Below are 57,671 nucleotides of genomic sequence, written 5' to 3' on the forward strand. Positions count from 1 at the left end.
CTTTCGTGCAAGGTGATGGTAAAACACAGCAAGTGAATGCGCTACGTATTGGCGACATGGCACTACTCACCGATCAAGGTTATGTGAAGTGGGACTTTGCTCGTCAGCAAGCTTCCAACTATTTAGCATTACCATCGGATGCACCAACTCTAGCAAGCTTTAAGCAAGATGCGAATCAAGCCATGCTTATCGATCCTACTCGTGGCGTGATGCTTGAGCAATATGCCCATCAACCAACCTTAATGCAACGCATCGATCAAGCTGGGGTAGTTGGTAAGATCATCATTGCGATTTTAGTGATTGGTTTAATTATTGCGTTGGTTCGCGGTGTTCGCTTAATGATGACGCAGCAACAAATTTCAAAGCAGTTAAAACAACCTGAAAATCCAACCGACGATAACCCACTAGGCCGCATTCTTAATGTGTACAACAAAGAGAAAAAGCAATCAGTGGAATCATTAGAACTGCGTCTACTAGAAAGTATTCTTGATGAGCAACAAGGCTTAGAGCGTGGTCTGTCGATGCTGAAGTTATTCGCTGCACTTGCGCCAATGTTGGGCTTACTAGGTACAGTAACCGGCATGATCGAAACCTTCCAAGTGATTACTCAATTTGGTAATGGCGATCCGAAAGTGATGGCGGGGGGTATTTCGATGGCCTTGATCACTACGGTACTTGGTTTAGTCGCCGCGATGCCGTTGTTGCTAGCACATAATATCCTTTCAAACCGCGCAGAAGTGATCCGCAATACGCTTGAAAAACAAGGTGTAAGTTTAGTGGCTCGCCGTGCGGAAATTGAATCAGATAAAGCCAATCTAGCCGGAGCTAATGCGTAATGTTGGCTTGGATTTCCACTCAATTCCCTGAGCTGATGGACTCTCATCTTTTAGAGTTCATGGCGCGTGGTGGGCAAGTGTTGTGGTGGCTAGGTGCGGTTGTACTTTTATGCTGGGTATTGATTATTGAGCGTATTCTGTTTTTGAGTGTGTCTTACCGTCATGCAAAAGCAGGCTGGGTAGGGCAATGGAAGCAGCGTCACGAACATGATTCTTGGTACGCATTGGCACAAAAGCAAGGTATGTTGCAGCAAGCGCATGTGATGCTGACTCAAAACCTAGACCTTATCAAAGTACTGGTTAGCCTATGCCCAATGCTCGGCCTACTCGGTACAGTAACCGGCATGATCACCGTATTTGATTTGATGTCGATTTCAGGCAGCAACGACCCTAAATTAATGGCTTCAGGTATTTCAATGGCAACATTACCAACAATGGCTGGCATGGTTGCCGCATTAGCAGGAATGTTTGCCCACTCTCGTTTAGTGAAAGTTGCGACTCGTAAAGAGATGCACTTAGAACAACAATTAAGGAGCGGCGAATGAGATTAGTTCGTCCCACAAAAGCAAAAGAAGAAGCGCAAGTCGATTTAACTTCGATGCTTGATATCGTGTTTATCATGTTGATTTTCTTCATCGTAACCAGCTCATTTGTTAATGAATCAGGTGTTGAAGTCAATCGACCTCAAGCCTCTCATGCGACAGCGCAAAAAGATGCAGGTATTTTTATTGCCGTAACAGCCGCCAACGATGTGTATATCGATAAGCGTCGTGTCGATGTTGAACGCGTAGAAGCTGCATTAGAAAAAATCGCGATTGATAAACCGGATGCAAGCTTAGTGATCCAAGCGGATAAGCATGCTTATAACGGTACAGTAGTTGAAGTGATGGATGCTGCCAAAGGTGCAGGGATTTCAAAAATTGCTTTAGCCACGGCTGATAAGTCTTAAGCGAGAATGGATGATGAGTGACAGCAGTACAGCTCACAATATGAATAACGCCGTGAGTAATGCATGGATACGTTTATTGATTGCTATTCCGCTTGGCCTAGTCACGGCGGTGGCGTTATTTGCATTTATGTCTTGGATGGTCGGCAGTGTTAAAACTGGCGTGACTGATGACCAAGGGCCACTGGCGTTTGATGTCGTGATGCAAGAACAAGATTCCGATTCACAACGCCGTCAGCGCCGACTGCCTGAGCCACCAAAAGTACCAGAGCAGCCACAAGCATTATCAACACCAGCGACGCCAGCGGCTTCAATGCCGTCAGTACAAGCGCCTCAAGTGGCTCTTGATACTAGCATGGCATTCTCGGATGTCGGTGTGGCGATCAATATGCCTAACATTAATGTCAGCAACAATATCTCCCAAGGGGTAGGCCAGCAACAACAAGCGATGCCGTTATATCGTGCTCAACCAACCTACCCACAACGAATGTTGAAGCGCCGAGTTGAAGGCTATGTGGTGATGTCATTTACCATCAATGAACAAGGTCGCCCCGAAGATATTGAAGTGGTTGAAGCTGAGCCTTCGAAAGCGTTTGTTCGTCCTGCAATACAAGCGTTGCGTAACTGGAAATATCAACCTCAAATTGAAGGTGGTAGTGCAGTGAAGCAACCAGGGCAGCAAGTGAAAATTGAATTTAAGATAAACCAATAGCCTGTAACTAATGATTTATGGCTTAAGAAAATGATGGTCAAACTTATGATGTTGAGTATGGATAAGTTATTTCACAATCTTTCGCTTTCTTTGTTAAATAAGAAGGCAATATTGGTGTGTCTAGTAACCAGCCTACTTGCTGTGTCATTCAATAGTAGTGCCGCAGGGGTAACGCCTTATACCGGTAAAAAACTGACTCAAGCGAGTGAGTTGGCACAAAATGATCATCTTGATAAAGCGATTCGAGTATTAACGTCCTATGATCCTAAAGCGGATTATGACAAAGCGTTCGTCAATCGAGTTTTAGCGATCTACTACTGGCAAGCCGAACAACCAAAATCATCTATTTCAGCACTAAGAACCTCGGTAGGTTTAAAGGTGTTAGAGCCTAAAGTGCAATGGCAAGCCAATCGCATGTTAGGGGATATTTTGTATTCTGAGCAAGACTTTGCCAATGCAGCCAAAGAGTATCGCAATACGCTAGCGGTAAAATATACCCCAAGCAGTGCAGATAAAGCGCAATTTAAAAAAGACACCAATGAAGTGTACTTTCGTTTAGCCGTTGCTTATTACCAGCAGCAGCAATGGGCACAAGTTCGTAGTGCCGTCATTAAGTATCAAGCGCCCGATGCCAAAAAACGTTTACAAGCATTACGCATGCAAGTCATTGCTGAATTTAGATTAAAGCAATGGGGAAATGCGGAAAGAACATTAACGAATTTGATCCGTCTTGAGCCTGATAATAAAGCATGGTGGCAACAGCAAATTTCTACTCAGTTGCAACAGCATAAAAACCAATCGGCACTTGAAACCTATTCTTTGGCTAAAAAGCATAATCTTGAATTTACCGCCAATGACTATAAGTCGTTATCTCAACTGTATGCACAAAATAAGATCCCAGAGCGTGGCGCGAGAATCTTACAAGAAATGTTTAACGCCTACCCAGAGAGCAAGACGATAGATAATCAAAAGGCGCAAGCTTATTACTATCAAATGGCACGTGAATGGCCGCAAGCAATTGCAAGCTGGGAAGCATTAGCCAAACGTGATGCTCAGTACTACTGGCCGCTAACTCAGTTGTATATTCAGCAAAAAGATTACAATAAAGCCAGCCAAGTGATCGACAAAGCGCAACCTTATGCCAAAAAATCTGAATTTGGTTTAGCGAAGATCCAACTATTGTATCGCTTAGAAAAATACAACGATGCACTGGCAGAGGCCAAGCGTCTTAATGAAGTACAGCCATCGGCTTCTGCACAAACCTGGATTGTATTTCTAAATAATAAACTGCAAAGTCAGCCACAAGATGAACCTCAAGGAATGTCTTCTTAATGGCAGAGACCGAGGTAGTAAGGTGTAGTGTGCAATCAGCACAATTTACTCGAATTGAAAAGGTATTAGAGTTTATTCACCATCATCTATTTCTGCCTTTATCTTTGGATGATATTGCGCAAAAAAGTTGTTGGTCTCGTTGGCAACTACAACGCGTATTTACTGCCAAAACAGGGGTCAACGTCGCGCAATATATCCGAGAGCTAAAACTCAGTGGTGCCGCTGAAAGCCTTTTGGATTCACCTACAGAGCGAGTGTTGGATATTGCACTGAGCTTTGGTTTTAACTCTGAAATTAGCTTTAGTCGTTCCTTCAAACAATTCTTTGGTTGCTCACCAAGAGAGTACCGCAAGCGTGGTATTCGCACTGGATTACGCCAGCCTATTACTTATATTGCCCCTTCAAGTAGTCATATTTCTTCAAGCCCGAATGTTCAAGCATTACCCTTGGGGATTGGCCATCATGATTTTACCCAAATCAGAATTGAACATAAGCCCGCATTTTGTTTAGCTGGTTATCAAGGAGAGATCGGAGGGCTATTTTCTTCTCAGCCTGATTTTCAGCAATTAGTGCCTACTATTTGGCATGAATTTGAACGTTTAAAATCACAAGATGCTATTGGTCACGCAGCAATGGATAACCGAGTAAACCATTCCTCAGAAGTTAATAACACACCCGTTCTTCGTTATGGGGTTATCGATACTTTATCACTCCATGATGACCGCTTAACTTATTGGGCATCGGAAGAGTGTAGTGATCATTTACCGGAAAATTTAAAGCAGTTACACATTCCCGAGCAGCAATATGTGGTTCTACCTCATCGTGGTGAGATTGCGCAGCTGAAATCAAAATTGGAATGGTTATTTAGCGATTGGTTACCTCAAAGTGGATACAGTGGGGTAGACGGTTTTGAATTGGAAATCTATTCAGCTAACTATCAGTTGAACTCACCGGATGCTTATATGGAGTACTGGCTACCGATTGAGAGCCATAAATCGTAATGTTTCTTTGTGCTCTAATGATCTCACTTTGAAGCGCGAGAATTGATACCACAAAAAGTTCCCTCCAAACTCAAAGATGCACCAAATTGTTAACTTTCCTTTGTTGCAAATAGATATCATTTAGAAATGATAATGATTATCGTTGAATAATGAGCAACCATTTGTAGGAAGGGAAAATGCCTCGCTTGAAAAATACAAAATCCGCTTTTCACACATCAAAGTTACTTACCGCTAGCCCACTGGCTCTAGCGATTACCAGTATCCTATTTGCCCCTAATTTGATGGCTGAAGAAGCTGATACGGCGGCGACAGAACAAGAGACTATTACAGTACTCGGCCAAACCTATCGTAATACTGCGACCAAAACGTCACTTGAACCAGAAGAAACGCCTCAGGCTATTTCAGTGATCAATTCTGATGACTTTGAAAACCGTGGCGTGTCATCGGTTCAGCAAGCACTGCGTTATGCTCCGGGTGTTAATGCTGAGCTGAAAGGTGGTAGTGTCACCATGTATGACAACTACAACATCCGTGGTTTTGAAAACAACCAGATGTACTATGATGGGCTGGTTCTACAATACCTAGTTGGTTGGAACTTACAGCCACAAATTGACCCAATTGCTTTAGAGCGCGTCGAAATCTTCAAAGGGCCAAGTTCCGTATTATATGGTGCGATGCCACCGGGCGGTATGGTTAACCTAATTGCCAAATCTCCTCAAAAAGAACGTAATACCGATGTTTCAATTGCGACAGGTTCTCGTAACCTAGTCAAAGCTTCGATTGATACAACGGGTCAGTTTGGTGATTCAAATGTTTATTATCGCTTGATCGGTTCTGCTTCTCATCGTGATGGACAAGTCGATTACACCGAAGAAGAACGCTACGTTATTGCACCGTCTATCGATTGGTACGTGACTGATAATACCCTTGTAAATTTCAATTTTTATTATCAGAACGATCCTAATATGGGCATGAACTCGGCGATGCCTGCTTCTGGTTCGGTATGGGATAACCCGAACGGCAGCATAGATAAAAATGCTTCCATGGGGGATAAAAACTGGAGCAAGTTTGAACGTGAATTCTGGATGGCTGGTTATAAGATCGATCACTCATTCAATGAAAACTGGTCGTTCTTGCAGAATGCTCGCTTTATGAAAGCCGATTTAAGTCAGAAAAATACTTATCACTTAACCACTGGTTGGGATGCTTCTACAGGCGATTTAGCTCGAAATATATACAGTACTGATGAAGATTCAAAAGGTTTCACTATTGATAACCAATTGTCTGGTTTAGTCCATACTGGTGTTGTTGAACATAACTTACTGTTCGGCGTGGATTATCAATATTTGACAGGTGAATCTGATTATCAAGAATATGGTGCAGCACCAAGTTTTAATGTCTTTGCACCGAATAATAATCAAATCAATCCATCAAGCCTAACCTCTGTTTATCAAGGTTTAGATGATGTAAGAGTTGAGCAAATCGGTGTTTATTTTCAAGATCAAATGCGCATCGATCGCGTAGTACTTATGGCTGGTGGTCGTTATGATAACTATCAATCAAAAAGCAATTATTCAGATGCTTATGCTGTTATCGATAGTGAAATTAATCAAAACAATTTCTCATACCGTGTTGGTGCCATGTATGAATTTGATTCTGGTTGGTCTCCATATATCAACTATGCAACCAGCTTTGAGCCGGTAGCCGGTGTTGATACAAATGGTGATAAATTTGACCCATCGACAGGCCAACAAATTGAAGGTGGTGTGAAGTATTTATCGGCTGATTATGCAACATCAATGACGGCTTCGTTGTTCCATATTGTGAAAAGTGATGTAGTGGTTGCAGATCCTAATGACCCAACATTCCAAGATAAAATCCAAGTGGGTGAAATTCGCTCACAAGGTGCTGAGTTTGAAGGCCGTACTATGCTGACAGACAACTGGGATGTATCGGCAAGCTACACCTATACCGATATGGAAATCACCAAAGACACGACAGGGCTTGAGGGCAAAACACCGATTTACGTACCTGAACACGCAGCTACGTTATGGACTAACTACTACGTGTATAACGGTATCTTAGGTGGTTCTCGCTTTGGTGCCGGTGCACGTTATATTGGCGAGCGTCAAATGGATGCTGCGAATACCGACACAGTGCCAGATTACACGGTAGTCGATTTGTCTCTAGGTTATGATTTGGCATATTTAACCAACAGCCTACAAGGCGCAGCGGTTAACTTAAGCGTTAATAACCTATTTGATGAAGATACGTTCACTTGTTATGACTCAGCAAACTGCTGGTATGGCGAAGAGCGTACCGTAGAATTTAAGTTTGATTATAAGTTCTAGCGTATAGCATCACTTAGCAAATCACTGTAAAGAGCTAGCCGTTGGTTGGCTCTTTTTTGTTGTGAGATGCGTGACGAGATCCGAGGACGCTTTACTCGAGACACGAGAAGCAGGTAAAGATCGCTTTTTGCTTTTTCACGTAACTCGAAACACGCTACTCGCGACCTTTATGTTGCGTGTAACGTGAACGCTTCTCTCCGTGTTGCGAGTAAAATTAGCAGATAACCTGGAATTAACCTGGCTCTTCGGCTCCCGAGTGAAACGTCCCCGCGACCCGAATCACACAACTTTATCTTTTAAATCTAAATGAAAATTAGTATCATTGCGTTTAATGTAATTAAGTTTGATGAGCCTTGCTGTGACTGATCCTAGATACCAACAATTATTCCATTATGCCGATCATGTGACGCCTTATCTCCGAGGTGAATTATTTGACGGCGAACTAGTGCAAGCGCCGCTAGGTGATGATTGGTTACTCTCAGAGCATAACAATCAAGAACTGCTACAAGACATCTATGCAAAACTTCAGCTTTCTCATCCTGAAGCGGGTCATGCCTATTGGTTAAACCGTACCTGGACTTTGTTAGTTTGGCAGCCTGTCTATGTAAGCTTTATCAGTATTTATGGTATTAGTGCTTTGCCTGCGATGTCGACCATTAGTCAACAATGGCGAGGGGATGCGAATTTTGTGGCAGGCTTTACGCTGCAAGATGTGCCGATGCATGATGGCGAACCTGAAGAGCTGATTAAGATTGCTGCTAACGAGTTATTACCGTTATTTGAAGATTATCGTACTCAGCTTGATGAGAATGTTCGTATCCGTCCGGGCTTTACCAAACATGTTCTTGCTGATTTATTGGTAATGGCATTGCTACGCTTACAAGATTTACACAAAGACCTACCACAAGAGTACATTCCTCAACATGCTAAACGCTGGTTAGAAGCATTTGGATTATCGACAAAAGCGATGGATTCACTGCATTACGATTTAGTAGAAAGCAAATGGCATTACGTTCGCACCACCTGTTGTATGGTGTATCGCTGCGAAGGTCGTAACCTGTGCGATAACTGCCCAAGAGCAAAATAACTTCCCACGCTAATTTAGCCCTCTGACTTATTGGATCTGGTATAACAAATAGGCTACCATCAGCGCCCCTTTTTTGAGTGTCGCAGAGGTATGTATGTTTATTGGCTTTGACTATGGGACGGCGAACTGTTCTGTCGCAATGATGGAAAATGGCAAGCCTCGCTTATTGCCATTAGAAGGTGACAGTCATTTTATCCCCTCGACTATTTGCGCTCCCACACGGGAATCGGTCGCTGAATATCTGTATCGCTTTATGCAAGTTCAGCCGAAAGATACCGCCGGTGATCAAGCCTTACGACGCGCAATTAATCTCAACCGTGAAGAAGATATAGAGCTGCAATTGGGCGATGTTCAATTTGGTCAGCAGGCGCTGGATACTTACCTTTCCGACCCGCAAGAAGTCTACTACGTAAAATCGCCGAAATCCTTTTTAGGGGCGAGCGGTTTGCATGCCACTCAACTGGTGTTTTTTGAAGATCTAGTTTGTAGCATGATGAAGAACATCAAGAGCCAAGCCGAGTTTTCTAGCCAACAAGATATTACTCAAGCGGTGATTGGGCGTCCGATTAACTTTCACGGACGTGGTGGTATCGATGCCAACCGTCAAGCCGAAAGCATTCTATTACATGCCGCTACTCGGGCAGGTTTTAAAGACATTGAATTTCAATTTGAACCAGTTGCTGCTGGTTTAGAATACGAAAGTACCTTGAGCCAAAATCAAACCGTACTCGTGGTGGATATCGGCGGTGGTACGACCGATTGCTCGTTGATTGAAATGGGCCCAGATTGGCAACAAAAAACCGACCGAACAGAGAGCTTACTAGGGCATAGTGGACAGCGTGTGGGTGGGAATGATTTAGATATTTATCTGGCATTTAAACAAATCATGCCTTTGTTTGGATTTGGCTCTCAAATGAATAGCGGGATTGAAATGCCGATCACTCAGTTTTGGAACCCCATCGCGATTAACAACGTGGTGGCGCAAAAAGACTTCTACGAAACTGTAAATTTGAAGTCGTTAAAGTTATTACAAAAAGAGGCCAAAGAGCCAGAGAAGTTAGCGCGTTTATTAGCTGCTTACCAACATACACTAGGCTATCAAATTGTGCGTAAAGCAGAAGAAGCTAAGATTGGCTTATCAGATGCTCAGAAACATTCATTGATGATGCCTGTAGCTTCAGAGGTGTTAGAGCTTGATATCAGCCTAGAGCAAATGGTGGAAGCGGTAGATACGCCAGTGCAAAAGATGATGGGTTTGGTCACCGAAGTGATGAAGCAAGCCACTAAAAAACCGGATGTGATCTTTATGACTGGCGGTAGTGCTCGTTCGCCATTTTTACGCCAAGCACTAGAGCAACAACTGCCGAATGTACCGATTGTCAGTGGTAACTATTTTGGTTCGGTGACCGCAGGGTTAGCTCGTTGGGCGCAGACGGTGTTTGCTTGATCTGAATTTTGATTAGTTAACCGTATCAATAAAAAAGGCAGTGATCGCTAAGATTACTGCCTTTATTTATTTGTTTTGATTTTGTGGTTAAGTCTTTGTTGCTAGGCTTTTGGTATTAAGCCACAGCCATCATTTTCTTCTGATGATCTAAGTACTCATCATAAGTACCTTGGAAGTTGACTAATTTTTTGTCTTTCACATCAATGATTGAGGTTGCAAGTGATGAAACAAACTCTCGGTCGTGGCTAACAAAAATCAAAGTACCTTTGTAGACTTTAAGCGCTGAGTTTAAAGCTTCAATCGCTTCCATATCCATGTGGTTGGTAGGCTCATCCATCACTAATACGTTGATGTCTTGCATCATTAGCTTGCCAAACAATAGACGGTTCTTTTCACCACCAGAGCAGTTACGCGCTTTTTTATTCGCGTCATCCGCAGTGAACAGTAGGCGACCTAAAATGCCACGCACCATTAAGTCATCATGCTTGGTGGTACGCCATTGTGAAATCCAGTCAAAGATGCTCAAGTCGTTATCGAAATCTTTGGTGCTGTCTTGCGGGCAGTAACCGATAGAGGCATTTTCCGACCATTTCACCACACCTTGGTTTTGCTCTAAATCTTTCACTAGGCAACGTAGTAAGGTGGTTTTACCCACACCGTTCTCACCAATCACTGCAAGGCGAGTACCAGCTTCAAGCAGGAGATTACCGCCTTCAAATAGTAATTCATCTTCAAAAGCGTGACCGAGTTCTTGAAGCTCTAATGCTAAACGGTGCAGTTTTTTACCTTCGCCAAAGTCAATTGACGGGCTAATACGGCTTGATGACTTTACTTCATCCAGTTTGATTTTATCCATCTTCTTAGCACGAGAGCTAGCTTGTTTGGCTTTTGAGGCGTTGGCACCAAAACGGTTTACGAAGTCTTGTAGTTCGTTAATTTCGGCTTCTTTCTTAGCGTTACTTGAAAGTAGTTGCTCACGTATCAAGCTCGATGCTTCAAGGAAATATTCGTAGTTACCCGGGTAGATGCGCAGTTCACCGTAGTCGATATCCGCCATGTGAGTACACACTGAGTTTAAGAAGTGGCGGTCATGCGAGATGATGATCATAGTACACTTACGCTGGTTCAATTCTTCTGCCAGCCAGTTGATGGTGTGGATGTCCAAGTTGTTGGTTGGTTCATCGAGCAACAAAATATCTGGGTTAGCAAATAGCGCTTGAGCTAGCAACACACGTAATTTCCAACCCGGTGCAACACGCTGCATTAAGTCAAAATGGAATTCTTCTTCGATACCCGCTTGGATCAGAATATCACCCGCGCGGCTTTCGGCTGTGTAGCCATCCATCTCGGCAAATTCGCTTTCAAGTTCCGCGACTTTCATGCCGTCTTCTTCACTCATTTCAGGTAAAGAATAAATGCGGTCACGCTCTTGCTTGATTTCCCATAATTTGCGATCGCCCATGATCACAACATCAATAACGTTGTGTTGCTCAAAGGCAAATTGATCCTGGCTTAGTACGCCAAGTTTTAGTCCTGGCGTGATAGAGACATTGCCAGAGCTTGGGGTAAGCGCACCGCTAAGGATTTTCATGAAAGTTGATTTGCCGCAGCCATTAGCGCCAATTAAGCCATAACGATTGCCGTTGCCAAACTTGGCTGAGATGTTTTCGAATAAAGGTTCAGCACCAAATTGCATGGTGATGTTTGCGGTTGAAATCAAAGAAATATCCTTAGGTGATGGGTAGCACTGAATAGCAGGTAGAACGCATCAAAATTGAAGTGTAAATAGGCGGCGGATTATACAGACTTATCGTCTAAAGAACAGACAATAAATATTAAGAGTGATGGTAAACAGATGTTATGCTGATTCGGATGTAACCGTATTGAAGGGATTATAAATGGCTAAGCAAAATGCACCATCGTGTGAGAGAAATAAACAACCGATTTTAGATGTAATCACTCCGCACTTTTCCAAAGCATCTCAAGTGCTAGAAATTGGTTCAGGCACTGGGCAGCATGCAGTATTTTTCGCTAAACATCTGCCGCATTTAATTTGGCAAACCAGTGATGTTGCTGACAACCATGACAGTATTAATGCATGGATAACAGAGAGCACGCTATCCAATATTCAATCGCCTGTAGAGTTTATGCTCGGCCGTGATCAGTGGCCATCTATCAATGTCGATGCAGTATTTACCGCCAATACTACGCATATCATGCAACCGCAAGAAGCCAAGACGATGATGGAGTTGGTCGCCAAGCATTTACCGAAAGGAGGCGTTTTTTGTCAGTATGGCCCGATGAAAGTAAACGGTGAATTTACCAGCGAAAGTAATCAAGCGTTCGACCAAAAGATTCGCAGTGAAGGGCGTGGCGGTATTCGTGATATTGAAGAGCTAAAAGAATGGGTAGCAGGAATGACGTTAACTGAGGTTCACCCTATGCCTGCTAATAACTTTATTTTGGTTTGGTATAAGAAATAAAAAAGAATCGGTTAAATAAAAAAGAGTGAAGCCGTAATCGACTCCACTCTCTTAAAGTACTTACTCAGCTAACTTCACCAGTAAGGTGAGTAGTGGTAGTAGACTATTATTCTGCAGCTGGTTCTTCAGTTTCAGTTGCTTCTGGAGCAGCTTCTGCTGGTTGCTCAACTTCAACTGTTACGCTAACGTCAGCGCGGCGGTTTTGAGCACGGCCTTCATCTGTGTCGTTATCTGCAACTGGAGATGCTTCACCTTCAGCGCTAACAGTAATTAAGCTAGAATCAAAGCCTTTGCTTGTTAGGTAATCAGCAACTGCTTGAGCACGTTCTTCTGATAGCTTTTGGTTGTATTCATCAGTACCAACGCTGTCAGTGTGACCAACGATAGTGATTGATTTTAGGTTAGCAGCAGTTGCTTGGCTAACAGCTTGATCAATCTCATCAGTTGTTTTTAGTTCTGCAGAATCGAAATCAAATAGTAGATCAGCGCTTAGGCTTACAGGAGCCATTACTGGTGCTGGAGCTTCAGTTTGAGTGGTTGTTTCAGCTGCTGGTTCAGCAACTTCATCACTTGAGCTACAACCTGCTAGTGTTGCCATTAGACCTAGAGCACAAGCCATTCCTAAAACATTCTTTTTCATACTTTTTTCCATTATTGTTACTCCGATTTTAACTATAAAACGTTGTCGTTTTGTAGCCCTTCAGCTAAGCAGATTCCTTTAGAGCCATCAATGAGAACTTAATTAGTGATTCTAAATATAGTTGAAGATTACATTTAATTACAACTGCTTGTATTTAATTTATGTATGGCTTCAACGTCCACTTACAGTATGGGTAATAATAAATGAAAAACAAGCATTTACCAATTAAACCCTGTTAAATGTATGTTATTTTTCATAAAAAGAGTGATATTTAGGTTGAGATAGTTACCTTATCCTGATTGCTTGTTTAAAAAAACATCACGGGAAGATTAAATATTAATGTCCCTTTTGCCCTCGGATTAATAAGAGCAAAAAGTAGCTCCCGCCAACAATCGAAACAACGGTACCAGCGGCCACTTGCATTGGGAATAAAATGCTTTGCCCAATCCAATCCGCAATTAACATAAGTAACCCACCAGTAAGCCCTGCGACTAATAATTGAGATCGTGCTTGTTTCGCGCCAAGCATCACTGCCATATGGGGTGCTAATAAACCTACAAATGCAACCGGGCCCATGGTAGTGGTAACCAAAGCACAGAGTAGAGCGACGCTGCAAAGTAGAATGACGCTGGTGGCTTGTACATTTAACCCGCGAGCGGAAGCAAATTGGCGGCCTGCAGAAATAAGTGTTAACCAACGAGAAACGCTAACTAAAGCGGTAAAAATAACGGTGACGCTAAGTGCTAATACAATGGCACTTTGTCCTGAAACTCGGTATGTCGAACCGGCTAACCAACCAATAATGGTGTAACTATCCTGAGTACCTTTTGCTAGTGCAAACTGAACCAAAGATTCGATTAATGCACTGATGGCGATACCAATTAAGATCATACTCGATGGCGCAAATTGATTTTTACGCCCTAGAAGTAGTAGAACGGCAAGCACGACCATGCTACCAGCAAAGGCAATCAATGAACCTGAAGCAAAAATATTAGTGCCTAAAAAGACAGTAGCACCTACTAATGCGAAGGTTGCACCAGCGGAGATACCAAGAATATCAGGACTCGCCAATGGGTTGTAAATAAGGCGTTGTAATACCGTACCAGCGGCGGCTAATGCAACACCTGCGGCCAGTGCAGTCACAAAGCGAGGCCAGCGTAGATCCCACGTAAAGCTATCGGGAATCGCCCAGAGTAAGCCGTTGTCTGTCATTGATAGTGTGGCGCTGATAATTAGCATCACACTTGTCATGATAATTAGGCTTGGTATCACTAAGTTTGAAAGCTGTGCCTTACTTGGCGGAAGTTTAATGGAGATCTGGTCTTGTGCTTTTAATGCTCGGCGGCTAAACCACACTAAAGCCGGAGCACCGATTGCGGCGGCGGTTGTGCCACTTGGTATCATTTCTTGAGTGAATTGGCTAATTAACAGCGCCAGTATGTCAGTGGCTAAAAGGGCGATACTACCAATGATCATACTGGTATACAGCTCAGCTTTCGGTGTTCTCGCGCCAATAGCACGGGCAATATTGGGTGACAATAAACCAATAAAGCTGATCACACCAACTGCAGTAATTGAAGCTGAGACTACCCATAGCCCAAGTGCGATCAGAACAATGAAATAAGGAATAACATTAAGCCCACGAGCGGCTGCTCCCTGATGGCCTAAACGCATTAAGTTTAAAATACGTGGCGCGATAACCAGTAATACAAGAGCAACCGAGAGTCTAGGGAGGAGCCATTGCACCATTTCCCAGCCATTTTGCGCAAGATCGCCAGCACCCCATATAAACACGTTTTTAGCGTATTGGTCGTTAAGCAAAATAATCGCAGTGGCAATTGCGCCAAACAAAATGTTGACGACCATACCGGATAAAATAAGCGGCAGACCCGTGATGTTTTTCGGCCCAGCGATTGTGATAACAAGCCCCATCGCAAACATTGCTCCCACCATTGCGGAAAGCGCCATGTAGTCGCTAGCAAGGTTAGGAAACCAGACGTTGACTACGATGAGAGCCAGCCAAGCACCAGAAGAAGTACCAAGCGTAAGCGGGGAAGTCAGCGAGTTTTGAGTTAATTGCTGCATCAAACTACCGACTAAACCAAGCATCGCGCCGACGATAATCGCCATCACCGCACGAGGTAGTTGCGCATAAACAAAATTGAAATCGGCAAACTCTTGCGCTTCCGCACCCATCAATAAATGCCATTGTTGAGAAATGGATAGTGGGTTGGCGATTTGAAGGCTAGCGACCGCGATAATCGCGAATGTGAGGACAATTGTGATAATAGTTGGAATGCGGAGCATCAAGAGTTCCTGGGTTTCTAGTACCTAGTTCCTAGGTGTGCATGCTAAGAACTAGGTGTTTATATTTGATTTTTCGTGAAGTGGTGTGTTTGCGACTTATTTCTTTTCCTAGAGTCTAGGAACTTGAAACTAGGGACTAGAACCTAAGGACCCTGTATCTCTAACAAACTTTTAGTAATTGATTCTGCAATATACTGCATAGACATTGCACCACCATAATTCCATACCGATTCTGCTTCATTAACATGGCCATTACGAACAAATGGCATCGCTTTCCAGAGCATAGATTTATTTAATTGAGCTTTTTGTGCGTCGGTGAATGGGCCAAAGTAGATCACATAACCATCTTTAATGTGCTGTAGGTCAGTAATTCGTTTTTGTACGATTCCCCATTCTTTGGCCGGTTGTGGGAGCGCTGTAGTTAAACCAAGTTGATGGATCACGTAGTCAGTGGTTGAATTGCTTGCGTATAAATAGATAGAAGTTTGGTTAGCAAAACGCATTGCCGCGACACTTGGCATTTCACCATTAAACGCGGTTTCTAATTGTGATTTTAAGTCGGCAAAGCGTTGGCTCATTGCATTGAGTTTTTGTTCGGCTAAATCACTTTTACCGACAACGGCTGCAATGTTGCGGAAGTTCTCAATGGCGGCTTTAGCGCTGTCTTGATCCGCATTGTAGGTTTGGTAATACAACACTGGTGCAATGGTTTGCAGGCGAGGGATCAAATCTTTTTGTGGAGAGGCCGCCAAAATGAGGTCAGGTTTTAATTCCGCTAGCTTTTGCATATTCGGTTCAGCGCGAGTGCCGAGATCTTGCACTGATTCAGGAATGGCTGGTTTGACGACCCAAGTGGTGTAGTCTTTGATATTTGGCACGCCAACGGGAGTAACATCAAGTTCGAGTAATTGCTCAGCGAGATCCCAGTTTAAAGCGACAATACGTTTCGGGTGACTATCTAATTGATGCTCGCCTAGGCTATCGGTGACGGTAATCGACGCGAAACTTGGGGAGGCGATAAACAAAGCTAAAACTGAAGCTATTAAGAGAGTTGGAATTTTAATGAGTTTCTTCATGTTAAATACGTTCCTGGGCCCTAGTCCCTAGTTTCTAGGAAGAGCGGTTGCTGAATAATCTTTTCCTAGTGACTAGCAACTAGGAACTTGCTTCCGATTCAAATCACGACGGCTATTTTTTGATCATCTTGCTGTGGGTGATCTAAAAGTTGGATATCGGTTTCGTATAAATCCGTTAATCGTTGATCATCGAGCAGTAATTCTTTTGCGCCGCTAAAAGCGATCTTGCCTTGCTTTAGCGCTACGATATGAGTGGCATAACGGAGCGCCAAATTCAGATCGTGCAAAATAACTAAAATGCCACAGCCAGTTTGCTGATTCAGTTCTTGCAGCAAATCCATTAAATGGTATTGATGATGGATATCGAGGGCTGAGGTCGGTTCATCGAGAATCAGCACTGGAGATTGCTGCGCCAGTAACATGGCAACCCAAGTACGTTGACGTTCACCACCAGAAAGTTTATCGGCAAGATTATCAGCATATTGTTCAACGCCGGTTTTTTGCATCGCTTCGACAATGATTTTCTCATCATCATTTTGCCAGCGACCAAACACACCACGCCAAGGGAAACGCCCTAAACGAACCAATTCTTGTACCGTAAGTCCTGCAACATCTGGCAATTTTTGCGGCAAAAAAGCAATTTCTTTGGCTAGTTGTTTTTGGGAGAAATCTGAAATTTCAGTCTGGTTGAGCGTCACTTGTCCAGAGTCGGCTTCCGATTGTCCTGAAAGAAGGTTAACCAGTGTCGATTTACCACTACCATTATGACCAAGCACAACCGTCAATCCATCACTTGGAATGGAAAGTTCATCAATCGATAAAATATCGCGATTATCTCGGTGAACACGAACTTGGTTGAGTTTGAACATATTTTTCTCTGGGGTTATTTATTGTGCACTAGAAAACAAAAACTAGGGCCATTGTACTCAATGGCCCTAGTTAGTTTAAGGTGTTTCTTTACCACGTATAGTTAATAGTTGCGGTTGCGGTCAATTCTTCACCGTAGTAACAGTAGTAATCACAGCTAGAAACGTACTCTTTATCAGTCAAGTTATTAACATTAACTTGCGCACGCCATTTAGGTGTAATGTCGTAGCGAGCCATGGCGTCAAATAAGGTGACACTTGGTACATGTAGCAAGTTTTGTGATAAATAGTAATCAGATGCATGACCGGATGAGGAGCCCATATAGCGAGCGCCAGCACCAAGTACAAAACTATCTAAGCCTAGCGAAGTAAAATCATATTCTAACCATGCTGAGGCCATATTTTTTGGAATCAGTGGAGTTTGTATTGCTTTTGCACCTTCTGTCTCAACAACCGTTGAGTCCGTGTAGGTATAATTCGCTCTGACTAATAAGTCATCTGTAGCTTGTATAGTTGTTTCAATTTCAACACCCTTAGATGTTTTTTCACCAGCTTGGGTTTGGGTGGCACCATCAGCACTAGATACTAAGCTATTTGTTTGACTCACATCGTAATACGCAATATTAATATATCCGTTTAAAAAGTCTGGTTGATATTTAATACCAACTTCAGTTTGTTCACCTTCAACCGGTTTGTACAAGCTGTTAGTATTGGAGTCAATGTTCGCTAATACTTCAAAAGATTGTGAATAACTTACATATGGTGATATGCCGTAATCCGACAGATACATTAATCCGCCACTAAATGAAACATTTGATTCATCAACTTTGTCGCTGTTTAGATTTGGCGAATTAACAGATGCGTGTACATCATTTTCTACATTGACAAAGTCATAACGCACACCTGCTTTGGTCACCCATCTATCATTGAAAATAAGTTGATGTTGTAAATAAACTCCAGCTTGTTTTTTGGTAATAGTTACATCATCGGCTTGGCTAGGATCTGCTGGAGTATAGTTATCATATATAGGATTAAATATATTAATATTGCCTATATTTGAACCCATCGTATTCCAAAAGGAGTAATTACCGATTCCATCATTTCTATAGTATTGAAGGTCAATACCAATAAGAGTCAAGTTCTCAGTGTTTGCTATGTCATATTCAGCAACTAATTGATTATCAGTGCTAATGTTTTGAGTGTTGCCATCACGGTAAACAAGTCCTCTGGTTAAATCTGGACTAGATTCACTTCCATTTGCGTATGTACTAATAAGCTTCAAATCTGTATATGCATATCTAGTGTTTTGTTTAAATGACCATACGTCATTGAAGTGGTGCTCTAGCTCATAAGCTAATGAAATTTGCTCATTCTTATTTTCATCATACCCTGGTTCGCCAAGGTTTGTACTTGGATCTATTTTACCGTTAGGTGTATCAATTAACGTCCCATAAGCGGGTTTAAATGGGTTAGTTGGAACTCCATCATCTTTTTTATATGAAGCAAGGAAAGTTATTGATGTATCAGGGCTTATATCCCAAGCAAGACTAGGGGCTAGGTAAACACGGTCGGTATCGGTATCATCAAGCATTCCATCACGCTGACTCATCATCCCGACGAGTCGGAAGCGAACATCACCGTCATCATCGATAAAGCTTGTTGTATCTACACCTATTTGCTGTTGGTTATTTGTGCCAGCTTGAAGCTTAAATTCTCCACCTTCAGTGTAGCCTGGACGTTTACTTACGGCATTAATTACGCCTCCAGGAGGGGCTTCACCATATAATATAGCTGACGGCCCTTTTAATACTTCAACTTGTTCTAAGCCGTAAGGCTCAAGTGTCCAAACATAGTAACCATTAGTTGTTAAGAGATTACCATCTAAATATGTTGCAGCATCAAAGCCACGAACTTTAAACCAATCGGTGTCATTATCCGAACCATAAGGTTGGGTCATTACACCCGGTTGATAACGCAGCGCTTCATCCAATTTTTGCGGCTGCTGTACAGATAACTGTTCTTCATCGATCACCGATACACTGCGTGGAGTTTCGGCGAGCGGCGTCTCAACCTTCAACGCTGAAGCGGTTACTGTAATGGTGTCTAAGTTTTCAGTTGAAGCTTCTTCTTCAGCAAAAGAGGGTAGAGCAATAAGGGCTAAAGAAAGTCCAAGAGCAGGTTTCATAATGCGAGAAACTGCTTGTGAAACAGGGTGCAAAGCGAAAGACATAAATCAATCCATTGTTTTATTAATTGAGAATCATTATTGTTTCGAATTGTATTCATTTTTACAGGCTCTGCCTAGAGTTTATTTGCAAAATTATTAATAAAGGAAAGAAGATCATGATCGATATCAATGGGGGGTGGGAAATTAACCATTTTCCCTTTATGATAGCGGCACATTTCTACTGCGAGATTAGTCGGTAGCACATGTCTTTATTGAGTCTCACTCGATTCAACTTTTGAACGCCTCACTTCTGAATGGAACCACTTTATGTTCAAGTTTTTTGAAGGTTTAACTAAGCCTTTCCCAAAAGATACGGTCAATACTCCGCCGAGTACTTTGTTTGCTTTTTGCATGCATTACAGCCGTGATTTTTTATTACCTATTCTATTGATGTCGATTTTGAGCGCGTGTATCGCCATTATTGAAGTCTCGTTAATGGGCTTTATGGGCTCGATTGTGGATATGCTTTCGACTCACACGCCAGAAACATTATGGGATGCAGAGGGCGCGCGTATTATCGGCATGGGCTTAGTGATTGTTGTCGTGATCCCGGTGATTGGCTTCTTCCATTCGATGATCATGCACCAAACGTTACTAGGTAACTTCCCAATGTCGATTCGTTGGTTAGCACACCGTTACCTACTTAATCAAAGTGTGACTTTCTATCAAGATGATTTTGCAGGGCGAATTGCCACTAAAGTGATGCAAACGTCGCTCGCTATCCGAGAAACAGTGATGAAGTTCGCCGATATGCTGGTTTATATCACAGTCTATTTTGTGTCTATGTTTGTATTAATGGCGCAAGCTGATTTATGGCTGATGGTTCCGGTATTTGTTTGGTTGGTGGCTTATGTTCTGACTCAAGTTTACTTTGTGCCAAAAATGAAGCGCATTGCCACTGAACAGGCTGATGCACGTTCATTAATGACTGGCCGTATCGTTGATAGCTATACCAATATCGCGACGGTGAAACTGTTCTCGCACACTAACCGCGAAACGGAATATGCAGAAAAAGGCATGAAGTCATTTTTAAAAACGGTTTACGCGCAAATGCGTCTCGCAACCGTGTTCTTATTTAGTATTGATATGCTTAACTACATGCTGCTTTTCTCGGTAGCCGCTTTGTCTATTGGCTTATGGATGAATAGCATGATCACTGTGGGTGCGATTGCGGTGGCGATCAGCTTGGCATTGCGTATTCAAGGCATGTCGAAATGGATCATGTGGGAAATTAGCGCTATTTTCGAAAACATCGGTACCGTGGTAGATGGCATGAATACGCTTTCTAAACCAGTAGTCACTCAAGATGTTGAAAATGCGCCAGCACTTAAAGTAGATAAAGGCCAAATCGAATTCGATAAGATCAGCTTCCACTATGGTGAATCAAACAAAGCTGTGATCACCGATTTGAATCTGAATATTAAGCCGGGTGAAAAGGTTGGTCTAGTCGGGCGTTCAGGTGCGGGTAAATCAACACTGGTTAACCTACTGCTGCGTTTTTATGACTTGGAAAGTGGCACGATTCGTATTGATGGCCAAGATATTTCTAAAGTTCAACAAGACTCGCTGCGCGGCAAGATCGGTATGATCACGCAAGATACCTCGTTATTACACCGCACGATTCGTGAGAACATTCTATACGGTCGCCCTGATGCAACAGAAGAAGATCTTCTTGCGGCAACTAAGCAAGCTCATGCGCATGAGTTTATTGAAAGCCTAACCGATACTTTTGGCAACGTAGGCTACGATGCGCAAGTGGGTGAACGTGGGGTGAAATTGTCTGGTGGTCAGCGTCAACGTATCGCGATTTCTCGTGTGTTGTTAAAAGATGCGCCAATCTTGATTATGGATGAAGCGACATCAGCACTTGATTCAGAAGTCGAAGCCGCGATTCAAGAAAGCTTATATGAATTGATGGAAGGTAAAACAGTTATCGCGATTGCACACCGTTTATCAACCATTGCAGCAATGGATCGCTTAATCGTACTTGATCAAGGTGAAATTTTGGAGCAAGGCTCGCACCAAGAGCTATTGTCACAAGGTGGAATCTACGCACAACTTTGGGCACACCAAACTGGCGGGTTCTTAGGAAGCGATGAAGAGGATTCACTTGAAGATGCAAAAGTATCGTAGTTTATTACTCTAGATAAACTGACTGGTTAAATGAAAGGCTTGTTGCTTCGGTGGCAGGTCTTTTTTTTGTGGTTTTTCATGTCTAATGGCGTCCCCAGTAGGAGTCGAACCTACGGCCTTCCCCTTAGGAGGGGGACGCTCTATCCAGCTGAGCTATGGGGACCAAAAGACTAACCTTGAGAATAATACGGATTTTAGTTAGATAATCCAATACTCAGATAGCTTTCCACCTCTGAATGCTGCACAAGCGTTGTTTTTTTGTTCATAAGTTCAATTCTTGATGAATTTTAATTGCTTAATGTCCTCCTTAACTCTTTAATTAATTGGTGCTTATTTTATTAGCACCAATAATGAGTTAAGGATAATTTATGGCGGCTAGCTATTCTCGAGATCACCTGCGTTTTTTATATAATCGCCTCAAAGATAAACTGTGGGTGAAGCCATTATGGATGTGCTTTTGTTCTATATGTGCAGTCTTTATTGCTAAGCTTGCCGACCATTATAATGCGGGGTTATTTGTCCCTCCGGTCAGTCTCGATTCTATTGTGGCCTTGCTTGAAATTATGTCATCGAGCATGTTGGTGATTGCCACCTTTTCCGTAGGCTCGATGATAGCCGCTTACACTTCCGCGAGTACTTCCGCTACGCCACGGGCTTTTAGTGTTGTGGTGTCTGATGACGTGTCTAAAAATGCTTTATCACGATTTATTGGTTCATTTATTTTTAGCATTGTAGCTCTGACCGCAATCAAAAATGATGTCTTTGAAATCACCGGCTTATTTGTACTGTTTATTTTAACTTGCTTGGTTTTTGCGTTAGTTATTTTGACGTTTATTCGTTGGGTTGATCGCTTAGCTAGGCTTGGTCGAGTGGGGAATACGGTTGATCGGGTCGAGCATGTGGCAATGCAGTCATTAATTCGCTTACGTAATGCCCCTAATCGTTCTGGTGCGCCTTGTGTCGATGCGGAGCAAGGTGAAGCGGTGGTAGCAACGTCGGTTGGTTACATCCAACATATTGATATTAGTCGCTTGCATCACTGGGCTGAAGACAATGATGCAGTAGTCGTGTTATCCGCATTACCCGGCAAATTTGTCGCACCCGGTACGGTGATTGCTAAGGTGATCTCTGAGAAATCAGAACAAGAATTTGATTACAAAAGTGTATTAGCGGCCTATCAAATAGGGGCTGATCGCTTGTTTGATGATGATCCTCGCTTTGGTTTTATCGTGCTATCTGAAATTGCGGGTAAAGCGTTATCACCAGCGGTTAATGATCCCGGTTCGGCGATTAAAGTCATTGGTAGTTTAGTGAGATTGTTCGTGTGTTGGAGTGAACCGGTTCCTGAAGAGGATGAGCAACAATCGTATTATGACCGTGTGCAAGTGCCGGAAGTGAGTATTGAGGATATGTTTGATGATGCTTTTACTGCGATTGCTCGTGATGGGGCAGGCTGTGTCGAAGTGGGCATTCATTTACAAAAAGCACTGACTGCGTTGTGTATGGTCGGCGATGATAAAATGAAAGCGGCAGCGAAACGTCATGCTGAACTTTCATTAAAACGTAGTCAGATAGCGTTACCGTTAGACGAAGATCTACAAGCCGTTAAAAGCGCCAGTATGCTTGGGCAAGATTAATCAGTTTAAGCATATCGCTCACGACTTCTTTTCGCCCAGTAACCTAGGATGGGTAATAAAATCGTCCAAGCAATTGCGTAACTAAGAATAAAGGAGGGCTGAGTAAATTCAGAGCTAAACACGCCGAGTTTCAGCCCGCTCCAGTAACTTAAAGTGCCGAACACTTCGCCTAAAAACGCCACCCAATACCAAGCCAATTTACTCAACCACAATAAGCTGTGGTTAAGACATAATATAAAATGGCACCACAGTAGAATTAACCAGATTGGGATCCATTGCTGAGCCACATCTAATATGCCAATCCACACCATCAATTGATCTACCAAAATACCAATTAGTGCTGCGATTAATAAAAAACCGTCAGCTTTACGCGTTGGTGTTAGGGCAAAGTGCACTCCTAATAGTCCAAGCATAAAAAAAGGAGCGCTAGCAGGAAACGAAGCTGCTAACGCCCAACAGGATTGGAATATTATGAAATTAATAATTGAGAATCGATGCATCGTGATTATCTAGATAATTAGGTTTACGCATCACAATATGGTGGGTGCTGATCACTCTTTCCATAAATGCCCCTTCGCAATAACAGAAGTAGTAATGCCACAAGCGTTTGAATTGCTCGTCATAGCCAAATGGCTGAATGCTGTGCCAATTGCGTTCAAAGTTGCTGCGCCAGTCAGCCAAGGTTCTAGCGTAGTGTAGGCCGATATCTTCAATGTTATCGATCATCATATCGGTGGCTTGTGCTACTTGCTGATTAATGACATTTAATGACGGCAAGCAACCTCCGGGGAAGATGTACTTTTGAATAAAGTCGGTGCTTTTTCGATACTGATCATAACGTTGATCGGCAATGGTAATCGCTTGTATCAATAATTTGCCGCTTGGTTTTAATAAGTCATTACATTGCTTAAAAAAGGTCGGTAAAAATTGGTGGCCGACTGCTTCAATCATCTCAACTGAAACCAGTTTGTCGTATTGACCTTCTAGGTGGCGATAATCTTGCTTGAGTAGCGTAATTTTATCTTCAAGGCCAAGTTGCTTAACTTGCTGTTGTGCATAAGCAAATTGTTCGTCAGAGATGGTGGTAGTTGTAACGTGGCAACCGTAGTGTTGAGCGGCATAAATCGCTAGTCCACCCCAACCAGTACCGATTTCCAGTAGTTGATCGCTTGGTTGTAAATCAAGCTTATCGCAAATCGATTTGAGCTTATTGGTTTGCGCTTCGGCCAAAGTATCACTGGGTTGGTTGTAGATCGCGCAAGAGTACATCATGCGATCATCAAGGAATCGAGTGTAGAGTTCATTACCTAAATCATAGTGTGCCAGAATGTTCTTTTTAGAGCCGGACAATGTGTTGGCATTCAATCGATTGGTTAAGAGATTTTTGAAGGTATAAATCCAACTGGTTTTCTTTTCGATCTGATCAAGTTGAGTTTGATGACGTGCAAAAATACGAATCAAAGAGGTGAGATCTGGTGTGCTCCAACGTTGTGCGATATAGGCTTCGGCGGCGGCAATGCTTCCACCTTTGATGAGATCACGAAACACATTGTCATCATGGATCGTAATATGGCCTTTTAATTGCGCGTTAGGGTTACCTACGAAAGTTGCTTGGCTGCCTTCATCGATTTCAATATAGGCATCATCCATTTTGTTGAGTAGGTTAAACACTAGGTGACGACATTGATTGCCGAACCAACCACTTTTGCTCTTATTGTTTTGTAGGGATTGAGTCTGTTCCATCATCAACACTCCATTGTTATTTTTAAGACCTATATTTTTTAAGATCTATATTTTATGTTTTGCTATAAGGCACAAACGGGACTTTTTTGCGAAATAGCTTTAGTGCTTGCCAATAAATACCCTGCAAAACTTTAAAGTTCATAAAAGGTAGTGCTAGCCAATCTAGTTTGGTGGCAGATTGACTTGTGTTGGGTCGCTTGGTGTTTGGGTGACTGGCTTTCATATCCCGTTTGCCTTTCATATCTAGCTTGCTCAGTGCAATCGTGGCATCAAATACTTTTTTACCTGGTTGGTCTTTGTCATGGTTTTCGATATGAACAAAGGCTTTGTCTTCAGGTGCATTAACTCGCCATTTATATTTCATATTCATCTGCATAAAGGGTGAAACATGAAATGCTTTATCTGTCATTTGGTCGCTTTGCATGTTCACTACATTCATGTCTACCAAGTAATAGTGCCGTTGGTTCCACGGGGTATTACTGACTTCGGCGAGCATGTACTTACAATTACCTGATTTTTCAAAACAAAAGTAAAAATTAACCGGGCTAAAATACACACCCAAACAGCGACATTGTGCCAGCATCACTGCATTCGAACCGTCCCAATCACCACCTAAATTGGCGACTTTGCTTTTAATACGTTGCAGCAATTCACCTGGTTCACTTTTAATGTAATCTTTTTGCGCAAAGCGAACCGGTTTGTACCATTGAGTGCCAAACGCCCAATGTTGATCATTCAAACTATCGAGCTCAGCAACATTAATGCCCAGCATAGTAATCGGGTAGTTAAAACTATGTAGGACCGGAGAAAAACGACGATGCCGCACCTTACCTTTGTAGATACCATGCTGAAAATCGAAAGGTTGCGCTTTGGTCGTCATAACGAAATACCAAAGCGTTGCGCGACTTCAACCGCACTGCGCACGCCATCTTCATGGAAACCGTTATGCCAATAGGCGCCGGCAAAATGAGTGTGGTTTTTGCCACATATTTCTAAGCGGCGCTGCTGAGCGGCTAGGCTATTTTGATTAAAAACCGGATGCGAGTAGTGAAAAGTTTGGAGGATTTTGTTGGCATCAATTCGGTCTGTGTTGTTGAGTGTCACGCAGAAGGTAGTGTCCGACTCAAGCCCTTGCAGAATATTCATATTGTAGGTGACGCAAGCTGGGCGGTTTTGGTTTGAATCTAAGTGATAATTCCAACTTGCCCATGCCAAGCGACGTTTCGGCAATAAATTAGTGTCGGTATGCAGCACCACTTGGTTATCTCGGTAGGGCATGCTCGATAAGATTTCTTGCTCTTGGGCATTGGCATCACTCAATAACTGTAAAGCTTGATCAGAATGGCAAGCAAACACCACTTCATCGAATTGCCTAGATTGACCATCTGCAAACCGTAATGTGACACCAGAATCGGTTCGAGAGACCGACTTTATTTGGCTATTCAATTCAATATTGTTTTCGAATGATTGGATCAGTGGGTAGATATATTGTTTTGAGCCACCTGGGATCACAAACCACTGCGGACGGTTTTGAATATCAAGTAGTCCGTGGTTATAGAAAAATCGCACAAAGAACTTGAGTTGAAATTGAGTCATTTCTACTAGGCTGCTTGACCAAATAGCCGCGCCCATTGGTAGGATGTAGTTTTGGCTAAATGCCCGATTAAACTTATGTTGCTTGAGAAAGTCACCTAGGGTTAATTCGACATCGATTTCGTCTTGTTCATATAAAGCTTTGCACAATTTATTGAAGCGTAGAATTTCTAAGATTAAACGCCAGAAGCTTGGTTTGAGTAGGTTTGAACGTTGAGCAAATAAGGTATTAAGAGTACTGCCGTTATATTCCAAGTTAGCGCTAGAGTTCATCACGCTAAAACTCATTTCGGTCTTTTGTTCAGTGATGCCCAATTGGTTTAATAGCTTAATGAAATTTGGGTAGGTGCGTTCGTTATAGACAATAAAACCGGTGTCGATGGCATAGTATTTACCATCAACTTCAATGTCTTTAGTTGCAGTATGACCACCGATGTAGTCATTCTTTTCAAAAACGGTGACGTTATGCTCTCGGCTTAAAAGATAAGCAGAGGTTAAGCCTGAAATACCGGAACCAATGATCGCAATATTCTTCATTATTTAGTGATCCTTACAGCTAGTGTCTTCCATACTGGAAACGGTAATAAAGCGAATGCTTTGAGTAACCAAGTAAATATTCTCGGGAAATGAATTTCGTTTTTATTGTTATTGATGCCTTTGAAAATGATATCTGCCGCTTTTTCGGGGGTAGTCAAAAATGGCATTGAGAAATCGTTCTTATCGGTGAGCGGCGTTTTAACAAAACCGGGATTGATCACGCTGACATGAATATCGTGTTTTTTCAGATCGACGCTCAAAGTACGTGCCAAATACGTCGCGCCAGCTTTGGATGCGCCATAAGCTTCAGCTCTAGGCAGCGGTAAAAAAGAAGCGCTGGAGCTCGTTATTGCCAAGTTGCCACCTTGTTTAATCAGCGGCAGCCAAGCTTCCAAGCAGTAACCAATCGCAATGAGATTGGCAGTGATAACCCTTTCAAAAAGCGCGCCATCAAACTGTTTTGCATCATCGATATATTCACAAGTCCCGGCATTGAGCAGTAATATATCTAATGCAGGTAATTGCCTTACGCTGGCTTTAACCGCATCGAAATCAGTGATGTCGCACAGCAGTGGCAAGATATTTTGGTGTTGTTCGCATAGCTGTTGTAGCTTTTCACTGCTGCGTCCTCCCGCCCAGACTTGATAACCTGCATTAGCGTAATGCTGCGCTAAAGCACGGCCAATACCAGACGATGCACCGGTAATCAAAATACTTGGTTGGTTGCTCATGAGGTTGCTCTTTGTTTGATGTATTTGATGCCTGCACCAATCACTGGCAGCTGTTCATACAGCATGCTGCCAATATCAAAGTAATCTCGGTGGTGAGTGATTTTTTGCTCATCAAAGGTAAGGTGAGAATGACCATCGACTAGAATCAATTCGCCGGATTTGAGCTTGGGATGCTGTAAGTGCATGGTCCAGTAAATAGCGGCTTGTTGGTCTTGGCAGAAAGCGTCGTGAATATCAAAATGACAGTGAATAACATTGGCATACAGTTTTTCAAAGTAGCGATGAAGGCTATCGAGGCCACTAATTTGGTGTAGTGGATCTTGAAATTCGATTGACGAATCATAGATCTCCGCCAATAAATGCAAATTGTCTTTATTGAGTGTTTGGTAAGTTTCAATAAAGCTGGAAATCCGTTCCGAAGCCTGCATCATGTCTTGTCTCCTTATCGATTTATTCTGCTTTATAAAAACCCTGCTTTATAGAAACTTAACGCCTGTTGTCTTGCGGTTGGGTGGTCGACAATGGCAGGCCAATAAGTATCAATATCGTTTTGTTTTATATACTCGTGTGGAAAATGCAGATGTTTCAAAGGTACATTTTCTAGCTCTGGTAAATACTTACGGATGAAGCTGCCATCTGGATCATATTTTTCACTTTGAGTGATGGGATTAAATATTCGAAAGTAGGGCTGAGCATCACAACCTGTGCCCGCCGCCCATTGCCAACCGCCGTTATTGGCACTGAGATCGCCATCAATCAAGTGCTGCATGAAAAACTTTTCACCTAGTCGCCAATCCACAAGGCAATGCTTGGTGAGAAAGCTCGCGACAATCATTCTTAAGCGATTATGCATCCAGCCAGTTTGCACTAACTGCCTCATTGCGGCATCGACAATTGGATAACCGGTTTTGGCTTGTTGCCAGGCGGCTAATAATTCAGGCGGATTGGGCCAAGGCAAATGGTCGTATTTGTCATTGAAGTTATGATGCTTATTGAGCTTTGGAAAGTGGTGCAATAAATGACGATAAAAATCACGCCACGCCAATTCATTGAGCCAACTCCCTTGCGGCTGTGAAATCATTTCCAGAGCATTGGGGTAATGGTGAGAAAGTTCAGCAAACACGCGTTTTGCACTGATTGCCCCAATCGCTAAGTAGGGAGATAAACCTGAGGTTCCTTTTATCGCAGGGTAGTCTCGGTCTTGATGGTAGTCTTGATACTTCGTAGTTAGAAAATTCGGAATCACTTGTTCTAAAATAGTATCTGCCAAAGGCCACTTGGTAGAATCTTGCTTGGTGGCGTTAAATATAATGGCAGGGTTGCTAACCGGTTTTAATGATGGCAAACAAACCTGCAAAGGCGCGGCATGGGTTCTTGCCAATGAACTTGCCCACGCTTTTTTAAATGGCGTGAATACCTTGTACATTTCATTTTGACCATTGAGAACCGCCCCTTTAGATACAATTACGTCAGCTTCAAACAAAGTTAAGGGTAGGCCGTGATCCAACAAGGCTTGGTCGCGCTGCTGCTCGTTGAATTCAACTTCTTGGTTGGCAAAAATGGTCTCGATGTTTTGCTGCTGACAATAGGCGATGAGCGCTTGTGCTTGCTCGGCAAAATCGCTAACTTCAATGTGTTTGAAATGAATGCCGTGCTGGCCGAGTTGCTCAGACAGCAAGTTGACATGTCTTTCAATTAAATCAATTTTTATTGGTGCCATATCATGCGCTTGCCATTGCGAAGGCGTAGAAATAAACAAAGCGTGAAATGGCTGCTCCGCGGTTATCGCGTGGTATAAGGCTGGGTTATCGTCGATTCTCAGATCATTGCGAAACCAAACAAGATTCATGGCTTACCTTTTGCTTATGAATTTTATATAGAGAAGAACAACAGTTTTAGATGTAACGTAATTTAAGCTCTTGTGGGTAGGGAGATAGATACACTTGAGCCGCTAAATATTGTTGGGGAAATTCTTTTAGGTAGTGATTGATCAAAGTTAGCGGCACCAGTAGGGGAACTAACCCCGCTCGGAAGTCATTAATATGAGTAGATAGTTCATTTTTTTGCTGTTTAGTGAGCACCTTTTTGAAGTAGCCTTGTAGGTGTTGCAGCGTATTGGTGTGGCTTTTATGCGTTGCCACATGCTTTAAACCCGACATTAACAACGTGATGTATTGTTGCGCCATCTCTTCTAGTTTGAGATCGGCACGAGCAAGGAGACGGCCAGTTTCTTTATAACTAATCAGATGGTGGCTCATTAGTAAGTACTTACGTTCGCTATGAAACTCAATTAATTTGTGCTTAGTCAGGCCAGAAGCTAACAAATCTTGCCAGTGGCGGTAGGTAAACACACGGATCATGAAATTCTCGCGTAAAGCAGGGTCCATTAAACGACCATTTTCTTCACAAGGTAGGTTTGGATTCTGCGCCATGATTTGTTTGGCGAATAAGCCTATGCCAGAGGCGGTGCTGCCTTTACCGTCTTCTTGATAAACCTTAACTCTTTCCATGCCACAGCTCGGGCTTTTTTGACAAAAAATAAAGCCGCTAAGGTGATCGATTTTACTGGCGACGGTTTGACCATATTCGGTTAAGTCTTGCGTGACATCACCATCGCCATCAGGACGACTGACATGTATTCCATCATTGAGTTGAACTTGACGAATAGTAGGGCGAGGGACCGGCAAGCCAATCGCCACTTCTGGGCAAAAGGCTTGGTAGTCAACAAAAGGGGCGAGTTGGCTCATACAGAAATCAGAGCGTTTGTGTCCTTTATCAAAGCGCACTTGCTCTCCGGCGACACAGGCACTGATACCAATTTTCGGTTTTTGCTCTGGTAGTTTCATACTACGGCGACTCCTTGCTGCCCAAGATTAGCTGAATCTAATAAATAAATTGCCCGATAGGGTTTAATAGCTTTGAGATCCCTTGGGTAAATTGCAGCGCATCATTGGATACGGTGAAACATAAACACCCCGTGGTAGTGGTTGGAGTGTGCTCATGTTCTCCAGTTAGCCAAATGAAGTCACCTTTTTGGTATTTACCCATTTGATCTTCAAATTCTCCATCGAGTAATAACGTTAGCTCAAACCCTTTATGAGTATGCATGGGAACACTACCACCGGGTTCGATATGCAATAAGCTGGTTTTGAGACTACCTTCTTGTAAATCAATTCGAGAACGAGTGAGTTTGCCGAGCTTTTGTGGTTTTTGCAGTACTAGAGATTGCAGCGCCCTTGGCAAGGTGTAGCGCTGGCCTTTAAATTCGATGGTTTGTTCGACTGCCTTGTCGGAATCAATTTGGGCATCAAACAAGGCATCATCTTGGGTGATTTGCGCGATCATATCTGCGAAATCTTCTTCATGATCTTGCTGACAAGAAGTCGATGATGTTGTGAATTCTTGCTGAGCGGCTTGTTGAGTAATGCGATCGACAACCGTTTGGCAGTCGCGGCATAATTCAAGATGGGCAGCGACGGCGATGCTCAACGATGCAGGTAGCTCGCCACTTGCAAAAACGCTCATCAATTCATGTGTTGGATGGTGTCTCATGAATTCTCTCCCATAAGATGTTTCAATTTAGCGATTGCCAGTCTTAAACGTGATTTCACAGTGCCTAAAGGAATATTAAACTGGGCGGCTAGTTGCTCTTGCGATAAATCTTTAAAGTACACGCCTTCAATCAATTGGCGTTGATCGTGAGAAAGACGACTAAGGTGACGGTCAATTTTTTTGCTCATCAGGTGGTCATCAAAACTGAGGGTTTCGGTCGCCTCCGCTTCAACCAGTGGCCAAATGTCATCACTTAATTGATCTTCTTTATGAGTACGCATTTTACGTAGCATGTCGAAAGAAGTATTACGCATTATGGTGTACACCCAAGTGGTGGCTGCGCCTTTTTCCATATCGAATAAATGAGCTTTACGCCACACATTCGTCATGGTGTCTTGCAGTAATTCTTTAGCGGTTTCTGGGTTGTTAAATTGTTTGATGCCAAAACGCTGTATTTTAGGCGCAAACCAGATGAACAGACGTTGAAAAGCCTGCTTATCTCGTTGGTTGGCAATATCGCATAACCACTGTTCTAACGGTGGTGTCACTTCATTATCGTCGTTGATTTCCGTTCTCATTGTTATCTTCTTGCCGGTGTGCTTTTGAACACCTAGTGGCTGAGTGACTGGATACATAATGACAAATACCTAATGACAATTGATACCTGTATTACGCGCGTGATTAGTAATGGGATCACTTTTATTTTTAATGCTTGGTATTGTTAACCAACATAGTCAATTTTGACTCAAATCATTAAAATCTCAGTTGACAACCACTATACCCCTTTGGGGTTATGGGTATGCTATGTCAGTCCGTTATTATCGAGTAGAGATTTATACTCGTAATGTAACCTGACGTTGAGCTTTTATTCACCGAATAAGCCGTATTTTGGTTATTTTTGTGATTATCTGAACATTCATTAGATGCTTTACACGTTAACGCTTCCGAGTGAGTTTTCCTGTGGTAACATAAACGCCCCTTAACTTTAACTATAGATGAAGATTTATGCTGGAAGTGCGTGATTTAACAGCGATTCGTGATGACAGAGAATTATTTGAGTCAGTAAGCTTTTCTGTTTCGGCTGGTGATCTCGTTCAAGTTGAGGGACGTAATGGTTCGGGCAAAACGACGATGCTGCGAATTATTACCGGTTTAGGCGATAGTGAAGCCGGAAAAATACTTTGGAAAGGCGTTGAAACTCGTAAAGACCGCGATGCCTTTCATCAGGATTTGTTGTTTATCGGACATCAAACTGGCGTTAAAAAAGAACTGACTGCATTTGAAAATCTTTCCTTTTATCAGAAACTAAATGGCTCAACAGGCGTCACAGAAGATGATATTTGGATGGCGTTAGCCAAAGTTGGCTTGGCAGGTAAAGAAGATATTCCAGCCGGTAAGTTATCGGCAGGGCAGCAACGACGTGTCGCACTCGCGCGTTTATGGTTAAGTCGTCACCCACTTTGGATTTTAGATGAGCCGCTGACGGCCATTGATAAGCAAGGCATTAAAGTGATTGAAGCTTTGTTTGTCGAACATACACAAAATGGCGGAATGGTGCTGTTTACCACTCACCAAGATATGTTTACCGAAATGGATCAACTTAAAACCATTCGGTTGGGAGAGTAAGTCATGATTTCAAGCATGCTGAGCATTGTTCGCCGCGAGTTGTTAATTGCTTATCGTCGTCAAGCTGATGTATTTAACCCTTTGTGGTTCTTTATCATTGTTATTACGTTGTTTCCTTTAAGTATTGGCCCAGAGCCGAATTTGTTAGCACGTATTGCAGCTGGCATCATTTGGGTAGCAGCATTGCTTTCGGCTCTGTTATCTTTAGAGCGCTTATTTCGAGATGACTTTAACGATGGGGCATTAGAGCAATTAATGCTATTGCCAATTCCTTTACCATTGGTGGTGATCTCTAAAGTGATTGCCCATTGGTTGTTAACTGGCTTGCCGTTAATTTTAATTAGCCCGTTACTTGCGGTACTACTATCGCTAGATTTTCAGACTTGGTTGGCGGTGGTGATTACCTTACTACTTGGTACGCCGACCTTGAGTTTTATTGGTGCGATTGGTGTTGGGTTAACGGTGGGGCTGCAAAAAGGTGGCGTACTGTTAAGTTTGCTGGTTTTACCTTTGTATATTCCGGTACTTATTTTTGCTACTTCTGCGATTGAAGCCGCGACTAGTGGTTTTGGCTATTCAGGCCAACTCGCAATTCTAGGGGCGATGTTACTTGGCGCAGCAACCTTGACGCCATTTGCGATTAGCGCGTCGTTACGCATCAGTGTGAATTAATAAACTATATAAGCTTGTGGTTGGACTGTTTATGGTGAGCAACGACAAGCGAATACGATTTAAGTTAAAAATTATAAAGTAGAGCAAAAATAGCCTACAAAACAAAGTGAGAAGCAAAATGTGGAAATGGTTACATCCATACGCAAAAGCTGAAAAAACCTATCAGCTATGCGGAACGTTATTGCCTTGGTTTTCTGTCTTGGCATTTGGGCTATTGCTAGTAGGTACGATTTGGGGGCTTGCTTTTGCGCCTGCCGATTACCAACAGGGCGATAGCTTTCGCATTATTTATATTCACGTACCTTCTGCTATCTGGTCGATGGGCATTTATATGTCGATGGCGATCGCGGCATTTATTGGCTTAGTTTGGCAGCTTAAGTTGTCGAATATGGCCGCTTCTGCGATGGCTCCCATTGGTGCGGTTTATACCTTTATTGCTCTTATTACTGGTGCGGTTTGGGGCAAGCCAATGTGGGGCGCTTGGTGGGTATGGGATGCTCGCTTAACCTCTGAACTGATTTTATTGTTTCTCTACCTAGGTGTGATTGCGCTTTATCACGCCTTTGACGATCAAAAAACCGCAGCAAAAGCCGCCGGTATTCTGGCCATTGTGGGTGTCGTCAATATTCCTATCATTCACTATTCAGTAGAGTGGTGGAATACCCTACATCAAGGTGCCACCATTACTAAGATTGGTAAGCCTTCGATTGCTCCAGACATGCTATGGCCTTTATTGTGTAACATTTTTGGTTTTGCCTTCTTCTTTGGTGCGGTCACTATGGTTCGTTTCCGTACTGAAATTATTCGCCGTGAAAGTCACCGTCCTTGGGTTTTGCAATTGGTCAAACAAAATGCAGCCAAAGGCTCAAAATCAGCAGAGGTGAAATAAATGTATTTTGACTCATTTAGTGATTTCTTAAATATGGGGGGTTATGCCGCTTATGTTTGGGCTTCTTTTGGAATCACATTTTTTAGTATGTTTGTTGTGTACTGGAAAAGTGTTTCAGATGGCAAAGCTTTATTGAAAGAAATCCAACAAAAAATTGACCGTGAAGAACGTCGTCAAGCGGCGAAAAAGATGGAAAACACATTATGACACCTAGACGCAAAAAAAGACTCGCAATCATTTTAGCTATTCTGATCGGTGTAGCCGGAACGGTTGGTTTAACCATGTATGCACTTAATCAGAATATGAATTTATTTTATACCCCATCTGAGCTAGTAAATGGCAAACCAGATGGCACTATGCCTCATGTCGGTGAGCGTTTACGTATCGGTGGTATGGTGGTTGAAGGCTCGGTGAAGCGTGATCCGGATTCTTTGAAAGTGAGCTTTGATCTAAAAGATATTGGTCCTACGGTTACCGTGACTTATGAAGGTATTTTGCCTGATTTATTCCGTGAAGGTCAGGGCATCGTGGCTCAAGGTACATTGGTTGATGCAACTACCATTGAAGCATTTGAAGTACTGGCTAAGCATGATGAAAACTACATGCCTTCAGAAATCGAAGATGCAATGAACAAAGGCCATAATGCTGATTATGACTACGAAACTCACACCATGAAAAATCAGGAATAAGTGCAATGATTGCTGAACTTGGACATTTTGCCTTAATTCTTGCATTAGGGTTTTCTATTTTACTAAGTGCATTGCCTATGTATGGTGCGAGTGTTAATAACCGCACTTTAATGGGCATGGCGCGTCCTCTGTCTTGGGGGATGTTTTTAACGCTAGCGTTTTCATTCGGGACGCTACTTTGGGCATTCTATAGTAACGACTTTACTTTGCAGTATGTGGCGAGTAACTCGAACAGTTTACTGCCTTGGTACTATCGCTTAACTGCTGTATGGGGCGCTCACGAAGGCTCTCTACTACTTTGGGTGCTTATTCAAGCTATCTGGACAGTTGCGGTGGCAACCTTTAGTCGCGGAATGCCACAAGAGTCGGTATCACGCGTATTGGCGGTAATGGGGATGATTTCGATTGGCTTCTTGCTATTTATCATTCTGACATCAAACCCATTCTTACGTACCTTGCCTTACTTCCCAATTGATGGTCGCGACTTAAACCCACTACTACAAGATCCGGGCTTAATTATTCACCCACCAATGCTGTACATGGGTTATGTAGGCTTCTCTGTAGCGTTCTCATTTGCTATTGCATCATTAATGACCGGTCGTTTAGATACTGCTTGGGCTCGTTGGTCTCGTCCTTGGACGACAGCTGCATGGGTATTTTTGACTATTGGTATCGCACTAGGTTCATGGTGGGCATATTACGAACTCGGCTGGGGCGGCTGGTGGTTCTGGGATCCTGTTGAAAACGCATCTTTCATGCCTTGGCTAGCCGGTACCGCATTAATGCACTCATTGGCTGTAACCGAAAAACGCGGCACCTTTAAAGCATGGACCGTATTGCTAGCGATCAGCGCATTCTCATTGAGCTTGCTAGGGACCTTCTTAGTTCGTTCGGGTATTTTGGTATCGGTGCATTCATTCGCATCGGATCCTGCTCGCGGTATGTTTATTCTGGCTTTCCTTGCGTTAGTGATTGGTGGCTCGCTGTTACTGTTTGCACTCAAAGGCGCGTCAGTCCGTGTGCGTGGTAACTACTCACTTATCTCACGTGAAAACGCCTTGTTATCTAACAATATTTTGTTAATAGCAGCATTAGTAGTGGTTCTGATTGGTACTTTATTACCGCTTGTTCATAAGCAAATTGGTATGGGCTCTGTATCGATTGGTGCACCATTCTTTAATACCTTGTTCACTTGGTTAATTGTGCCATTTACCTTGATTTTAGGTGTTGGCCCAATGGTGCGTTGGAAGCGTGATAACTTAGCTGAAGTGAAAGTACCGATGCTAGTGTCATTGGTGGTTTCAGTAGTTGGCGCAACCGCGATTGCTTTAATTTCTTCTAAGCAATTTATGCCACTTGCAACACTAGGTTGGTTCATGGCGATTTGGATCTTTGCGATGCATGGCTTTGAGCTACACCAACGCGCGACACACCGCCATACTTTCTTTAAAGGTTTAACTAAGCTGCAACGTAGCCATTGGGCGATGATGCTAGGCCACATTGGCTTGGCAGTAACCATCATTGGTATTGCGATGGTGCAAAACTACAGTGTTGAACGTGATGTGCGTTTAGCGCCGGGTGATAAGTTTGAAATTCATGGTTATCAGTTTGACTTTGCTGGTGTACGTGACCATGACGGCCCGAACTATGAAGGCTTTATTGCTGATTTCATCATTAGTGAAGATGGTAACTATGTAAACGAACTGCATGCTGAAAAACGTTTCTACCATACCGCTCGTTCTATGATGACCGAAGCGGCAATTGACCGCGGTTTCACTCGTGACTTGTATGTTGCAATGGGTGAGCGCTTAGAAGGTACCGATGCCTGGGCAGTTCGCATCTACTATAAACCGTTTATTCGCTGGATTTGGTTTGGTGCGATTTTAATGTCGATTGGTGGTGCGTTAGCGATCAGTGATAAACGTTATCGCTTCCGTAAAAAAGCCGAAAAATCAACGGAATCAGCCGAGAAGGAGGCGTAATCATGAACCGTAAAATCTTGTTTGCACCTTTGGCGTTATTTGCCATCTTGGTTGTGGTATTTGCCACGCAGCTTACTCGTAATGCTGATGGTGATGATCCCACTAAATTAGAATCAGTATTGGTAGGTAAACCAGTACCTGAATTTAAGCTAGAAGATTTATTCCAAGAAAATAAAACTTATGATCAAAGCTTATTTCAAGGCCAGCCTTTACTGCTTAACGTGTGGGCGACTTGGTGTCCAACGTGTTATGCCGAGCATCAGTTCTTGAATAAGCTTTCAGAGCAAGGTGTAAAAATCGTTGGTTTGAATTACAAAGATGACCGTGAGAAAGCCAAAAAATGGTTAAGAGATCTTGGTAACCCATATCAGGTCGTGTTATTTGATGGTAGTGGCATGTTTGGCTTAGATCTTGGGGTCTACGGCGCACCAGAAACGTTCTTGATTGATGCCAATGGCCATATTCAGTACCGCCATGTGGGTGATGTGAATGTTGAAAACTGGAACGAAACCTTATTGCCTTTGTATAACAAGCTAGAAGGTCAAAAAACAGCATTGCCGCCAATTCCGATGGAGCGTGCCCAATGATGAAAAAATCTTCACTATTAATGCTGCTATGCATGTTATTTGCAGTGCCAGCGATGTCTGCGATTGAAGTGTTCGACTTTGATACACCAGAGCAAGAGGCGCAATTTCAAGAGCTCAGTCATACGCTGCGTTGTCCTAAGTGTCAAAATAACTCAATTTCCGATTCCAATGCGGAATTGGCAAAAGACCTACGTTTGAAAGTATATCAAATGACTAAAGACGGTAAGTCGAAGCAAGAGATCGTTGATTACATGGTGGCTCGCTACGGTAATTTCGTAACTTACAATCCACCATTAACACCATCAACGGCAGTCTTGTGGCTTGCGCCGCTAGGCATAGTGATCTTTGGATTCGGTTTTATTGTGATACGTAGCCGCCGAAAATCAGCCGCTGCTCAAGTGAAAAGTTCAACATCATTGGATAAAGAACAAGAGCAACGTTTAAAAGAGCTTTTAGAAGAATCTGATTCAAACGACAAGAAGGGCAGTGATTCATGATAGCATTTTGGATTGGAACAATAATCTTACTCGCCATCTCTTGCGTGTTTGTTTTATACCCACTACTAAAGCCGAAAGAGGTGGATGAAGCGGCCCAACGCGATGATTTAAACAAAGCGTTTTTCCGTGATCGTTTAGCCGAATTAGAATCTGAAGATCAAGCGGGTATCGTCGGCAATAAAGATGATCTGGTTTTAGATTTAAAACAGTCTTTATTAGATGACATTCCGGTTGCCGAGCAGCAAAAGAAAGATTCTGCCGCGGTTAAGTGGATGGCAATACCTTTAGTGATCTTTATGGCGGTAGCTTCTTATGGGGTATATGCCTTATATGGTGCGCATAGTAAGGTTGCTCATTGGAAGCAAGTTGAAAATAATCTCCCTGTTTTATCGCAAAAGTTGATGAACCCTCAAGGTGTTGAATTAACTGAGCAAGAGATGACGGATCTGACGTTAGCTCTGCGTTCTCGCCTGCAATATAATGCGGACGATGCGACGGGTTGGGTATTACTTGGTCGTATTGGTTTGGCGAATCGTGATATTGAAACTGCGATTGGTGCATTAACCAAAGCTGATAACTTGATGCCGAATAATCAAGATGTGCAATTAAGCCTAGCTCAAGCGTTAATGTTCTCATCGGATCAAACTGATTTACAAAAAGCCGATTCGATTTTAGCGCAATTAATGAAACAGCCTGATGTCGATTTGCGAGTCTACTCTTTGCTGGCATTTAGTGCCTATGAAAGTGGTGATTACGCTAAAGCTATCGATTACTGGAAACAGCTTCAAGCTAAAATCGGTAAAGATGATGATCGCTACGACATGCTTTCTCGTAGTATTAAAACGGCTCAGCGTGAGTTAGATGCGATTAATCATCCTGAACAAAAAACTTACCAAGGCACACCGGTTAAGGTCACGGTTTCATTGTCACCAGAAGTGAAACTACCAGAATCTGGCGTGTTGATTGTTTCTGTTCATACTGCCGATGGTGCGCCAATGCCGATTGCGGCTGCACGTTACCCAATCTCACAATTCCCTGTGACAGTGGTTCTAGATGATAGTAACAGCATGATTGAAAGCCGTAAGTTATCGAGCTTGTCTGACATCATGGTGAAAGCACGTATTGATAGCGATGGTAACGTGGCTACTCGTGAAGGCGATTGGCATGGTGAAAGTTTGCCGATTCATCTTGGTGATGATGTGGTAATTTCAATTGATAAGAAATATTGATAATTAACATTAAGATGCAATACAATTAACGTTATTGCATATTCTTGTTTAATTATAGAAAGGCAATGTATTGAATTACGTTGCCTTTTTTTATACCCACGACATTTGAAGTGGCCGCTCTATTAATGATGCTGACTACAATGCTAATGGCCTCGGGTATAAATGAATAAATTTTTGAGCTTACACAGGATGTAGTGGCTTGGCTGATATAAAAATCAACTATTCATTTTCACTTATCTTCCTCTCATCAACGCTGATGCTAGGGTGTAGCTCTACGCCTGAAGAACAAGCCTCCACAACTCAAAGTAATACTGCCACTTCCTCGGAAAAATCGACCACAGATCATGACGATGATGACTTCTTTGAAGGCTTCAACCGTTTGATGTGGGATTTTAACTTTGAGGTGCTCGACCCTTATGTTGTTCGACCGCTCTCTATTGCCTATATGGAATGGACGCCGTGGCCAATACATACTGGGCTGAATAATTTTCTAAATAACCTTGATGAGCCAGCCAATGCAGTGAATAACTTACTGATGGGCAATGGCGATCAAGCGGTGGAGAATTTTAGCCGTTTTTGGATTAACAGCACGATTGGCTTACTTGGTTTAATTGATGTGGCATCAATGGCCAATATATCCAGCACTAATCGCGAGTTTGGTGATGTAATAGGGCATTACGGAGTTGGCAATGGAGCCTACTTGATGTTGCCAGCATACGGGCCTGTTACCGTGCGTGACGCTGCTGATACCATCGATGGCTTGTACATCCCTTTAAACTGGCTAACCTTCTGGCAAAAGGCTGGCAAGTGGGCATTTCAAGGGCTAGAGTCGCGCTATGAATTGATAAGCCAAGAAGGGCAGTTGCGTAATTCCCCCGATCCTTATCAGCTAAGCAAAAGTATCTATATACAACATCAAGACTTTAAAGCTGAAATTACCAAACAGCCAGAAGCTGCTCTAGATGAAGACCTATTAGAAGAGTACCTAGGGCATGATTACTAGCTAGCTATTTCAAGAAAAGACCTGTCTCAAGAAAAATTCAACTGAGCAACTAAACAAAAAAGCCTTACTACATATTTGCAGTAAGGCTTAATTTTTCGAGTTTAAATTCGAATTAGAATGTTTTGCTGTACTGAACACCTGTGATGATGGCATCAGTATGTGTCACGGCATCAATACTCGAAATCCCTTCGTGCTCTTCATGGATATCCATGTCTACACCTAATAGGTAAGTAAAGCCAAAGTCGATGGTTGAGTCTTTAGTTGGTGCATAAGAGAAACCTGCAGATAACCAGTTACGGTTTGAATCGGGTACTGCAATGGTAGTCACTTCATCTTGTGCGCCTTGGTCAAACATATAACCGGCACGTAGCGTCCACTTATCGTTTAGGTAGTAAGTACCACCGACCGCGTAACTCCAAGTGTCTTTCCATTCAAACTTTTGTAGTGTGATATCAGGATCTGCGGTTGCTAATTCGTCAAATTGACTCCAGTCGGTCCATTGTACGGTATAGCTGATAGCAAACTTAGTGCCTTCAAAACGGTTATAACCAGAAAATTGTGCAAAGCCAGGTAGTGGTACTACAACTTCATCCGCTAACGTGATGCCACCAGGGCCATCAATTTTGCCTTTAGCATGAATTTCCGGACTAGCGTGGTAAGAAATACCCCAGCGGTTATTTTCGTTTAGCTCGTACGTGGTACCGATGTTCCAACCAAGACCAGCGCCAGTTGCATCTACGTCAACTGCATTGATAGTTCTGTCGAAAGGAATTGTAGTATTGATATCGAACTGATTTCCTATCAGATCGATATTGATGTCTTTACTACCATCAACCGCTAAACCGCGCTTAAACTCACCATGACCATAGATAATGTCTAAACCGGCACCAAAGCTCCATTGATCATTTAGGCGATAAGAAGCAGCAAGAGCAAGTTCGGCACTAATAATGCTTGATTTACCGCCGTATTCTTCCGGGAAAGAAGAATCAAATTCAGATGCAGTACCAAAGTTGGAATACATGCCTGCACCTACCGCCCACTTATCATTTAGCGGTACGATTAAAAACATGTTAGGAGCGACAGCCCATGCACCGGCATCGTCATAACTAACATCACCATCATTGCTATTCACATCGCTTTGGTATTGGCCATTTTTAACTTCAATATTTGGGCGAATTCCAGCCGCACCCATGGTAAATGATGTTTTATCAAACAACGCCATGGCTGCTGGGTTAATTGCCATTACAGAGGCATTATCCGCAATGATACCGTCACCCGCGTATGCACGACCGACACCTGTTGCAGACTGAGCAGCTATTTGAAAGCCTGCAGCAAAAACAGATGGCGATGCAATTAATAAGGCGCTTGCAAGAGTGGATGTGGTGAACACATTCAACTTTTTCATTGGATAATACCTACTTTATGATTTGTTTTATTTTCGTGTTGCGTTTGAAAATGGGGTGGAGCTTATAAAGGAGGCGCATTATGGGAGTAACAAGGTATTTAACATATCCGACCATTGAATAAAATCGGTTAAAAGTCGTTAATCTGACGTCAATGTCGGCGAATTCCTATGTATTTTCGTGTTAATGAATTTGGTGTTTTTATTTTCTTGTGGCTGCATTTTGAGTATTGCTATTTGTTTGGTGAATGGGTTTCGGAGGGTGTTTTCAGGTAAGGTATTGATTTATATGATTTGGGATGTTTTTCAATAATAGTAACTACTCATCTACTTTATGAGACAGTAGTTACTATATTATTGATGGCGACTTTTTATTAAATTTTATTGGTTAAAGTGAAACATTGGCGCGATTTTTTGCGATAAAGAGGCAATATCTTCACCTTTTTCACCAACCAGTATTAAGCTACCTTGAGTCAGCGGTATGATCTCACCTTGCATATTATCTTGCGTAAACTGACTAGTTTGCTTCGCTTCAATGTTGGAAACAAAGGCAGTAACACGGCCTTGTTTACCTTGGAATACCATGTGTAGTGCATGGTGTTCTTGGCTAAAACCACAATGATTCAAATAATAGATATGATAGGGAAAATCACCATCAAGCTGATAAGAATATACATTGAGCTTTGATTGTATCTCTTGTTTAGTGCTTCCCTCATTCATATTGGCAATAAAGGGTTCTTCATCAAGAATGTGATTGATTGCCATTTTATCGAGTTGGGCATAGGCGGGTTTTACCAACAAGTTACCCCAATTGACTTGGCCTATTAATAAACCGAAAGTGAAAATAATCGAAGCCGCTAAAGCCCAAACTTTGCTGGTTAAATGCAATGTAGGCTTGATTGGTGCATTTTGGAAAATAATTTTATCTGCCAAATCGTCAGGCACTTCGACTTTGAATGCTTGCTCAATTTTCTTATCCAGTTCTTGTAGGCTTTCGGCATATTTTTTATTTTGCGGATTAGTACCAAGTTCAGCCAAAATATCATCACTCTTATCATTTGGATCAGAGAGTAAACGACGTCTAAATTCTAAATCATCCATGGTTGGCCCCCTGAGATGGTGAAGTTGCATCAAGTTGCTCTTTGATTTGATTACGAGCACGGAATAAACGAGTCATCACGGTGTTTTTATTGAGGTCAAGGATTTGGCTAATTTCATCACCGGTGAATCCTCCAATCACTTGCAAGAATAATGGCTCTCGATATTCAATATCTAAATTCATGATCTGCTTTTGTAACCATTTTTGCTGATGATGCTCACTATCATCGGTTTTACCACTATTGCCTGGTTCATCAATATCCACTAAATCGAATTGTTTACGTTCAAATCGCCTGGCATTTTCACGCCGTAAAATTGTGATTAACCATGGCTTTGCGGCTTTCTCATCTTTTAGGCTATCGATAGCTTTCCAAGCACGCAGGCAAGTTTCTTGCACTAGATCTTCGGCAATATGTTGGTCTTTACATAACCAATACGCATAACGATATAAATCGCGATGGTATGCCCTCACTAGGGACTCATAACGTTTTTGTTTATTCATATCCTTATTGACCGCGCTATGGTCTGTTTTCTTTCCAAATATTTTAGAAATGGCCATCTAAATCCTTAAAATTGCCTCTAATATAATTAGTGTGTTTGCTTTTACTGTAGAAAGGAAGAGGAAAAGGTAAAAATTGCTAATCATTTGTGGTGTTTCTGAGTGCGCGGTGTTGTTTTACTGTTAATTCTGTATTTGATTGTTTATGTCACAAGTTTTTATTTGTACTTTAGTAAACTGACCTCTTTAGTTTGATGTTTAAAAAGCTTTGTATACAATCAGAGGTCTGACCACATGATTTTTCTTTACGGTTAAGCAATTCGTTTCGTAAAGACATGGACATTAAAAAGGAAAGAATATGACTCATCAGGAAGTAAAAACTCGCAATGGTGACCGCATCGCTATTGTTTCCGGTCTTCGAACCCCATTTGCTCGTCAAGGCACTGCTTTCAAAGAAGTACCCGCGGTAGATCTTGGTAAAATGGTGGTGAGTGAATTACTTGCTCGTACTCAAATCGACCCTAAACTTGTCGACCAAGTGGTATTTGGTCAGGTAGTGCAAATGCCGGCTGCGCCAAATATCGCTCGTGAAATTGTGCTTGGCACAGGTATGAATGTCTCAACCGATGCCTACAGTGTTACACGTGCTTGTGCGACTAGTTTTCAATCAGCAGTTAATGTCGCGGAAAGCATTATGGCGGGCAATATTGAAATCGGGATTGCTGGGGGGGCAGATTCTTCCTCCGTTCTTCCTATTGGTGTGTCGAAATCGCTTGCTCAAGGCTTACTAGAACTCAGCAAAGCTAAAACACTGCCTCAAAAATTATCGATTTTGCGTAAATTATCTTTCAAAGATCTCATGCCAGTGCCACCTGCGGTTGCTGAATACTCGACTGGATTATCCATGGGGCAAACGGCAGAACAGATGGCGAAATCTCACCAAATCGCCCGTGAAGATCAAGATGCGTTAGCGCACCGTTCTCATACCCTAGCTGCGCAAGCTTGGGAAGATGGTTTAATCCAAGATGAAGTAATGACGGCTTATCCTGAACCTTATAAAGAGTGGATTCATCAGGATAACAATATTCGTCAAGATTCACAGATTGAGCAATATGCCAAACTTCGCCCAGCCTTTGACCGTAATTTTGGTAGCGTGACGGCAGCAACCAGTACACCGTTAACCGATGGTGCCGCGGCAGTATTGATGATGAGTGAAAGTAAAGCGAAAGAGCTTGGTTTAGAAGTGCTTGGCTATATTCGTTCTTATGCTTTCTCAGCAATTCAAGTAGAAGAAGACATGTTAATGGGGCCATCTTATGCCACCCCAATTGCACTTGATAGAGCCGGAATTGAGCTAGACGATCTTGACTTGATTGAGATGCATGAAGCCTTCGCCGCTCAAACTCTTGCCAATGTGAAAATGTTTGCCTCAGAAACCTTTGCCAAAGAAAAGCTTGGCCGAGATAAAGCCATTGGCGTGATTGATATGGAGAAGTTTAATGTACTTGGTGGCTCATTAGCTTACGGCCACCCATTTGCTGCGACTGGCGCACGTTTAATGACTCAAACCTTACGGGAGTTAAAACGTCGAGGTGGCGGCTTAGCATTAACTACCGCATGTGCGGCCGGCGGATTAGGGGCAGCCGTCATTTTAGAAGTTGATAAATTAGAAGCTGATAAAGATGAAGCACAGATGGAAGGAGCGGAATAATGACAATGGATAATCAACTTTCAGCAGAGCATGCTTCAACCAATAATGCGTTTACCTTAACCGTGGATGATAACCAAGTTGCTTGGCTTGCGGTGGATGTACCTAATGAAAAAATGAATACTCTTCAGGCAGAATTTGCTGAACAAATGCAGGCGATTTTTGAGCAATTAGAGCAAAAGAAATCAGACATCAAGGGCATGATCGTTCATTCCTTAAAGCCGGATAACTTTATTGCCGGTGCCGATGTTCGCATGCTGGATGCTTGTCAATCTGCGCAAGAAGCGGAAAGCTTAGCCACCCAAGGCCAAGAGATGTTTAATCGTCTTTCATCACTACCTTTTACCGTTGTGGCGGCGATTCATGGCCCTTGTTTAGGGGGCGGTTTAGAGTTAGCACTTGCTTGTGACTACCGTGTTTGTAGTGATAGTGATGCAACGCGTTTAGGTTTACCTGAAGTTCAATTAGGTTTGTTACCAGGATCGGGCGGCACTCAACGTTTACCTCGTCTTGTAGGTTTGCTTGATAGCCTAGATATGATTTTAACTGGCAAGCAGCTACGCGCGAAGAAAGCATTAAAATTAGGCTTAGCGGACGCTTGTGTGCCGCAATCTATCTTGTTGCAAGCTGCTCAACAGTTTATTAGTAAATCAAAGCGTAAAGCGAAAAAAGATATTAAAGAATCATTAATGGCTAATACGGGCTTTGGTCGTAAAGTAATTTTTGAACAAGCCGCGAAAAAAGCCAACCAAAAGAGCCGTGGCAACTACCCGGCGATTAAGGCTATTTTACAAGTGATTCAATATGGTCTTGAGAAAGGCATCAAAGAAGGACTCGCTAAAGAAGCTCAAGAGTTTGGTAAGTTGGTTATGACTTCTGAATCTCGTGCTTTACGTTCGATTTTCTTTGCCACTACCGAAATGAAAAAAGACTTTGGTAGCTCTGCACAACCTAAAAATGTTCAAGGTGTTGGCGTTCTTGGCGGTGGCTTGATGGGCGCAGGGATTGGTTATGTTTCGGCTACTAAAGCAAATGTGCCAGTACGCTTTAAAGATGTATCGAATGATGGTGTGTTACATGCCATGAACTACAGCTATAACCTGTTAACTAAGCTGCTGAAACGTCGCGCCATTAGTAAAGCCCAATTACAAAAGCAGATGCAGTCGATTTCTGGTGGTACAGACTTTACCGGTTTTAGCCAAAAAGACATGGTGATTGAGGCGGTGTTTGAAGACTTGTCACTAAAACAAAGCATGGTGCGTGATATTGAAGCTCAGGCTAAAAAAGGCGTTATCTTTGCTACCAATACCTCATCATTACCGATTAGTAAAATTGCTCAAGGTGCAGCAAAACCTGAAAATGTGATTGGTCTGCATTACTTCAGCCCAGTAGATAAAATGCCATTAGTGGAAGTGATCCCGCATCAAGGAACTTCTGAGGAAGTGATTGCCACCACGGTGAAATTTGCTCGTAAGCAAGGTAAAACACCGATCGTGGTTAAAGATAAAGCGGGTTTCTATGTGAACCGTATTTTGGCGCCTTATATGAATGAAGCGGCAAAAATTCTCCTGTCTGGTGAGCCGATTGAACATATTGACGAGTCATTACTCAACTTTGGTTTTCCAGTAGGGCCAATTGCGCTGCTAGATGAAGTCGGCGTTGATATCGGGGCGAAAATCACCCCAATTCTAGTTGAGGAACTTGGTGAGCGTTTTAAAGCGCCAGATGTGTTTGATACCTTGCTAAAAGATGGCCGTAAAGGGCGTAAGAGCGGCAAAGGTTTCTACACTTATAAAGGTAAGAAGAAAGAAGTCGATAAATCGGTTTATCGCTTACTTAAACTGACGCCTGAATCGATTCTTAATGAAGAAGTGGTCGCGATGCGCTGCGTACTTCTAATGATCAATGAAGCAGTGCGAGCATTAGATGATGGTATTATTGCTAGCCCGAGAGATGGGGATATTGGTGCCATTTTCGGTATTGGTTTCCCACCATTCCTAGGTGGCCCATTCCGTTATATTGATCAAATCGGCGCAGTGAAATTAGTCGATATCATGAACGAGTATGCTGAGAAATACGGTAGTCGTTTTGCTCCGTGTGATGGGTTATTAACTCGCGCCGGAACCGGAGATAAGTTCTACCCATAAGCCTATTTGTTGAACTACCGCTAATAAACAAAAAGCTTTGCATGTTGAGTGCAAAGCTTTTTTACTATTTCGTGGCTCGGCTCTTAACCTAGATCGACATCTTTTGGTCGCAATTGAAACTCATCAATAGAACCGATTTCTAAGCCTGCCTCTAAATCTGGTGCATCAGCATGTTCGGTGCCTTTTGAATGCATGATTAAGCGGTTGGCAGTTCTTGGTTTTAAGGTATTAACGACAAAGCGAATCATTTCACTTCGGTCTAGTTTCAAAATTTCTTCGACTACCGTTTCTCGGTTATTAAACTCATAATCTTTGTTACCTATTGCAACCCATAAGCGTTGACCTCGTGCACGTAGATTACTGTCTGGCGACATGATTTGATTGAGCAAACCTTGCTTACTGTTTTGCCATTGTTGTTCGTTGAGTTCTAGTAACACCATATAAAAGGCATTTAAGAACTCATCGACAGAGGCGACTAATTCACTAGGTGCGGCATTCGGTGATTGTACATACAGCGCCAAGCCGGGATGACGATTAAGTGGCATATTACCTGTACCCACCATATAACCGAGTTGTTGTTTAGTGCGAATTTCATGGAAGAATCCGGCAGACATTAAATGGTTGGCGAGCGTATAAAGCGCAACATTTTCAGGCGAGATTTCTGGTGATTGGTAGTACACCACCAAAGCTGAATCGGCTTGATCACAATGAATTTCTCGCTGGAAGGTTCCGCTATCACCTAACATCACTAATGGGCGCAGAGATTCCTCGTATTGTTGATCTTTCATACGCAACGCTGACTTTAAGCTAGTGGCCAAATTTGTTGCCGCTTGCCTTGTCCAATCACCGTAGACAAACATTTCAATATGCAACTCAGCCAACATCGCACTGACAAAAGAAGGCAGTTCATCAACTTCAATTGATTCCAATGCTTCAATCAGTACTGGGTAGGGTGGATTGTTTGGCTGCAAAATGCCGGTCATCGCATTAAATAGCTGAGAAACGGGGCGATCTTTCGCGGTATTTTTCCAGTTACGCAGCATTTGTCGTTTAATGGAATCAAAACGTGATTGGCTAAATTCACGTGACGCAAAGCGCTCAATAATCACATCCAGTAATTGAGCTTGTTTTTGCGTAAAGCCAGACAGCATCAATGTCACGCCGCCTTGGTGTGCATAGAGGTTGTAACCCATCCCCGCAATTTCAGCTTGGTAGGTTTCTTTCGCTAGTGAGTCGAGGAACATCTCAACACACAAGCGAGTTTTGACTATGGTTCGTGCTGTTGAAACGGCATGCGGGCTATCAATGGCGATAAAGGCCAGCCCTTTTGGCACGCGAAATTCTGGCTCTTGTAGATGCCACAAACGAAAGCCCGGTTTATCTTCAATAAGCTCGGGTAGGGCTGATTCACTTTCTAACGGCGCAGGATCAAGCTCATAGCAAATATAAGGGTTGGGCTCAGGAAGTTTAAGCTCACCTGTGATCTCAGGTTGTGTCCAAACGTCAAGCTCATGTTGAGCAATCGAGCGAATCGAATAAGGCGTGTTGTACCACTTCGCTTGTCGGTCGTATTGCAAACCTTTTGCGATCAACATAACGCGCATATTGTAGGGGGTAAAATGGCGTAATAGTTGGCGTAGATGATCTTCATCGTAATGACTCATCATGTAGTCGCCATAGATCACATCATCAGGTTGGTAGTTCTGTAAATTGATGACTAGGTGGCTGGCAATATCAATAGGGCGCGATGCTTCTTGGAAACGGAAGGCAGATTCCAGTACCGCTTGTTTTTCACTATAGCGCCATTCAGCAAGCCCTTGTTGGCGAATTAACTCAATAAATTCAAAGATACGTTGAACGATATATTCAACTTCAGTTAAACCCTGTTTGGTTAGGCTGCAACTGATCGAGAACTCTCGGAAATTACTGCCACTAATACCACCACCGGCAGTCAGTGAGGTAATCAGTTCTTTGGTTTTAAGATGCTGAAGTAGGCTACCTTCACTTTCATCACCCAGCAAATGGGCAAAATACGATAAAGGCTTGGATTGGTAGAACTTGTCCATACTTGGAAAGTTAAACGTCATCATCAATTTACGAGAGTCTTTTTCTGGCTCGACACAAACAAACTTAGCAGTATCTTGTTCACGAACCAGTGGGATATTAATGCTTTTGCCTGCGTGTTGGTTGTTAATGATGGGGGCAAAGTAGTTGTGCGCCGCTTCTTCTAATTGATCGAGAGAGTGAGGGCCAACTAAAGTGACGGTCATTAAATCCGCCGAGTATTGCTGGCGGTAAAAGTCGATAATTTCATCACGAATGGAGGTCGTTGGTTCGCCGTTCTCATCAAATAAATCACTCAGTGTTTCCACATTACCGACTGAAAACTTAGCGAATGGGTGTTCAGGATTCACCACTTCTTTATGTACTTGGTATAAGCGTCTCATGTCGTCTTTAAGTTTTAAGCGAAACTCTGATTCGACGGCTTGACGCTCTTTTTCTAAGGCTTCTTGATTGAAAAGAGGGGCGATAAAAAACTGACTGAAGCGATCGAGTGCTTCTGGGTAGGCTTCGGGAACCACATCAAAAAAGAAACAGGTGTGTTCGGTGCCTGTCCATGCGTTATTTTTGCCACCGTTTTGGCTGATAAAGGCTTGAAACTCACCGATGGCAGGGTACTTTTCTGTTCCTAGAAATAGCATGTGTTCTAAATAATGGGCTAAGCCTTCACGATGGTAAGGATCATCGAAATGGCCAACGTTGACCGCTAGAGCCGCAGCAGATTTTTGCGCATGTTCATCGTGGACGAGCAAGACGCGCAATTGGTTGTTGAGTGTAATATGTCGATACTGTTTTTGATCGTTTGGGCTGATGTGCACGATACACTCCTTGAAATGAGCCGTTTAGAGCACTAATAACGATGAGTCGTTAGAAGACTTAGTGCATCTTTGATATATGACTTTTGAATTTGATAACGCTTTTAAGCTCTTATTTATAATATTAAGTATGACGCCTAGCCGTTTGGCTGCAAACGATTTATGCGAGTTATTAAGATGAAATCAAATAATAGTCTCGATTATTGTGGTCAACTGTACATTTCTACAATTTTTTCGTCTTAACATTACGATTTTAGATAACATCTACCTTGGAGTTGTTATACTAAAGTCTACCTAGTTCGATCAATATTTAAGCTGTTATGTAGGATTGAGTATGCAAATTTTTATTATGCGCCACGGTGATGCGGAAACTTTTGCGGCATCGGATGCTGAGCGTCCATTGAGTTCAATGGGGCGAGATGGCTCTTATCAAATGGCGCAGTATTGCAAAGAGCAAGGTCATGATGAATTTGATCTGGTGTTGGTTAGCCCATATTTACGTGCTCAACAAACATGGCAAACCATTGAGCCTTTATTGAAAGCGGAAAAGGTAGAAGATTGCGCGGATATTACGCCGTATGGGGATTCTGAATCTGTCGTAGAGTACGTGTGTGCTTTAGCGGAAACGCAATTTTTGCAAAATATCTTGTTGGTTTCTCACCTACCTCTTGTCGGGTATTTAACCGCAGATTTTGTCACTGACATTCCGCCCCCAATGTTTCCTACTTCCGGCATGGCTTGTATTGATTTTGATGTCGATACACGTAAAGGGCAGTTATTATGGCAAGCTCAGCCATAGTTATAGATAATTAATAGTTGCTGTAGTGAATTAAAGACTTTAATCAAGGAGGCCAATGTGTCTCCTTTATTATTTTTCAGGAACACTGAGCAATACTAATAATGCCCCATTGCCGCCAAACTCTAATGGTGCTTGGTGGTAAGCCATTACATCAGGATGCTGTGCCAGCCATAGTGGAACTTTTTGCTTTAAGATGTGTTTACCAATGCCGTGCATCACACTGGCACAATCAATCCCTTCCTTCACACAGTGGGCAATCATCGCGCCAAGTTCACGTTTGGCTTCTATTTGCGTCATGCCGTGTAAATCTAAAAACACATCAGGCACATACACACCACGACGTAAGCGCTTCAACTCATACTTAGACACATCATCACGAGCGTAACGAGTCGGGCCATCTTCATTTAATAGCGGTACGAACTCATCAGAAAAATAAAACTCATTATCTTTCGCTTCACGGAATGTTCGGCGAATTTCTTTTTGTTGTAAGTTCTTTTTCGGTTGTTGGATTATGGTATCCTGTGACAACTTTTTTACGCCCTTCATTTCTTGTTGAAATAGCGCAAAATCGTCATCAATGTTGGTGTCTTTTTCGCTCATGACAAGTCCTTTACTGTAAGGGGCGGTATTGTAACCTTAAGCTTAACTAAGATGCGAGCTTCACTTTTGATGCGAATGGATCAAAAGTGAAAGCGAAAGCTATCTTAATCACGATAAGTTAAGAGCCATGCGGAGGCACTCTTGGATAAAATTTTTATAGATGAAGCGGTATCAGAACTGCATACCCTTCAAGACATGATTCGTTGGACAGTGAGTCGATTCAATGCGGCAGGACTGTTTTATGGTCATGGCACAGATAACTCTTGGGATGAGGCTGTGCAATTAATTCTTCCAACTTTATATTTGCCAATTGATGTTCCGCCGCATGTATTGAACTCTCGTTTAATTACCAGTGAGCGTATGCGCATTGTTGAGCGTGTTATTCAGCGTATTAACGAGCGCACGCCAACGGCATACTTAACCAACAAAGCATGGTTCTGTGGTCTTGAGTTTTATGTGGATGAGCGCGTACTTGTGCCACGTTCGCCAATCGGTGAGCTTATTCAACAGCAATTCCAGCCTTGGTTAACCGAAGAACCAACGCGCATTATGGATCTGTGTACAGGTAGTGGCTGTATTGCGATTGCTTGTGCTTATGCTTTTGAAGATGCAGAAGTGGATGCGGTTGATATTTCACTTGAAGCGTTAGAAGTGGCTGAGCAAAATATTCACGACCATGGTTTAGAGCAGCAAGTATACCCACTGCGTTCGGATCTGTTTAATGATATTCCGCAAGATAAATACAACATCATCGTGACCAATCCTCCGTATGTTGACCAAGAAGATATGGACAGCCTACCGGAAGAATTTAAGCATGAGCCTGAATTAGGCTTAGCAGCGGGTAGCGATGGTTTGAAATTGATGCGCCGTATTCTAGCCGATGCCCCAGACTACCTAACCGACAATGGTATTTTGATCTGTGAAGTAGGTAATTCAATGGTTCATGTGGTGGAGCAATACCCGCAAGTTCCGTTTACTTGGTTAGAGTTTGAAAATGGCGGTCACGGAGTATTTCTATTAACTCGTGAGCAGCTAGTTGAACATGCGAGTGAATTTGCGATTTATAAAAAGTAGTCTTGATTAACGATAGATGAGCTTTGTAATGCCAACCTTTTTCTGGGGTTGGCATTTTTATTGGGTGATTTCTGGCGAATGTAGCGATTATTTTTAAAAATAGGGTTTACAAGTTTAAGGCTTGACGACACTATCTAAAGATATAGCAAATAAAAGCAAAAGATTGATTAAGAGGGATTCATGGCAGGGAATAGTATTGGTCAGCACTTTCGAGTGACTACATTTGGTGAAAGCCACGGTAAAGCCTTAGGTTGTATTGTTGACGGTTGTCCTCCGGGATTACAAATTACAGAAGAAGATTTACAAAAAGATCTCGATCGTCGTCGTCCAGGAACTTCGCGTTATACCACCGCTCGTCGCGAACCTGATGAAGTGGAAATCCTTTCAGGCGTGTTTGAAGGACAAACCACCGGAACTTCTATCGGTTTGATGATTAAAAATACCGATCAGCGTTCGAAAGATTATTCTGAAATCATGGATAAATTCCGTCCCGGTCACGCTGACTACACTTATCATCAAAAATATGGCGTACGTGATTATCGTGGCGGTGGTCGTTCTTCTGCTCGTGAAACGGCGATGCGTGTTGCGGCAGGCGGTATTGCTAAAAAGTACCTAAAGCAAGAATTTGGTATTGAAGTTCGCGCTTATTTATCACAAATGGGTGATGTGACGATCGATAAAGTCGATTGGGATGAAATTGAAAATAACCCATTTTTCTGCCCAGATGTTGATAAAGTTGATGCGCTCGATGAATTAATTCGTGACTTGAAAAAGCAGGGCGATTCTATTGGTGCGAAACTTTCTGTCGTCGCAACCAATGTACCGGTTGGTCTAGGTGAGCCTATTTTTGACCGTCTGGATGCTGATATTGCACATGCTTTAATGGGGATTAATGCGGTTAAAGGCGTTGAGATTGGCGATGGCTTTGCGGTTGCCAATCAAAAAGGCAGTCAACACCGTGATGAAATGACACCACAAGGTTTTAAATCGAACCATGCTGGTGGCATATTAGGCGGCATTTCTTCTGGGCAAGATATCGTTGCTAGCATTGCATTGAAGCCAACCTCAAGTATTACCGTACCGGGTGAAACCATTAATCGTCAAGGTGAATCCACGTCATTGATTACAAAAGGTCGCCATGATCCATGTGTTGGTATTCGTGCCGTCCCGATTGCCGAAGCCATGTTGGCAATTGTGTTGATGGATCATTTATTAAGACATCGCGGTCAAAACCACGGAGTAGTGACAGAGACTCCGACTATTTAAGCTTCAATAAGTAGAATAGAGTTTAGCCCACATGATTATTGATCGTGTGGGCTTTTTCATACCTTAAATGATTAGATCACTTAGTGAACCAATTAATGAACCGAGCCTTCAACCTTGAGTTGAAATACTGGTAAACGCCAATTGAAGCGAACCGAAGCCATACGCAGTAAGTAGCCTGAAACTAGGCTCACAATAATGGTCAGGTTTTCATCCACACCATAATGTTGTAGCAATAAATACAACCCCGCAACGATCATTGAAACAGAAGCGTATAGCTCTTGGTGTAATACCAATGGTGCTTGTCGACAAATTAAGTCACGTAATAGTCCACCAAAGACACCGGTAACAATGGCGGCTACGATACAAATACCAAAATGCAGTCCCATATTGATACCGACCTGGCAACCAATAACACTAAAAGCCGCAAGCCCTAGTGCATCTAAGCGGATGAACACGCCTTTAAATTTGACTACCCATTTAGCCAGCCAGGTAGTTAAGATCCCCGCTAAGCAAGTGATTAGCAAATATTCTGGATGTTTAACCCAAGTTAAAGGGTAGTGACCTAATAAAATGTCACGTACGCTACCGCCGCCTATTGCCGTGGCACTTGCCACCAACATCACGCCAAACCAATCCATGTTTTTACGACCAGCACTTAATGCGCCAGTCATGGCTTCTGCTGTAATACCAATAATATAAATAATGCTTAATAACATGGCATTCTCACTGTTGTTAGGTCTGAAATAAGGGCGTGATTGTATGCGTTCTATAACATGCTGACGAATGAGAATTATCGTGATTTTTGGGCTTAATTGATTAGAAAAAATAATGGTTTTGCAATTTTGTTATCGCAGATGGATAGATGAGTGATATTTGAGTCGTTAAGTTAGGGGGGGGAGGCTTTACCTTATAGTCAAAAGTAAGGACAATAGCCGACATGTTCCCTGTATGTTGTCATAATTTCTAATGAGCGCTAATAAGCAACACCATAATAAACATCTCCACACTCCAGAGGCGATTATTTCTATTTTTAATCAGACTTTTTACCCTTCTTATAACACCAAGTTGATTCGTGGTGATGATGAGCCTATTTATCTGCCAGCAGATGAAACGCTAGACTACCACCGCATTATTTTTGCTCATGGCTTTTTTGCTTCAGCCATGCATGAAGCCGCCCATTGGTGTGTCGCAGGGCCTGAACGTCGCTTATTAGAAGATTTTGGCTACTGGTATGAACCCGATGGTCGAACCGCAGAAGTGCAGGCTGAGTTTGAAAAAGTCGAAATACGTCCTCAAGCGTATGAATGGATATTATCAGTCAGTGCTGGTTTTCCATTTTCAGTGAGCTGTGACAATTTAAATGGTGATTTTGAGCCAGACCGTTTAGGGTTTATGGCGAAAGTGCATCAAGAAGTGCTACAAATTTTACAACAAGGGTTACCGGTACGTGTTGCTATGTTATCGAATGCGTTACAATCGCATTATCAAACACCGCCGCTAACACCTGAGCAGTTTATTGTGAGTTAATAAATAAGAATTCAAAAAATAGTGGTTTAATGAAAGTAGAGAGCAAGATGATTATAGAATTGGAAGAAAAACTTCTGGAAGCCATTGACCAAACTGTGGCAACGGCATCTGACGATGAGTTGTTTGCAGGTGGTTATTTACGAGGACACATCTCTCTTTCTGCCGCTGATTGTGAAGCAGAAGGTGTGCAAGATGTTGAAGTGTTTAAGCAACGTATTCAAGCTAGTTTAGACCAAGCTCGTAATGAATTAACGCCAGCGGATCAAGTGATCGTAGCGGACATGTGGCAATCATTGGTTGCCAAAATGTAGTCGTTCTGATTTTTTGAACAAGTTGATATAGGAAGTTGTCTGGTAAGTGATGAGTAATATCGTAAAGTAATATCCATCGTAAACAACAGCCAGTTTTGATAGGGAATAGTTATGAAAATTATCGCATTCGGTGCAAGTACAAGTTTTAATTCAATCAACAAAGCATTAGCAACTTATACCGCTAACCTTGTTGATGGTGCAGAAGTTGAAGTGTTAGATCTTAATGATTTCCCTGTGCCACTATTTAGTGAAAACACAGAGAAAGAAGTCGGTCGCCCAGACGGTGCGCAGGCTTATTTCGCAAAATTAGAAAGTGCCGATGCATTCGTAATTTCTTTCGCTGAACATAACGGTACTTATACCGCCGCTTATAAAAACTTGTTTGATTGGGCATCGCGCATTAATCAACAAATGTTTGCTCACAAGCCAGTTGTGTATCTTTCAACTAGCCCTGGCCCTGGTGGCGCACAAAGCGTTTTAGCCCAAGCAGTTGGTTCAGCAGCTTTCTTCCACGCGGAAGTGAAAGCATCGGTTTCAGTACCAAGCTTTTATGATGTGTTTGATATGGAAAAAGGCGAAGTGACGGATGCTGACATTGCTAAGCAACTAGCGGATGCCGCGGCAAGTCTAAAAGCGTAGTACGCTTATTTGAATCTGGATAAATTATTAAAAACGGGATGAACTGTGATGGTTCATCCCGTTTTGATTTATCTATTATAAATATTTCAATCTTTACTCTTCGGTGATCGGTCGACCTTTTAGCATTTTACGAACCCACATTCTTGCCGGATGAATTTTTTCTAATACTTCGAGCGGCAGGGGAAGTGGATCACCGGATATTTGCGAAGCCAGTACTTCGGCTAATAATGGTGCCGAGCACAATCCACGCGCGCCTAGTCCTACCATACAAAACAGATTCGGATAATGCGGGATCTCTGGCATTAAATCGGGACGTTTCCGCAGAATTTGTGGGTCGAGTTTAGCGTAGCTTTCGACCACAGGTTCGAATTTAAACACATTGCCAACAAAAGGTAGATGGTCGCGGGTGACGCTGCGAATACCTTGTCGAGAAAGGTTTTCACTGGTATCCACTTCATTCGGCCAGGATTGATTCGGCAAACATTGCTTCAAACGCTCGCCGTTGCTGACTTGTGCCATAGGATCAAATTCTTGGTCGATATTATTTCTATCATAGCTTGCGCCAATACAATGATGAGCATTGTTTGGATTTTGCGGAGTCATATAGCCGTCATAGCATAAGACGGTTTTGAGTTTGCTTAGCGATTCTGTCGTTGGAATATGACTGACTTGGCCTTTCACCGATGTTGCTGCAATCGGTTTTAATTGTTCAAAGCGAGAAAACTGGTGACCATTGGCAACCACAACGGCTTGGTGCTTGAAACTCTTCTGCGAATGATGAAGCGTCCAATTTTGCTCAGCCTTATCATAAGAAAGCGATTCAATTTGAGTATTAAAATGAACCTCAACGTTGGGTTGCTGCCTGCTTTTTTGCTGCGATAACTCATAAATAATTGCTTGCGTGAGCTGCTGTGGGCATAACCAGCCACCAAGCGGATAGTGAATACTTTCTTGGTCGATATCTAAACCGATGACTTGCTCAGTTTGTTCTGCGGTTAGGCTATGCAGTAATTCCTGTGGGTAGTCATTAAGCAGCATTTTATCGAGTTTTTTCTTGGCTTTATCACTCCAAGCTAGTTGAGTGACACCACATAAGTCGTAATCAAATTCAAGTTGTTGGGCGGCTTGCTTAACCAATTGGCGCGCAAACAGAAAAGCTGGCGCAAAGAAACGATTGAGCGGCGATTCAGGCTCTGCAATCAGTGGGTAAAGCGCACCTTGTCGATTACCGGATGCGCCCAATGCCGGCTTATCATCTTCACAATAAAGAGTGATGCTATGACCACGGCGATATAAGGCTAACGCTAACGTGGC

General features: G+C 42.7%; 53 protein-coding genes and 1 tRNA gene (2 of these 54 only partly in view). 30 read left to right on the forward strand and 24 right to left on the reverse strand.

What is annotated here, in order from left to right; all coding sequences use genetic code 11:
- The 9 genes from L3V25_RS08105 to yegD all read left to right on the forward strand — a co-directional run.
- Positions 1-836, forward strand: the 3' portion of a protein-coding gene (locus L3V25_RS08105; protein ID WP_237294867.1) for a MotA/TolQ/ExbB proton channel family protein. It extends 523 nt beyond the left edge of the window; only the last 836 of its 1,359 coding nucleotides appear in the window; the start codon falls outside the window, past its left edge; the stop codon is at positions 834-836.
- A complete protein-coding gene (locus L3V25_RS08110; protein ID WP_237294868.1) occupies positions 836-1,381 on the forward strand; it encodes a MotA/TolQ/ExbB proton channel family protein in 546 nt (181 codons plus the stop codon). Before L3V25_RS08105 ends, L3V25_RS08110 begins: the two co-directional genes overlap by 1 nt.
- Positions 1,378-1,785: a biopolymer transporter ExbD gene (locus L3V25_RS08115; protein WP_027697458.1), complete on the forward strand. Its 408-nt coding sequence runs from the start codon at positions 1,378-1,380 to the stop codon at positions 1,783-1,785. The genes L3V25_RS08110 and L3V25_RS08115 overlap by 4 nt, the downstream gene beginning before the upstream one ends.
- 10 nt (positions 1,786-1,795) lie before the next feature.
- The gene (locus L3V25_RS08120) at positions 1,796-2,494 is read left to right on the forward strand and encodes an energy transducer TonB (protein WP_237294869.1); all 699 of its coding nucleotides are present in this window, start codon (positions 1,796-1,798) and stop codon (positions 2,492-2,494) included.
- Between the two features lie 57 nt (positions 2,495-2,551).
- Entirely contained in the window at positions 2,552-3,826 is a 1,275-nt protein-coding gene (locus L3V25_RS08125; RefSeq protein ID WP_237294870.1) for a hypothetical protein, read from the forward strand.
- A 29-nt stretch (positions 3,827-3,855) separates the two neighbouring features.
- Positions 3,856-4,827 carry an AraC family transcriptional regulator gene (locus tag L3V25_RS08130; RefSeq protein ID WP_237294871.1) on the forward strand — a complete coding sequence of 324 codons (972 nt, stop codon included), beginning with the start codon at positions 3,856-3,858 and terminating at the stop codon, positions 4,825-4,827.
- Positions 4,828-5,003: 176 nt separating this feature from the next.
- Positions 5,004-7,178, forward strand: a complete 2,175-nt coding sequence (locus L3V25_RS08135) for a TonB-dependent siderophore receptor (protein ID WP_237294872.1) — start codon at positions 5,004-5,006, stop codon at positions 7,176-7,178.
- A 358-nt stretch (positions 7,179-7,536) separates the two neighbouring features.
- Complete coding sequence (locus L3V25_RS08140; protein ID WP_237294873.1) at positions 7,537-8,265, forward strand: siderophore ferric iron reductase; 729 nt, start codon at positions 7,537-7,539, stop codon at positions 8,263-8,265.
- Between the two features lie 94 nt (positions 8,266-8,359).
- Positions 8,360-9,712 (forward strand): molecular chaperone, encoded by a 1,353-nt coding sequence (gene yegD, locus L3V25_RS08145; protein ID WP_237294874.1) that lies wholly within the window; start codon positions 8,360-8,362, stop codon positions 9,710-9,712.
- Between the two features lie 115 nt (positions 9,713-9,827).
- On the opposite strand, the gene L3V25_RS08150 is transcribed toward yegD, so the two are convergent.
- Entirely contained in the window at positions 9,828-11,432 is a 1,605-nt protein-coding gene (locus L3V25_RS08150) for an ABC-F family ATPase (RefSeq protein ID WP_267135436.1), read from the reverse strand.
- A gap of 178 nt (positions 11,433-11,610) precedes the next feature.
- On the opposite strand from L3V25_RS08150, the gene L3V25_RS08155 reads away from it, so the two are divergent.
- The gene (locus L3V25_RS08155; protein ID WP_237294875.1) at positions 11,611-12,195 is read left to right on the forward strand and encodes a DUF938 domain-containing protein; all 585 of its coding nucleotides are present in this window, start codon (positions 11,611-11,613) and stop codon (positions 12,193-12,195) included.
- Positions 12,196-12,301: 106 nt separating this feature from the next.
- Here L3V25_RS08155 and L3V25_RS08160 read toward each other — a convergent pair whose 3' ends face one another.
- The 5 genes from L3V25_RS08160 to L3V25_RS08180 all read right to left on the reverse strand — a co-directional run bounded on the left by L3V25_RS08160 (position 12,302) and on the right by L3V25_RS08180 (position 19,314).
- Positions 12,302-12,835, reverse strand: coding sequence for an OmpA family protein (locus tag L3V25_RS08160; protein WP_237294876.1), 534 nt, complete (start codon positions 12,833-12,835; stop codon positions 12,302-12,304).
- Between the two features lie 336 nt (positions 12,836-13,171).
- A complete protein-coding gene (fhuB, locus tag L3V25_RS08165) occupies positions 13,172-15,142 on the reverse strand; it encodes a Fe(3+)-hydroxamate ABC transporter permease FhuB (RefSeq protein ID WP_237294877.1) in 1,971 nt (656 codons plus the stop codon).
- 143 nt (positions 15,143-15,285) lie between these two features.
- Complete coding sequence (locus L3V25_RS08170; RefSeq protein WP_237294878.1) at positions 15,286-16,218, reverse strand: iron-siderophore ABC transporter substrate-binding protein; 933 nt, start codon at positions 16,216-16,218, stop codon at positions 15,286-15,288.
- Positions 16,219-16,316: 98 nt separating this feature from the next.
- Positions 16,317-17,087, reverse strand: coding sequence for an ABC transporter ATP-binding protein (locus L3V25_RS08175; RefSeq protein WP_237294879.1), 771 nt, complete (start codon positions 17,085-17,087; stop codon positions 16,317-16,319).
- A gap of 88 nt (positions 17,088-17,175) precedes the next feature.
- Positions 17,176-19,314 carry a TonB-dependent siderophore receptor gene (locus L3V25_RS08180; RefSeq protein ID WP_237294880.1) on the reverse strand — a complete coding sequence of 713 codons (2,139 nt, stop codon included), beginning with the start codon at positions 19,312-19,314 and terminating at the stop codon, positions 17,176-17,178.
- Positions 19,315-19,578: 264 nt separating this feature from the next.
- Here L3V25_RS08180 and L3V25_RS08185 point away from each other — a divergent pair, with 264 nt between their 5' ends.
- Positions 19,579-21,444, forward strand: coding sequence for an ABC transporter ATP-binding protein (locus tag L3V25_RS08185; protein ID WP_237294881.1), 1,866 nt, complete (start codon positions 19,579-19,581; stop codon positions 21,442-21,444).
- An 86-nt stretch (positions 21,445-21,530) separates the two neighbouring features.
- Here the strand turns inward: L3V25_RS08185 and L3V25_RS08190 are convergent.
- Positions 21,531-21,607 (reverse strand) — tRNA-Arg (locus L3V25_RS08190).
- Between the two features lie 205 nt (positions 21,608-21,812).
- Between L3V25_RS08190 and L3V25_RS08195 the strand changes: the two genes are divergently transcribed.
- Positions 21,813-23,081 carry a DUF2254 domain-containing protein gene (locus tag L3V25_RS08195; protein ID WP_237294882.1) on the forward strand — a complete coding sequence of 423 codons (1,269 nt, stop codon included), beginning with the start codon at positions 21,813-21,815 and terminating at the stop codon, positions 23,079-23,081.
- Positions 23,082-23,086: 5 nt separating this feature from the next.
- On the opposite strand, the gene L3V25_RS08200 is transcribed toward L3V25_RS08195, so the two are convergent.
- The 10 genes from L3V25_RS08200 to L3V25_RS08245 are packed head-to-tail and all read right to left on the reverse strand — an operon-like array spanning position 23,087 to position 31,872.
- Complete coding sequence (locus L3V25_RS08200) at positions 23,087-23,581, reverse strand: DUF2878 domain-containing protein (protein WP_237294883.1); 495 nt, start codon at positions 23,579-23,581, stop codon at positions 23,087-23,089.
- The gene (locus L3V25_RS08205; RefSeq protein WP_237294884.1) at positions 23,559-24,827 is read right to left on the reverse strand and encodes a cyclopropane-fatty-acyl-phospholipid synthase family protein; all 1,269 of its coding nucleotides are present in this window, start codon (positions 24,825-24,827) and stop codon (positions 23,559-23,561) included. The genes L3V25_RS08200 and L3V25_RS08205 overlap by 23 nt, the downstream gene beginning before the upstream one ends.
- 49 nt (positions 24,828-24,876) lie before the next feature.
- On the reverse strand, positions 24,877-25,704 hold the full coding sequence (locus L3V25_RS08210) for a DUF1365 domain-containing protein (RefSeq protein WP_237294885.1): 828 nt from the start codon (positions 25,702-25,704) through the stop codon (positions 24,877-24,879).
- Positions 25,701-26,954, reverse strand: coding sequence for an FAD-dependent oxidoreductase (locus tag L3V25_RS08215; protein WP_237294886.1), 1,254 nt, complete (start codon positions 26,952-26,954; stop codon positions 25,701-25,703). The genes L3V25_RS08210 and L3V25_RS08215 overlap by 4 nt, the downstream gene beginning before the upstream one ends.
- Positions 26,954-27,685, reverse strand: coding sequence for an SDR family NAD(P)-dependent oxidoreductase (locus tag L3V25_RS08220; RefSeq protein WP_237294887.1), 732 nt, complete (start codon positions 27,683-27,685; stop codon positions 26,954-26,956). The genes L3V25_RS08215 and L3V25_RS08220 overlap by 1 nt, the downstream gene beginning before the upstream one ends.
- Positions 27,682-28,116 (reverse strand): nuclear transport factor 2 family protein, encoded by a 435-nt coding sequence (locus tag L3V25_RS08225; protein WP_237294888.1) that lies wholly within the window; start codon positions 28,114-28,116, stop codon positions 27,682-27,684. The genes L3V25_RS08220 and L3V25_RS08225 overlap by 4 nt, the downstream gene beginning before the upstream one ends.
- Before the next feature lie 29 nt (positions 28,117-28,145).
- Positions 28,146-29,534 (reverse strand): deoxyribodipyrimidine photo-lyase, encoded by a 1,389-nt coding sequence (gene phrB, locus L3V25_RS08230; protein ID WP_237294889.1) that lies wholly within the window; start codon positions 29,532-29,534, stop codon positions 28,146-28,148.
- Positions 29,535-29,580: 46 nt separating this feature from the next.
- A complete protein-coding gene (locus tag L3V25_RS08235; protein WP_237294890.1) occupies positions 29,581-30,531 on the reverse strand; it encodes a DUF523 and DUF1722 domain-containing protein in 951 nt (316 codons plus the stop codon).
- Positions 30,532-30,568: 37 nt separating this feature from the next.
- Positions 30,569-31,237 (reverse strand): ChrR family anti-sigma-E factor, encoded by a 669-nt coding sequence (locus tag L3V25_RS08240; protein WP_237294891.1) that lies wholly within the window; start codon positions 31,235-31,237, stop codon positions 30,569-30,571.
- On the reverse strand, positions 31,234-31,872 hold the full coding sequence (locus L3V25_RS08245) for a sigma-70 family RNA polymerase sigma factor (protein WP_237294892.1): 639 nt from the start codon (positions 31,870-31,872) through the stop codon (positions 31,234-31,236). Before L3V25_RS08245 ends, L3V25_RS08240 begins: the two co-directional genes overlap by 4 nt.
- Before the next feature lie 370 nt (positions 31,873-32,242).
- Between L3V25_RS08245 and ccmA the strand changes: the two genes are divergently transcribed.
- The 10 genes from ccmA to L3V25_RS08295 all read left to right on the forward strand — a co-directional run bounded on the left by ccmA (position 32,243) and on the right by L3V25_RS08295 (position 40,411).
- A complete protein-coding gene (ccmA, locus tag L3V25_RS08250) occupies positions 32,243-32,863 on the forward strand; it encodes a cytochrome c biogenesis heme-transporting ATPase CcmA (protein ID WP_237294893.1) in 621 nt (206 codons plus the stop codon).
- 3 nt (positions 32,864-32,866) lie between these two features.
- Positions 32,867-33,535, forward strand: a complete 669-nt coding sequence (ccmB, locus tag L3V25_RS08255; protein WP_237294894.1) for a heme exporter protein CcmB — start codon at positions 32,867-32,869, stop codon at positions 33,533-33,535.
- A 118-nt stretch (positions 33,536-33,653) separates the two neighbouring features.
- Positions 33,654-34,424 (forward strand): heme ABC transporter permease, encoded by a 771-nt coding sequence (locus L3V25_RS08260; RefSeq protein ID WP_144387765.1) that lies wholly within the window; start codon positions 33,654-33,656, stop codon positions 34,422-34,424.
- A complete protein-coding gene (gene ccmD / locus L3V25_RS08265) occupies positions 34,425-34,631 on the forward strand; it encodes a heme exporter protein CcmD (protein ID WP_237294895.1) in 207 nt (68 codons plus the stop codon).
- A complete protein-coding gene (gene ccmE, locus L3V25_RS08270; RefSeq protein WP_237294896.1) occupies positions 34,628-35,113 on the forward strand; it encodes a cytochrome c maturation protein CcmE in 486 nt (161 codons plus the stop codon). Before ccmD ends, ccmE begins: the two co-directional genes overlap by 4 nt.
- Before the next feature lie 5 nt (positions 35,114-35,118).
- Positions 35,119-37,095, forward strand: a complete 1,977-nt coding sequence (locus tag L3V25_RS08275; protein WP_237294897.1) for a heme lyase CcmF/NrfE family subunit — start codon at positions 35,119-35,121, stop codon at positions 37,093-37,095.
- Between the two features lie 2 nt (positions 37,096-37,097).
- On the forward strand, positions 37,098-37,682 hold the full coding sequence (locus L3V25_RS08280) for a DsbE family thiol:disulfide interchange protein (RefSeq protein ID WP_237294898.1): 585 nt from the start codon (positions 37,098-37,100) through the stop codon (positions 37,680-37,682).
- Entirely contained in the window at positions 37,682-38,179 is a 498-nt protein-coding gene (locus tag L3V25_RS08285; RefSeq protein WP_237294994.1) for a cytochrome c-type biogenesis protein, read from the forward strand. The genes L3V25_RS08280 and L3V25_RS08285 overlap by 1 nt, the downstream gene beginning before the upstream one ends.
- Entirely contained in the window at positions 38,176-39,408 is a 1,233-nt protein-coding gene (gene ccmI / locus L3V25_RS08290; protein ID WP_237294899.1) for a c-type cytochrome biogenesis protein CcmI, read from the forward strand. The genes L3V25_RS08285 and ccmI overlap by 4 nt, the downstream gene beginning before the upstream one ends.
- A 199-nt stretch (positions 39,409-39,607) precedes the next feature.
- Positions 39,608-40,411, forward strand: coding sequence for an MlaA family lipoprotein (locus L3V25_RS08295; protein ID WP_346656330.1), 804 nt, complete (start codon positions 39,608-39,610; stop codon positions 40,409-40,411).
- A gap of 112 nt (positions 40,412-40,523) precedes the next feature.
- Here L3V25_RS08295 and L3V25_RS08300 read toward each other — a convergent pair whose 3' ends face one another.
- The 3 genes from L3V25_RS08300 to L3V25_RS08310 all read right to left on the reverse strand — a co-directional run bounded on the left by L3V25_RS08300 (position 40,524) and on the right by L3V25_RS08310 (position 43,470).
- Complete coding sequence (locus L3V25_RS08300; RefSeq protein WP_237294900.1) at positions 40,524-41,816, reverse strand: outer membrane protein transport protein; 1,293 nt, start codon at positions 41,814-41,816, stop codon at positions 40,524-40,526.
- A gap of 378 nt (positions 41,817-42,194) precedes the next feature.
- Positions 42,195-42,914 carry a DUF3379 family protein gene (locus tag L3V25_RS08305; protein WP_237294901.1) on the reverse strand — a complete coding sequence of 240 codons (720 nt, stop codon included), beginning with the start codon at positions 42,912-42,914 and terminating at the stop codon, positions 42,195-42,197.
- Entirely contained in the window at positions 42,907-43,470 is a 564-nt protein-coding gene (locus L3V25_RS08310) for a sigma-70 family RNA polymerase sigma factor (RefSeq protein WP_237294902.1), read from the reverse strand. The genes L3V25_RS08305 and L3V25_RS08310 overlap by 8 nt, the downstream gene beginning before the upstream one ends.
- 298 nt (positions 43,471-43,768) lie before the next feature.
- On the opposite strand from L3V25_RS08310, the gene fadI reads away from it, so the two are divergent.
- Positions 43,769-45,121 carry an acetyl-CoA C-acyltransferase FadI gene (gene fadI / locus L3V25_RS08315; RefSeq protein ID WP_237294903.1) on the forward strand — a complete coding sequence of 451 codons (1,353 nt, stop codon included), beginning with the start codon at positions 43,769-43,771 and terminating at the stop codon, positions 45,119-45,121.
- Positions 45,121-47,265 (forward strand): fatty acid oxidation complex subunit alpha FadJ, encoded by a 2,145-nt coding sequence (gene fadJ, locus L3V25_RS08320; RefSeq protein WP_237294904.1) that lies wholly within the window; start codon positions 45,121-45,123, stop codon positions 47,263-47,265. Before fadI ends, fadJ begins: the two co-directional genes overlap by 1 nt.
- A gap of 83 nt (positions 47,266-47,348) precedes the next feature.
- Here the strand turns inward: fadJ and L3V25_RS08325 are convergent, their stop codons facing one another.
- Positions 47,349-50,144 (reverse strand): insulinase family protein, encoded by a 2,796-nt coding sequence (locus tag L3V25_RS08325; RefSeq protein ID WP_237294905.1) that lies wholly within the window; start codon positions 50,142-50,144, stop codon positions 47,349-47,351.
- 331 nt (positions 50,145-50,475) lie between these two features.
- Here L3V25_RS08325 and sixA point away from each other — a divergent pair, with 331 nt between their 5' ends.
- Complete coding sequence (sixA, locus tag L3V25_RS08330; protein ID WP_027697416.1) at positions 50,476-50,940, forward strand: phosphohistidine phosphatase SixA; 465 nt, start codon at positions 50,476-50,478, stop codon at positions 50,938-50,940.
- A 69-nt stretch (positions 50,941-51,009) separates the two neighbouring features.
- On the opposite strand, the gene smrB is transcribed toward sixA, so the two are convergent.
- Entirely contained in the window at positions 51,010-51,540 is a 531-nt protein-coding gene (gene smrB / locus L3V25_RS08335) for an endonuclease SmrB (protein WP_237294906.1), read from the reverse strand.
- Between the two features lie 141 nt (positions 51,541-51,681).
- Here smrB and prmB point away from each other — a divergent pair, with 141 nt between their 5' ends.
- Entirely contained in the window at positions 51,682-52,614 is a 933-nt protein-coding gene (gene prmB, locus L3V25_RS08340; RefSeq protein ID WP_237294907.1) for a 50S ribosomal protein L3 N(5)-glutamine methyltransferase, read from the forward strand.
- A gap of 180 nt (positions 52,615-52,794) precedes the next feature.
- Positions 52,795-53,880 (forward strand): chorismate synthase, encoded by a 1,086-nt coding sequence (gene aroC / locus L3V25_RS08345; RefSeq protein ID WP_237294908.1) that lies wholly within the window; start codon positions 52,795-52,797, stop codon positions 53,878-53,880.
- 92 nt (positions 53,881-53,972) lie between these two features.
- On the opposite strand, the gene L3V25_RS08350 is transcribed toward aroC, so the two are convergent.
- The gene (locus L3V25_RS08350) at positions 53,973-54,596 is read right to left on the reverse strand and encodes a trimeric intracellular cation channel family protein (RefSeq protein WP_237294909.1); all 624 of its coding nucleotides are present in this window, start codon (positions 54,594-54,596) and stop codon (positions 53,973-53,975) included.
- A 250-nt stretch (positions 54,597-54,846) separates the two neighbouring features.
- On the opposite strand from L3V25_RS08350, the gene L3V25_RS08355 reads away from it, so the two are divergent.
- From L3V25_RS08355 to L3V25_RS08365, 3 genes are all read left to right on the forward strand, one after another.
- The gene (locus L3V25_RS08355; RefSeq protein ID WP_237294910.1) at positions 54,847-55,407 is read left to right on the forward strand and encodes an elongation factor P hydroxylase; all 561 of its coding nucleotides are present in this window, start codon (positions 54,847-54,849) and stop codon (positions 55,405-55,407) included.
- A 47-nt stretch (positions 55,408-55,454) separates the two neighbouring features.
- Positions 55,455-55,718, forward strand: a complete 264-nt coding sequence (locus tag L3V25_RS08360) for a YfcL family protein (RefSeq protein WP_237294911.1) — start codon at positions 55,455-55,457, stop codon at positions 55,716-55,718.
- Positions 55,719-55,829: 111 nt separating this feature from the next.
- Entirely contained in the window at positions 55,830-56,357 is a 528-nt protein-coding gene (locus L3V25_RS08365) for an NAD(P)H-dependent oxidoreductase (RefSeq protein ID WP_237294912.1), read from the forward strand.
- Between the two features lie 93 nt (positions 56,358-56,450).
- Here L3V25_RS08365 and mnmC read toward each other — a convergent pair whose 3' ends face one another.
- Positions 56,451-57,671 carry the 3' portion of a bifunctional tRNA (5-methylaminomethyl-2-thiouridine)(34)-methyltransferase MnmD/FAD-dependent 5-carboxymethylaminomethyl-2-thiouridine(34) oxidoreductase MnmC gene (gene mnmC / locus L3V25_RS08370; RefSeq protein WP_237294913.1) on the reverse strand. Its footprint extends 864 nt past the window's final position, so the window shows 1,221 of its 2,085 coding nt (coding positions 865-2,085); its start codon lies off the right edge, out of view — the gene reads right to left on this strand; it ends in the stop codon at positions 56,451-56,453.

Origin of the sequence: Vibrio sp. CK2-1, from assembly GCF_021726515.1 — a bacterium.
GTDB lineage: Bacteria > Pseudomonadota > Gammaproteobacteria > Enterobacterales > Vibrionaceae > Vibrio.

Coding starts and splice junctions, on each gene's coding strand:
- L3V25_RS08110 (WP_237294868.1), top strand. CDS start 836: ATGTTGGCTTGGATTTCCACTCAATTCCCTGAGCTGATGGACTCTCAT.
- L3V25_RS08115 (WP_027697458.1), top strand. CDS start 1,378: ATGAGATTAGTTCGTCCCACAAAAGCAAAAGAAGAAGCGCAAGTCGAT.
- L3V25_RS08120 (WP_237294869.1), top strand. CDS start 1,796: ATGATGAGTGACAGCAGTACAGCTCACAATATGAATAACGCCGTGAGT.
- L3V25_RS08125 (WP_237294870.1), top strand. CDS start 2,552: ATGGATAAGTTATTTCACAATCTTTCGCTTTCTTTGTTAAATAAGAAG.
- L3V25_RS08135 (WP_237294872.1), top strand. CDS start 5,004: ATGCCTCGCTTGAAAAATACAAAATCCGCTTTTCACACATCAAAGTTA.
- yegD (WP_237294874.1), top strand. CDS start 8,360: ATGTTTATTGGCTTTGACTATGGGACGGCGAACTGTTCTGTCGCAATG.
- L3V25_RS08155 (WP_237294875.1), top strand. CDS start 11,611: ATGGCTAAGCAAAATGCACCATCGTGTGAGAGAAATAAACAACCGATT.
- L3V25_RS08160 (WP_237294876.1), bottom strand. CDS start 12,835: ATGAAAAAGAATGTTTTAGGAATGGCTTGTGCTCTAGGTCTAATGGCA.
- fhuB (WP_237294877.1), bottom strand. CDS start 15,142: ATGCTCCGCATTCCAACTATTATCACAATTGTCCTCACATTCGCGATT.
- L3V25_RS08170 (WP_237294878.1), bottom strand. CDS start 16,218: ATGAAGAAACTCATTAAAATTCCAACTCTCTTAATAGCTTCAGTTTTA.
- L3V25_RS08175 (WP_237294879.1), bottom strand. CDS start 17,087: ATGTTCAAACTCAACCAAGTTCGTGTTCACCGAGATAATCGCGATATT.
- L3V25_RS08180 (WP_237294880.1), bottom strand. CDS start 19,314: ATGTCTTTCGCTTTGCACCCTGTTTCACAAGCAGTTTCTCGCATTATG.
- L3V25_RS08185 (WP_237294881.1), top strand. CDS start 19,579: ATGTTCAAGTTTTTTGAAGGTTTAACTAAGCCTTTCCCAAAAGATACG.
- L3V25_RS08195 (WP_237294882.1), top strand. CDS start 21,813: ATGGCGGCTAGCTATTCTCGAGATCACCTGCGTTTTTTATATAATCGC.
- L3V25_RS08200 (WP_237294883.1), bottom strand. CDS start 23,581: ATGCATCGATTCTCAATTATTAATTTCATAATATTCCAATCCTGTTGG.
- L3V25_RS08205 (WP_237294884.1), bottom strand. CDS start 24,827: ATGATGGAACAGACTCAATCCCTACAAAACAATAAGAGCAAAAGTGGT.
- L3V25_RS08210 (WP_237294885.1), bottom strand. CDS start 25,704: ATGACGACCAAAGCGCAACCTTTCGATTTTCAGCATGGTATCTACAAA.
- L3V25_RS08215 (WP_237294886.1), bottom strand. CDS start 26,954: ATGAAGAATATTGCGATCATTGGTTCCGGTATTTCAGGCTTAACCTCT.
- L3V25_RS08220 (WP_237294887.1), bottom strand. CDS start 27,685: ATGAGCAACCAACCAAGTATTTTGATTACCGGTGCATCGTCTGGTATT.
- L3V25_RS08225 (WP_237294888.1), bottom strand. CDS start 28,116: ATGATGCAGGCTTCGGAACGGATTTCCAGCTTTATTGAAACTTACCAA.
- phrB (WP_237294889.1), bottom strand. CDS start 29,534: ATGAATCTTGTTTGGTTTCGCAATGATCTGAGAATCGACGATAACCCA.
- L3V25_RS08235 (WP_237294890.1), bottom strand. CDS start 30,531: ATGAAACTACCAGAGCAAAAACCGAAAATTGGTATCAGTGCCTGTGTC.
- L3V25_RS08240 (WP_237294891.1), bottom strand. CDS start 31,237: ATGAGACACCATCCAACACATGAATTGATGAGCGTTTTTGCAAGTGGC.
- L3V25_RS08245 (WP_237294892.1), bottom strand. CDS start 31,872: ATGTATCCAGTCACTCAGCCACTAGGTGTTCAAAAGCACACCGGCAAG.
- ccmA (WP_237294893.1), top strand. CDS start 32,243: ATGCTGGAAGTGCGTGATTTAACAGCGATTCGTGATGACAGAGAATTA.
- ccmB (WP_237294894.1), top strand. CDS start 32,867: ATGATTTCAAGCATGCTGAGCATTGTTCGCCGCGAGTTGTTAATTGCT.
- L3V25_RS08260 (WP_144387765.1), top strand. CDS start 33,654: ATGTGGAAATGGTTACATCCATACGCAAAAGCTGAAAAAACCTATCAG.
- ccmD (WP_237294895.1), top strand. CDS start 34,425: ATGTATTTTGACTCATTTAGTGATTTCTTAAATATGGGGGGTTATGCC.
- ccmE (WP_237294896.1), top strand. CDS start 34,628: ATGACACCTAGACGCAAAAAAAGACTCGCAATCATTTTAGCTATTCTG.
- L3V25_RS08275 (WP_237294897.1), top strand. CDS start 35,119: ATGATTGCTGAACTTGGACATTTTGCCTTAATTCTTGCATTAGGGTTT.
- L3V25_RS08280 (WP_237294898.1), top strand. CDS start 37,098: ATGAACCGTAAAATCTTGTTTGCACCTTTGGCGTTATTTGCCATCTTG.
- L3V25_RS08285 (WP_237294994.1), top strand. CDS start 37,682: ATGAAAAAATCTTCACTATTAATGCTGCTATGCATGTTATTTGCAGTG.
- ccmI (WP_237294899.1), top strand. CDS start 38,176: ATGATAGCATTTTGGATTGGAACAATAATCTTACTCGCCATCTCTTGC.
- L3V25_RS08300 (WP_237294900.1), bottom strand. CDS start 41,816: ATGAAAAAGTTGAATGTGTTCACCACATCCACTCTTGCAAGCGCCTTA.
- L3V25_RS08305 (WP_237294901.1), bottom strand. CDS start 42,914: ATGGATGATTTAGAATTTAGACGTCGTTTACTCTCTGATCCAAATGAT.
- L3V25_RS08310 (WP_237294902.1), bottom strand. CDS start 43,470: ATGGCCATTTCTAAAATATTTGGAAAGAAAACAGACCATAGCGCGGTC.
- fadI (WP_237294903.1), top strand. CDS start 43,769: ATGACTCATCAGGAAGTAAAAACTCGCAATGGTGACCGCATCGCTATT.
- fadJ (WP_237294904.1), top strand. CDS start 45,121: ATGACAATGGATAATCAACTTTCAGCAGAGCATGCTTCAACCAATAAT.
- sixA (WP_027697416.1), top strand. CDS start 50,476: ATGCAAATTTTTATTATGCGCCACGGTGATGCGGAAACTTTTGCGGCA.
- smrB (WP_237294906.1), bottom strand. CDS start 51,540: ATGAGCGAAAAAGACACCAACATTGATGACGATTTTGCGCTATTTCAA.
- aroC (WP_237294908.1), top strand. CDS start 52,795: ATGGCAGGGAATAGTATTGGTCAGCACTTTCGAGTGACTACATTTGGT.
- L3V25_RS08350 (WP_237294909.1), bottom strand. CDS start 54,596: ATGTTATTAAGCATTATTTATATTATTGGTATTACAGCAGAAGCCATG.
- L3V25_RS08355 (WP_237294910.1), top strand. CDS start 54,847: ATGAGCGCTAATAAGCAACACCATAATAAACATCTCCACACTCCAGAG.
- L3V25_RS08360 (WP_237294911.1), top strand. CDS start 55,455: ATGATTATAGAATTGGAAGAAAAACTTCTGGAAGCCATTGACCAAACT.
- L3V25_RS08365 (WP_237294912.1), top strand. CDS start 55,830: ATGAAAATTATCGCATTCGGTGCAAGTACAAGTTTTAATTCAATCAAC.